This is a genomic window from Pelobium manganitolerans (genome assembly GCF_003609575.1).
Lineage (GTDB): Bacteria > Bacteroidota > Bacteroidia > Sphingobacteriales > Sphingobacteriaceae > Pseudopedobacter > Pseudopedobacter manganitolerans.
This window is the reverse complement of the sequence record NZ_MBTA01000027.1, coordinates 1-56,630: the sequence shown is the minus strand read 5'-3', so window position 1 is coordinate 56,630 and position 56,630 is coordinate 1. Positions and strand designations below refer to the sequence as shown.

Here is a 56,630-nt window from a genome sequence, read left to right as displayed (position 1 = left end):
TGGAATACCGTAAGCAGCCAATTGACCGCTAAAACCGCCCGAAGCAAAGAGGTAAAGCTCATCATGCTTGCCCGGCGCCACATAAACTTTTTGTGCCGCGTCGGCATCGGTGGTTTCGCTTACTTTGCCCGGCTTACAGCTCGCTGTAAACAGGAGCGGAGCGGCCAAAAGCAGCATCGGAGACATTTTAGATAATAGTTTCATAGCTTTTTTTGTTTTGATAATGTTTTTAGTCTTTGTCGTTGCTGCGCAAGAACTCGTAAATTTGACGGGTCTCTTCGTCAGAAACGTTTTGGAAAGTCATCTGAATCAAATGCTCTTCTAGCAACGCTTTCGCTATCGGATCTTTTTTGGTCATTTCTTCCGGATTGGTAATCATGTTCATGATCCACTCTGGCGTACGTAGCTTAGTAATTTCTTTTAAACCAGGCCCTACCAGTTTTTCTGCCGTAGTTTTGTGGCAAGCGGTGCATTTTGTGTCAAAAATTGCTTTACCTTTTGCGGCCATCGCCTCGTCAACGCTGGCGTCAACTTCCACGTTGGTAAATTTGCCGACTCCTTTCGAATCGCTTTTTGCATTGGGATCCACAGCAACTTCAGCGGCGTCATCTTCAGCGGCAGCGGTCTCGGTGGTGTTTGCATCTGCGCTTTCTTGGCTGCCGTTTCCACTTCCGCCGCACGAGCTAATGAAGGCTAGCCCCGCAGAGAAAGAGAAAATGGTGATTAATAGTTTGAGCTTTCTCATGATTTTTTTGTTTTTATTTGATGGAATAAAAGTATTCAGATGCCGTTATTAAAAAAATGACATTTAAAAGCACAAAAAGTGACCTAGGTTATTTTTGGAAGTAGGAAGGGGCTGCGGTTTATAAACCGCAAGGGGATTTTCCAATATCCCAGAGAGAGGGAAAGCGGAGTTAAAACAGAATCGGCTCATCTACAATCCTCAAAAACGGGATAAGATGAGCCGAAAGCTTTATATTGAGTTTAAAAGAGCAGGGGCGTTTACTCTTCCAAATTTTTGAAGTATTTTTTGGCGGTTTCTCTTCGGTGCGGACAGCCTGGCCAGCAACAAGGGCGTTTTTTGCCGTTTAAAACATCTTCGCTTAAACGCTGGATGTGTTCTTGCCGGGTTTTTTCTTGTTTTACAATGGTAGTCCAGCAAATCCATTCGTTTCTGGCAAGTGGCGTAAGCTTGTTCCATTTCTCAAGCAAAGCTTTATTGGCAAGCAGAGCAACTTTCATATCGTCTGGTACTTGGTGTACCACGCCTTCTTCTATTGTTTTTTGTTCCATTTATGATGCGTTAAGTTCTTTGGCAACCAGCTTTCTGTCTGCGGGCCTTAGGTACCATGATAAAACAGTAACTGTTAAAAGGATTAAAGAGGGGATAGCCTCTGTAAAAGCTTGTCCAACCACTAAATGCGAAATAAATGCGCCCGACATCGCAAAGAAAAATCCGGCGTAAGCCCATTCTTTAAGCAAGCGAAAGCTAGGTAAAAGGATAGCAACAACGCCTAAAAGTTTCCAAGCACCAATAATGCTGAGTAAATACAGCGGATAGCCTAAATCGCTTACGATTTTGTTATAACCGCCTATTTGGAACAATTGCTGTATGCCACCGGCCAACATCCCCACGGCGAGGAAGGCAGTGACTGCCCAATAAGCTATTTTTGTTTTGTTTTTCATCTTATTTTATTTTAGTTGGTTTCCAATTTCCTGTAAACGCTGATGAGCTGAGTTTAAGCCATAAGCAAAAGGCATCTTCAGTTGCGCAGCGCGGTGTTCCATTGACTTAAAGTTTATTTGGATGCTCAGCTTGCTTTTTTCTTTGCCCAGTTCTTCAAAATCCAAGTATTCGAGCTGCACGCCAACATCCGAGTTATGCATTTCAAAAGTCCGTACAATTTTTTTGTTCTCAACAACATCGTGTATAGTTCCGTGCGCGCTAAATACCACATTGCCATTATGTTCTGTCTCAAATTGGAAGCTTCCGTGCTTTTTGTTCTCCAGCTTTATAACGTTCGTTCCCATCCATTGTGCTAACAGTTGGGCTTGTGCGTGTGCCTTAAAAAGTAGGGCAACTGGCAGATCAAATTCCCGGGTGATAAAGATGCAGGGTTGCCCTTCGGGTGCATGTACATTTGTTTTTTGCATATTATTTGTTTTTAGGTTGTTTCATCAAAGCTTCTAATTTGTTAAAGCGGTTGTCCCACATTTGGCGGAAGGGTTCCAAAAAATCAGCTACTTCTTTCATCTTTTCTGCACTGGTTTGGTAGTAAATTTCTCTACCTTTTTGGTCCTGGGCAAGCAAGCCACATTCGTTTAATATTTGCAGGTGCTTAGAAATTGTGGGGCGCGCGCTGTCAAAATTTGAAGCAATTGCACCGGCTGTCATCGCTTGGGTGGCTAATAATAGCAGTATTGCCCTGCGTGTTGGGTCTGCCAAAGCTTGGAAAACATCTCTTCGTACAATCATTATGAAGTCATTTGACTACAAATATAAGCGTAGTTATTTAGCTACACAAATTTGATTCATTTTTTTTTTAATCTGATGGTAACCCTAAGAAATAGGGTAGGATATATTACTCAAAAGAGAGAGAAATTGAGCTAGAATTTATCTAATTATCTAAAGACTAATTAATTAACTCCTAACTAACTAAAACCTAACCAACTAGCCAACTAAAACCTAACCAACTAACAACCACCTTACCTTCCCACCATCACTCCAGGTTTATCTAACACCGGTATTTTAATCAGGTTTGATTCGATGATGCTTTCGGGTAAGAAGATGAATTTTTTATCGAAAATGTCTTTGCCAATGTAATAGCTGAGCCAGTACTCGTTGTTTAAGCCGAAAACTTGCTCATCAATGGCTTCAATTTTAGCGTAAGATTTTGCTTCCACTTTATCGATCATGTGGCGCAAGGTAGATGTTTTTACTTCTTCGCCATCTTTTAAACCGTAACCCTTCGAGGTAATGAGTACGGTATTAATGGCTTCATTTTTTAGGTTAATAAGGTACACATTCCAGTTTTTCTCGTCAGGAGATTCGCTATCTAAAACAACAGCAACTGCTATATCCTCAACTACAAAACTTGGAATGTCTTTTTTCATGCGAACCTAAAATTTGAAATGCCCGTTTTCGGGCATTTCAAAATTAACGATTATTTCTTTTTGGCAGCGCTGACTTTCTTTTTTGCCGGTGCTTTTTTTGCTTTCGTTTCAAAAGCATCAGGTACTTGCTCTGTTATTAGCTTTTTAACATCGTCCAAAGAAACCTCGCGTAGCTCTTCTGCCGTATATTTTTCATTGGTAGCTGGGTTTTTCCCCAATTTTAACATCTGTTTGCCAAAGCGGATAAAAGGCCCCCAGCGACCATTTTCAATCGCTATTTTTTCTTTTTCCCATTGCTGGATATAACGGTTCGCCTCTTTTTCAATTTTTGCACTAATCAGTTCGTCGATATCCTTTGCAGACAGGTTTTCGAAATTATAGCGAACCGGCACGTTCACAAACAAATCGCGCCATTTTAAAAACGGACCAAACCTGCCTTTTCCTTTAGTTACGGGCTCGCCACGGAAAGTAGCAACAGGAGCGTCGGCTTTGATTTTTTCGTCAATGATTTCGCGCGCACGTTGGTTGTTTATCTCCAGCGCGTTCTCATTTTTAGGTACGGATATGTAAGTATCTCCCCATTTTACATACGGACCAAACCTTCCAATGCCCACAGAAACTTCTTTGCCCTCGTAATCCTCTAGATTAAAAGGTAATTTAAACAAATCTAAAGCTTCTTCTAAACTAACCGATTCGATAGACTGGGTTTTAAGCAAGCTGGCATAAACGGGTTTTTCTTCATCATCGGCCTCGCCAATCTGCACCATCGGGCCAAAACGCCCAACCCGTGTGTAAACGTTTTTTCCGGTTTTCGGATCCACACCTAATAAACGTTCGCCACTGGCGCGCTCGGCGTTTTGAAGCGTATCTTCTACTTCTAGGTGGAAAGGCTGGTAAAAGTTTTTAAGCATCGCAGTCCAGTCTTTGTAACCTTGCGCAATCTCATCAAACTCTTTTTCTACATTGGCCGTAAAATGGAAATCCACGATGCCTTTAAAGTGCTCTACCAAAAAGTCGTTTACCACCGCGCCAATGTCCGTCGGAAATAATTTTCCTTTTTCGGCGCCTGTAATTTCTGTTTTGCTTTCCTTGCTTATTTTACCGTCTTTAAGCCTCAACAGCTGATACTTTCGAGATTTACCTTCACGGTCTTCTTTAACCACATAGCCGCGGTTTTGCACGGTAGAGATGGTAGGGGCGTAGGTTGACGGTCTGCCGATGCCCAGTTCTTCTAATTTTTTTACTAAAGAGGCTTCGCTGTAACGCGCTGGAGGTCTGCTAAAACGCTCTGTTGCTGTAATTTCTTTTGCCGTTACCGCTTGCCCTTTTATTAGCGGAGGTAAAATGGCATTGTCAGATTTTTCGTCTAGGTGTGCGTCCGTATCTTCATCTTCACTTTCTAAATAAACTTTTAAAAAGCCATCGAACTTAATCACCTCACCGCTGGCCGTTAATTCTTCTTTTCTGGTGCTGATGCCGATTTTCGCAGTTGTTTTCTCAATTACTGCTTCGCTCATTTGCGATGCGATGGCGCGTTTCCAAATCAATTCGTACAAACGCTTTTCCGATGCGTCGCCATCGCTTAAACTGTGCCATCCAAAATTGGTAGGCCTAATGGCTTCGTGTGCTTCCTGTGCGCCTGCGGTTTTGGTTTTAAAGCGGCGTACTTGCAGATATTTTTCGCCATATGCCGAGCTGATTTCGCGAGAAGCACCTTCAATAGCCGTTTCAGACAGGTTTACCGAGTCGGTACGCATGTAAGTGATTTTACCGGTTTCGTAAAGCTTTTGCGCTACACTCATGGTACGCGAAACCGAAAATCCTAATTTCCTACTGGCTTCTTGCTGTAAGGTTGAGGTGGTAAAAGGTGCTGCCGGATTTCTTTTTAAGGGCTTGGTATCTAAAGATGAAACCTGAAAACTAGCGCCACTACAATCTTGTAAAAACTGCTGCGCCTCTTGCTCGGTATCGAATTTCTGCGCCAGCTCGGCCTTAAAAAGTTCTTTTTTATCGGTGAAAAAAATAGCTACCACGCGGTAAGCAGCGGTGCTTTCAAAAGCGTTAATCTCTCTTTCGCGGTCCACAATCAGCCTTACGGCAACAGATTGCACCCTGCCCGCAGAAAGCGAAGGTTTTACTTTTTTCCATAAAACGGGCGAAAGCTCAAAACCTACCAAACGGTCCAAAACACGGCGTGCCTGTTGCGCATTTACCAAATCCTGGTTTATTTTACGCGGATTTTCAATGGCTTTTAAAATTGCCGGTTTGGTAATTTCATGAAAAACAATCCTTTTGGTGTTCTCTTCTTTTAGGCCTAAAGATTCATATAAATGCCAAGAAATAGCTTCTCCTTCGCGGTCCTCATCCGATGCTAACCAAACCATTTCGGCAGATTTCGCAAGCTTTTTTAGCTCGGCTACCACTTGTTTTTTATCCGGAGATATTTCGTAATGCTGTTTAAATCCGTTATTTACCTCAATGGCGCTGTCGTCTTTCTTTAAATCGCGTATATGTCCGTAACTCGACTTTACTAAAAAGTCTTTTCCCAGGTATCCTTCTATCGTTTTGGCTTTCGCCGGAGATTCTACAATAAGTAAGTTTTTCGCCATTTCGGTTCGATTTTAACGCAAATAAAGGATAATAAATTTAGTAATGCCAAATTTTATCGCAATACGCCGTTTGTGATGTTAATTTTTAGGGGATGATTTATGCGCTTCTACTATCGCGATAAAAAGCGATAAATGCGCTTTAAAACAAAAAAGCTTCTTGCTGTTTTTTTACAAGAAGCTAAATGTCTTTTTAGTGGTGCATCATTCTGATGAAAGAGGCCAGTTTCGCTTTCATCTCGCGCCTGTCTACAATGAAATCCAAAAATCCGTGCTCTAACACAAACTCTGAGGTTTGGAAACCCTTAGGTAAGTCCTTTTTAATGGTTTCTTTAATTACCCGCGGACCTGCAAAACCTATCAAAGCACCCGGCTCGGCAATATTTATATCGCCCAACATGGCATAAGAGGCAGTAACGCCGCCCGTGGTAGGGTCGGTTAATAAAGAAATATAAGGGATTTTAGCCTGACCCAATAAAGCCAGTTTTGCCGATGTTTTTGCCATTTGCATCAAAGAAAAAGCAGCCTCCATCATCCGCGCACCGCCAGATTTCGAAATCATTAAAAACGGAATGCGGTGCTTAATGCAATAATCAATGCTGCGCGCAATTTTTTCGCCAACTACAGAACCCATAGAGCCGCCAATAAAGCTAAAATCCATACAGGCTATCACCAAATCCTGCCCTTCAATTTGCCCGTGCGCGGCACGCAAAGCGTCTTTTAAACCGGTTTTTTTGTATGATTCTGCCAAACGTTCCGGGTAGCTTTTAGAATCTGTGAAGTGTAAAGGGTCGCCAGAAGTTAAGTTTCCAAAAAGCTCTACAAAGCTGTTATTGTCAAACAAAACCTCAAAATATTCTTTAGAGCCAACTCTTAAATGGTAGTTACAGTATTGGCAAACGTATTTGTTTTCAACTTGTTCCGAGTAGTGAAGGGGTTTCTTGCAGTTCGGGCATTTGTTCCACACACCGTCCGGGGCTTCTTTTTTCTCTTCTGTGGAGGTGGAAATGCCTTTTGTGTTTCTTTTAAACCAAGCCATATTTTATAATAGTGTGGTTACAAAGAAACAAAAAAATGATGAATTGTTTAAAATTTGCAATGTCCTTAACAATGCAGGCTTATTGTTCACAAATTTATAAAGCATTGATATTTTTTATAACTTCGACGCTAAGAAACAATTACAAACATGAGTTTAAAAGATTTTAAAGGAGTTATTACCGGAGATCAGGTTCAAGAACTTTTTGAGGTGGCAAAAAAACACCAGTTTGCTTTGCCTGCGGTTAACATTATTGGCACCAACTCGCTAAATGCGGTGTTAGAAACGGCTAAGGCGGTTAACTCGCCGGTGATGGTGCAGTTATCTAATGGCGGTGCGCAGTTTTTTGCCGGAAAATCATTACCTAATGATAAGCTGCAGGCCTGTGTTTTGGGCGCTATCTCTGCCGCACAGCACGTACATTTATTGGCAGAACATTATGGCGTTGCCGTAGTTTTACACACAGACCATTGCGCAAAAAAATTATTGCCTTGGTTAGATGGGATGTTGGACGCCAGCGAAAAGTATTTTGCACAACATGGCAAACCGCTTTTCTCTTCGCATATGATTGATTTATCTGAAGAACCGATTGAAGAAAACATCGAAATCTGTAAAAAATACCTAGCGCGTATGAGCAAAATGGGTATGACCTTAGAGATTGAGCTTGGCGTTACCGGTGGCGAAGAAGATGGCGTTGATAATACTGACGTAGATTCATCCAAACTTTACACCCAGCCAGAAGAAGTGTCTTATGCTTATGAAGAGCTAAGCAAAATTAGCGATAAATTTACCATCGCGGCAGCGTTTGGAAACGTACACGGCGTTTATAAACCGGGCAACGTAAAGCTGCAACCGGTTATTTTGCATAACTCGCAAGTGTATGTTAAAGATAAGTTTAAGCTAGATGCCGAGAAACCAATCAACTTTGTGTTCCACGGAGGTTCTGGTTCTTCGCAAGAAGAAATTAGAGAAGCTATCTCTTACGGCGCTATCAAAATGAATATTGATACCGATATGCAATGGGCGTTTTGGGAAGGCGTTTTAAATTACTACAAATCAAAAGAGGGTTATTTGCAATCGCAAATTGGTAGCCCGGATGGTGAAGATTCTCCAAATAAAAAATATTACGATCCGCGTGTGTGGTTGCGTAAAGGCGAAGAGCAGTTTGTAAGCCGTTTAAAAGAAGCATTTGCTGATTTAAACTGCGTGGACGTGAATGGGAAGCTTTAAAAATTAAAAAGTGAGAATTAAAAATTCAAAAAGGGTTGCGCAAGCGACCCTTTTTTATGCCATCATCTTATGCTAGTGTTCAATGGTGTCGGGCTTTAGCCCGATGATTTTTAGAAGATTCCTTTTATTGGCTTTAGCCGAACTATAACGTTTTTTTTATTATGACGTCTAAAGCCTCACATCTCACACTTCTCCTTACTCCTTACCCTAAGCTAGTTTCCTATACTTAATCCTTTTCGGAGCAACATCGCCTAAGCGTTTTTTACGATTTTCTTCGTATTCCGAGTAATTTCCTTCAAAAAAGTAAACTTGCGAGTCGCCTTCAAACGCTAAAATATGCGTACAAATACGGTCTAAGAACCACCTGTCGTGAGATATAATTACCGCGCAACCGCCAAAATCTTCCAAAGCTTCTTCCAAAGCGCGTAAGGTATTTACGTCGATATCGTTGGTAGGCTCATCCAGCAAAAGCACATTGCTGCCTTCTTTTAAAGTAATGGCCAAATGCACACGGTTACGCTCACCGCCCGAAAGTACGCCTACTTTTTTCTGCTGATCGGCACCGTTAAAATTGAAACGCGAAACATAGGCGCGCGAGTTGGTCACGCGGTTGCCCAATGGGATGTTTTCTAAACCGCCGGTAATGTTTTCCCAAACAGATTTTTCCGGGTCTAAATCATCATGGCTTTGGTCCACATAACCTAGTTTTACGGTCTCACCAACTTTAAACGTACCGCTATCAGGTTGGTCTTGCCCAGTAATCAAACGGAAAAGTGTGGTTTTACCTGCACCGTTAGGGCCAATAATCCCAACAATACCGGCAGGCGGAAGGGCGAAGTTCAGGTTGTCAAACAAAACTTTATCGCCAAAAGCTTTACTTACGTTGGTGGCTTCAATCACCACATTTCCTAAGCGCGGCCCCGGCGGAATAAATAGCTCCAACCTTTCTTCACGTTCTTTGGTTTCTTCAGAAGCTAATTTTTCATAATTAGATAAACGCGCTTTTGATTTAGCGTGGCGTGCTTTTGGTGCCATGCGGCTCCATTCCAACTCGCGCTCCAAAGTTTTCTGGCGTTTGCTCTCTGTTTTTTCTTCCTGCGCTAATCGTTTCGATTTTTGGTCCAGCCAGCTCGAGTAGTTCCCTTTCCAAGGTAAACCCTCGCCACGGTCCAGCTCCAAAATCCAACCGGCAACGTTATCTAAGAAATAACGGTCGTGCGTTACGGCAATCACCGTACCCGGATATTGTTGTAAATGTTGCTCTAGCCAATCAATAGATTCTGCATCTAAGTGGTTGGTAGGCTCATCCAGCAATAAAACATCTGGCTGTTGAATTAATAAACGACAAAGTGCCACACGCCGGCGCTCCCCGCCTGACAAAGTGGCTATTTTAGTTTCCGGCTCTGGGCAGCGCAAAGCATCCATCGCGCGCTCTAGCTTGGTATCTAAGCTCCAGCCGTCAACCGCATCAATTTTATCCTGCAGCTCGCCCTGGCGGTTCATCAGCTTCTCCATCGCGTCAGCATCTTCATAAACCTCGGGCAAACCGAATTTTTCGTTAATTTCTTCGTATTCTTTAATAATGTCGGTAATCTCTTTTGCGCCTTCTTCTACCACTTCTTTCACTGTTTTTGACGGATCCAGCTCGGGCTCCTGAGCCAAATAGCCCACACTGTAGCCCGGCGAAAACACCACCTCACCTTGGTACGATTTATCTAAACCGGCAATAATTTTTAATAAAGATGATTTTCCGGAGCCGTTTAAACCGATTACGCCAATTTTAGCTCCGTAAAAAAAGGATAGGTAAATATTCTTTAAAACCTGTTTCTGAGGCGGGTAAATCTTGCTTACGCCAGCCATCGAAAATATAATTTTCTCGTCTGCCATTTTTTCTTTTTAATAATTGCGAATATCGTTTTTTTGGTCAAATTTGGGTAATTAATATCAAATAGAAAGCCCGCAGAGAGTTTTCCACGTAAATGGTGTTATTGTTGATAAATACAAAATAAAGCAACCGTCCGCTTTATAAAACAATTTTATACATTGGGACGTTCAACACATAAAGAGAAAGGTTTTATTATGGAAGCTAAATTTTCACCAAGAGTCAAAGACGTAATTTCATACAGCCGTGAAGAGGCTTTGAGGTTAGGTCATGACTATATCGGGACGGAACACTTGCTGTTAGGCTTAATTAGGGAAGGAGACGGGATGGCAATAAAGATATTAAAGTCTTTAGGTGTTGATACCGCAAAACTGCGCCGTGCAATTGAAGATGCTGTAAAAGGAAACTCGGGCACAACCGTTAATTTGGGCAATATCCCTTTGACCAAACAGGCAGAAAAAGTTTTGAAAATCACCTATTTAGAAGCTAAAATTTTTAAAAGCGACATTATCGGTACAGAGCATTTATTGCTTTCTGTATTGCGTGAGGAGGATAATATTGCGTCGCAGATATTGGCCCAGTTTAACCTCAATTACGAAAATTTTAAGGCCGAGGTAGAAAACAACAAAGAAGGTTTTAGAGATACTCCAAGCAATGCGGCAGCAGAGGGCGACGAGTACCGCGATGAAGACGCCTTTACTGCGCCTAAAAAAGTATCAGACATTAAATCTAAAACCCCTGTTTTGGATAATTTCGGCCGCGATTTAACCAAAATGGCGGAAGATGGCAAACTGGATCCGATTGTGGGCCGTGAAAAAGAGATTGAGCGCGTATCACAAATTTTATCCAGAAGAAAAAAGAACAATCCAATTTTGATTGGCGAGCCAGGCGTAGGTAAATCTGCCATTGCGGAAGGCTTGGCGCTGCGTATTGTGCAACGCAAAGTTTCGAGGGTGCTGTTTAATAAACGTGTGGTAACCTTAGATTTGGCTTCTTTAGTTGCCGGAACTAAATACCGCGGGCAGTTTGAAGAGCGGATGAAAGCCGTGATGAACGAGCTGGAAAAATCGCCTGATGTGATTTTGTTTATCGATGAAATTCACACCATTGTGGGTGCAGGTGGCGCATCTGGTTCATTGGATGCTTCTAATATGTTTAAGCCAGCTTTGGCGCGTGGCGAAATCCAGTGCATTGGCGCAACCACTTTGGATGAGTACCGCCAGTTTATCGAAAAAGATGGTGCTTTGGATAGGCGTTTCCAAAAAGTGATGGTAGAACCGGCTACACCGGCAGAAACCACAGAAATTTTAAACCGTATTAAAGACAAGTACGAAGAACACCATGGCGTTACCTATACCGAAGAAGCTATTGATGCCTGCGTGAGTTTAACTTCGCGCTACATTACCGATCGCTTTTTGCCGGATAAAGCCATCGACGCTTTAGATGAAGCAGGTTCCCGCGTTCATTTAACCAATATCCATGTTCCGCAAAATATTATAGATATTGAGCAGAAAATAGAACAGGTTAAAGTTGAAAAAAATACGGTTGTCCGTAGCCAGAAGTACGAAGAAGCCGCCAAATTAAGAGATACCGAGAAAAACCTGTTAGCCGAGCTGGAAAGCGCCAAACAGGCTTGGGAAGCAGAAACCAAAACCAAACGCTACACCGTTACAGAAGATAACGTGGCCGAGGTGGTTTCTATGATGACCGGCGTGCCTTTGCAACGCGTGGGCCAAACAGACAGCGCTAAACTGCTGAACATGTTTGACAAGATTAATGAGAAAATCATTGGTCAGGATGATGCCATTAAAAAGCTTACTAAAGCCATTCAACGTACCAGAGCAGGTTTAAAAGATCCTAAAAAGCCAATCGGTTCGTTTATATTTTTAGGCCCAACCGGCGTAGGTAAAACCGAATTAGCCAAAGAGCTTGCCCGTTTTATGTTTGATTCTGACGATGCTTTGATCCAGATAGACATGAGCGAGTACATGGAGAAATTCGCTGTATCGCGCTTGGTGGGTGCGCCTCCGGGATATGTGGGTTACGAGGAAGGTGGACAGTTGACCGAAAAAGTACGCAGAAAACCTTACGCAGTGATTTTATTGGATGAGATTGAAAAAGCGCATCCAGACGTATTTAACATTTTATTGCAGGTGCTGGATGAAGGCCAGTTGACGGATTCTTTAGGCCGCAAGGTTGACTTTAGGAACACCATTGTAATTATGACGTCGAACATTGGCGCACGCCAGTTGAAAGATTTTGGCCAAGGTGTAGGTTTTGCTACGGCAGCCAAAACTTCGCAGGCCGATAGCCACAGCCGGGCGGTAATTGAAGGCGCTTTGAAAAAAGCCTTTGCGCCCGAGTTTTTGAACCGTGTGGATGATGTGATTGTTTTCAACTCTTTGCAAAAAGAAGAGATTTTCAGAATTATCGATATCGAGCTGAAAGCGCTGTTTGGACGCGTACATACTTTAGGTTACGATATTAAGCTGACGGATGAAGCTAAAGAGCATATCGCCGAAAAAGGTTTTGATGCTAACTTTGGCGCGCGACCGTTGAAACGCGCCATCCAAAAATTCTTGGAAGATCCGATTGCCGAAGAGATTTTAAAAGGCGAATTGGCCGAAGGCGACACCATGGAAATCGGTTTCGATAAAGAGAACGACAAAATTACCATTGCAGCAAAAAGCCCTAAGAAGAAAAAGAAAAAAGAAGAAGAGAAAGAAGGGGAATAAGGGATTTGATGCTGTATAAAAAAGCTGCTTCAGTTAAAACTGGAGCAGCTTTTTTTTGTTTTGTGGGTGCGTAAACCGCGAACGCTTTCGTTAACACCCTTATAATTTTTATATTTTTGAGGCCTTCCTTGGCTTCGTTTTTGGTATAATCATTCACACAAAATCTTCATATTTATATGAGAAAGCTAGTCCCATTAATCATATTATTTGCACTAACAGCTTGCGGAAGTAAAAAAGCCTCACTTTCGGCTTTAGAAAGCACCAACCAACAATTTGATGGTGCAGTGGCGGGCAGAGATCATTATTCGGCAATTTACCAGCTAGATACCGACGACCGGGAAACGGTTTTAAAAGCTTTCCGGAATATCAAAAACGCCATGGAAGATTCGCGCCTAAAAGGAAAATTAAAAGTGGAGTTAATTGCTTTTTCTGCCGGCACTAAGGTGATGCTAAAAGGAAGCATTTACGAAGCACAACTGCGCGACTTATTGCAAAAAGGAGTAATTATTGCGCAGTGCAACAATTCTTTGATAGAGCAGGGGCTAGGCAGAAGCCAACTTTATCCATTTATAGCTTTGGTACCCAGTGGCAACGGTGAGTTGATTATCCGTAATGCCGAAGGTTGGGCTATTATTAAACCTTAGGTTTGTGACAGCCCATTGATCTGGAGATTTACGAAGTTTTCAAAACTTCGTAAATCTATACTGCCTAAACTTTAGAAGTTTCTAAAAATCGCAAATGTTCACTGCACTTCCTCAAGGTAAACTCCGAAACAACTTTGTGAACTTCGAGCCTTTGTGGCTAAAAACCTTAACCCACTCAATCGTAGAGAGAAAGTGGTTAAATTCGCGTCAGCCTGCCGAGGTAATTATCGTCCAAATTTTGGTAAACCACTTGCAAATCCCAGCCACATTCTTTGGCAACGCGCCTCATAGTCCATTCATCTATATATAACCAAGAGAACCATTCGCCTTTTTGGCCTCTATATTCGTACTGGTAATCGGTTTCTCCGTAATAAGGCTCAGCTGTGCGGTCCAAATCTTCGTACAGGTATGCTACATCAGAAGAATCGAACAAAATTTGTCCGTCAACATTTAGTAAATCATCAGCTTTAGCTAAAAACAACTTTAAATCGTCTATATAGCCACAAAAGCCGATGCCGTTCATCATCAGCAAAAGCGTATCAAAGCGTTCGCCTGTAAAATCCATCACATCTAAACAGCGCACATCTTTTACGCCTCGGCTTTCCATCACTTCGCAGGCACCGGCAGACACATCAACAGCCGTCACCTCGAAACCACGGTTTTGTAAAACCAGAGCATGGTTCCCGCTCCCGGCCCCCACATCCAACACTTTGCCTTTGCATAAATCTAAAGCAATGGTTTCCGCTTCGGGCATGGCCTGCTCATCCCTAAAAAACATGTGCATAGGGTAGTCTTCGGCCTCGCCGTAATGATTATGCAACCACACCTGCAAATCGGACCCACCCCTGTAAAGGTCTTTTAAAATATTCCCGTAAAGATCTTTTTGGAACATCAGAAGATTAGCTTTTTTTCGATAGTTTCAGCAGTTTGTAAATAGTCAATGGTAAATAGTCAACAGTCAATGGTCCATTGAACAATTATACCCAATACTCACTACTCACTACTCACTACCCAATACTCACCACTCACTACTATTTAATCTCCTCCTTTACCGATCCGCAGCTCATCATTTTGTCGCCATAGTAAGGGTTGCGGACTTTCTTTTCGCTGGCCAGCCAAAAACCGCCTTTGTTGCTATTCGCCATTGGGCAGTATTGTTTGTAAACTACGCCTTTTGCTAGTTTGTTCGCTTTAAAAACATCCACCAATTCTAAAGAAAGCTCGTTGAATTTTGCACGTTTGGCGTCTACATTTTTAGCGTTTGCTACCGCGTTTAAGTTTTTAAGGTTCAAACCGGCTTCTTTTGCCGCAACAACTAAAGCCTTAGAAGCGCTTGTACCTAAAGCATTATCATTTGCTACCAAGGCATTTTTCAAGGCAATGTAGCTTTGATAAACCGCGTTAATTTTAGCATCGGCAAACTCTGGGTTGTTTTCTGCCTGTACTATTGTAGTTTCAGTAATATTTTGTTGCGTGTTTGCATTAGTGCAGGCGTACGCACTGTAAACAAATCCGCTAAGGCTTAGGGCAATTAATAAGTTTTTCATTTTTTAATAAGTTTTATGTGGTGCCGATTTGATAACACTGCATCAATCAATAAAGTTAATGTATAGCAACAGCCCGTTTAGGTGGCGTGCAATTACAAAAATAGACGGATTTTATTGGAAAAAGAAGTTGCAATAACTGCTAATGTAGTTTTTGAGTAAAGATTGCAGGCCTTGCTTTAATAAAGGGAATAAAGATAAACCGCCTTCTTCAGTGGCTTCATCCTCTTTATCGTCGAAATTTAAGATGTTTTTGGGTTTTTTAGCCTGCTCTTTTTCTTTTGCTTTCGCCGGTTTTTGATCATCGCTTGGCTTTTTGATGTCCAGCGTTTTAATGCTTGAGTTCTCTTTCTTTTCGTTCGCAGATTTTGCACTGCTATAAGCAGCTTTTGCTTCTTTTGTAGCAGGGGCGGGGGCGTTGCCTGCTAATGTAAAGCTGGCAGAACCCAACAAAAACACCAATGATAAAATAAAGCTCATCGATTTCATTTACTCAAAATTAAAGATTTTTTGGCTTTTTAAGCTTTTTCATAAAAATGTTACATTTTCAAATTAAACCTTACTGGGTTTGCGCAAACAGCGGCATTTATTTACTTTGTAGCAATGGCAACAGCGCTAAATAACAAAGATCAACAACAGCTAATAAAACTGGTGAATGCTTTAAGGGAAGGCAATGGCAACATGGGTGCTTATGTAGAGCATTTTTATGATGAGCAAGAAGCCATCGTCATTAAGTTGAGCAACGGTATTTTAAAACTTAGTGAGGCGGATCTTGTCAAATTTTCACAAAGCGCTAAGCCGGATAAAGTCCTTTTGAAACAACTGGCGCGGAGCTTTTCTACCTCTATTCAACTTTAGTATTCATCTACCAGCAATTTGCAAGACTTTTGCGGAAGGCTATTTAAAATTATAAATCATGGCAAATCAATTGGCAAACGCCTCATCACCCTATTTATTACAGCACGCAAACAACCCGGTTAACTGGTATCCTTGGGGTGCCGAGGCTTTACAAAAAGCGAAAGCAGAAAATAAGCTGATTTTGGTAAGCATAGGCTACTCGGCCTGCCATTGGTGCCACGTGATGGAACACGAAAGTTTTGAAGATGATGAAGTGGCCGCCTTGATGAACCGTTTCTTTGTGTGCATTAAGGTGGACCGCGAAGAGCGTCCTGATATTGACCAGATATACATGACCGCCGTACAATTGATGACCGGCAGGGGAGGTTGGCCCCTAAACTGCTTTTGCTTGCCCGATCAGAGGCCTATTTATGGTGGTACTTATTTCCCGAAGCAAGATTGGATGAACATTTTAGGAAATTTGGCTCATTTTTATGAAACGAAGCCAGATGATGCCGAAGAATATGCCGTGCGTTTGACCGAAGGCATCCAACAATCAGAAAAGCTGGAATTTGGCAATCACCAGCAAGAATATACGATGGCTACCATCCAAGAGTTTTTGGAGCCTTGGAAGCGCACCTTTGATTTTACGGAGGGTGGTCCCAACCGCGCACCTAAATTTCCGATGCCCAACAATTGGGAGTTTTTGATGCAAGTGGCGCAGCTTACGCAGGATAACAATTTGGCAAATTTTGTAAAGCTTACGCTAGATAAAATGGCGTCCGGCGGTTTGTACGACCATCTGCGTGGCGGTTTTGCACGTTATTCGGTTGATGCGAAATGGCATATCCCGCATTTTGAAAAAATGCTTTACGATAATGGGCAGCTATTGTCGCTTTACGCGAATGCCTACAAATGGACAGGCAACCAGAGTTATAAAAAAGTAGTTTACGATACCGTAAACTGGCTAAAAAATGAAATGACCTCAGCAGAAGGCGGTTTTTTTTCTGCTTTGGATGCCGATAGCGAGGGGGTAGAAGGAAAATTTTACACCTGGACAAAAGCCGAGATTGACGAAATTTTGGGTGGCGACGCCCCACTTTTTAACAGCTATTACGAAATAAGCGAAAAAGGCAACTGGGCAGAAGAACATACCAACCACCTGTGGCGCCGCAAACCCGCAAGTGCCATTGCAACGCATTTTGGAGTAACAGAAGAAGCGGTGGAAGAGCGGATAACCCTTGCCAAACAGAAATTGTTAGCAGTGCAAAACCAGCGCGTACGCCCCGGTTTGGATGATAAAATCCTCTGCTCTTGGAATGCTTTAACCATCTCGGGCCTATGCCATGCTTATCAGGCTTTTGCCGATGAAGCATTTTTAAACTTGGCCATGCGAAACCTCCAGTTTATCGACCAAAACCTAAATAAAGAAAATGGGGGCTTGTATCGTAATTTTAAAGATGGAAACACCAGCATTAATGCTTTTTTAGATGATTATGCATGTTTGATACAGGCCTTAATTGATGTTTACGAATGCACCTTTGATGAGCAACATCTGCAAAAAGCTAAAGCACTAACAAATTTTGTGTGGGTGCATTTTAAAGATGCCAACTCGCCTATGTTCTTTTATACCTCTGATGAGGACGAAGCCTTAATTGCCCGTAAATATGAACTGTTAGACAATGTTATCCCTGCATCGAACTCTATTATGGCTAACAACTTAAAAAAGCTAGGCTTGCTTTTGCAGAATGACGAATATCTGCAACAGGCAGCAGACATGTTAAAAAGTATTGTGCCCAGCATTAAAACCTATGCCTCCGGCTACTCAAATTGGGCATCGTTGTTGTTGCAAGAAGTGAAAGGCGTTTTTGAGATCGCCGTTACCGGTGATGATTTTGAAGAAAAACGCCGCGAATTAGAAAAAAAATACATTCCCAATAAGATAATTTTGGGGGGCAAGCAAGGAAATTTACCTTTGCTGCACGATAAGTTTATTGGCGAAACCAGAATTTTTGTTTGTAAAGATAAAACCTGCCAGCTGCCGGTGAGCGAAGTTAGTGAAGCATTAAAACAGATTTTTTAACAGGAAACCCCAGGTTTCGCAAAAACCAATAGATGAAAATTGATAATAACAAAGTGGTATCGTTAACCTACGATTTACACATTCCCGAAAATGGTGAGAAAAAACATGTAGAAAGTGCAAATTCTGATAATCCTTTAGTATTTCTTTACGGTGTAGGCATGATGTTGCCAAAGTTTGAAGAGCACTTGAAAGGCTTATCTGTTGGCGACAATTATGCTTTTACGCTTTCGCCAGAAGAAGGATACGGCGAGTACGACGAAAAGGCGGTTGCACCGCTTCCAAAAAGTATGTTTGGCGACCAGCCTTTGCCAGAAATTGGTGCTATTTTGCCTTTGCAGGATAATAACGGCGGCCAGTTCCAAGGCCGTGTAGTTTCTATCGCAGAAGATGCAGTTTTAGTGGATTTAAACCACCCGATGGCGGGTCATGAGTTGCATTTTAACGGTACCATCCAAGATGTGCGCGAAGCAACCAAAGAAGAGTTGGACCATGGCCACGTACATGGCGAAGGCGGGCACCACCATTAATAATCTAATTAGATTTAAAAAAAGCATCCGTAAGGATGCTTTTTTTGTTAAGACGATTATTTTTAAGTTTTCAAAATGAAAACTAATCTTCGTTTTTGAAAAGTGAATGTCATTAACCGTAAAACTATTATTTATTATTGCGAAAAGCATCCTTTGGCCAAACGAGCACTTCTAGTTTGGTATAATGAGATGGTGAAATATAAGTTTTCTAGTTCCAATGACTTAAAGAAGGTATACGGAAACGCCAGTATAGTGAATAATAAACGTATAGTATTTAACATTAAAGAAAATGATTATCGATTAGTGGTTTCTGTAAATTTCAGAAGAAATGCTTGTTACACAATTTGGTTTGGTACGCATAAACAGTATGATCAAATTGATGTAGAAAATGTAAGCTACAATCTTAAATTATAGTTATCAATTGGAAAGTAATTACAACTGAGGCTGTTTATAAAAAAGCGCTGGCTCGAGCTATGGAGATTTTTCATGCAGAAGAAGGAACGCCAGAGGATGATGAGTTAGGAGTTCTCTTGTTACTTTTAAAAGACTATGAAGATAAGCATATTTTAATGCCCCAAATAGAAGTTTTAGAGGTGATAAAAGACAAGATGCAAGAGCAAGGCATAAAAAACAAAGATTTAGAGGGTATCATTGGTAGCAAAAGCCATGTTTCCTCCATTCTTTCTGGCAGAAGAGATATCACCCTTAAGATGGCACAAAAGCTTCGCGATTTTTTTAATTTACCTGCTGAGTTGTTTTTGCGTGCAAATTGAATTTACAATCTGGTATCCCACTTTTGTCAAAAAACACGATTTATCCACAAAATTTTGCAAAGCAGAAAAATCTCTACTAAATTGGTAGAGTTAATTTTTAAAAAAATAAAACTATGTTAAGACTAGGAGACATTGCGCCGAATTTTCAGGTGAAAACATCGGCAGGCGAACTCGATTTTTATGAATATTTAGGCGACAGCTGGGGTGTATTATTTTCGCATCCGGCAGATTATACCCCGGTTTGTACTACTGAGTTAGGGAGAACAGCACAGCTAAAATCAGAATTTGACAAAAGAAACGTTAAGGTTATCGCTTTAAGTGTAGATTCTGTTGAATCTCACCAAGGTTGGATTAAAGACATTAACGAAACGCAAGACTGCGAGGTTAATTTTCCGATTATTGCCGACGAGAACAAAGAAATTGCAGAAGCCTACGGTATGATGCATCCAAACGCGTCAAGCTCGGTAACTGTTAGATCTTTGTTTGTGATTGCACCAGATAAAACGGTAAAATTAATCATTACGTACCCTGCATCAACCGGAAGAAACTTCCAAGAGGTGTTGCGCGTAATTGATTCATTACAATTGACGGCTTACCACAGTGTAGCTACTCCGGCAGATTGGAAAGACGGCGAAGATGTAGTGGTTTCTCCGGCCATAAAAACAGAGGACATCCCTAGCAAGTTCCCTAAAGGTTACAAAGAAATTAAACCTTACTTGAGAACTACGCCACAGCCAAACAAATAACTTTTAATATTAGTTAATATCAAAATTATTTTATATTTGGGTTTAGTTTATAACTCTAAATATCAATATTTTATGAAAAACGGAAAAGTTAAGTGGTTTAACGCTCAAAAAGGGTTCGGATTTATCATCTACGAAGGCAAAGACATATTTGTCCACTTCAAAGATGTTGAGGGTGGTGCGAATGCCATTAAAGACAAAGACGAAGTGGAGTTTGAGATTGCGGAGGGTAAAAAAGGGCCACAAGCAGTAAACGTTAAGAAAATTTAATTATACCGTTTTTTGGCTTAAAAAGCTGGCTTGATTTCACAATCAAGCCAGCTTTTTTTATATTAAGCAGGGATTTTTGACAACACACGCTTTTCTACATAAAAAGTAGCGAAAGGGAAAAAGCTGGCTATACTAACCCAAAATATCTTTTTAAAGCTCCATTTGTATTTGGCCGCAAAAAGTACGGTGTAACCCACATAGGCGATGAAAAGCGCACCGTGTATAGGGCCAAAAATTTCGGAAACAATGGGGTTGTGGAAAACGTATTTCATTGGCACCGCAATAAATACCAACACCAATAAGGTTACACCTTCTAAAAAGCAAATTAATCTGAACTGGGCAATCTGAGAACTTAAGTTTTTCATGTTTCTGTATTATGTAAAATTGATCTTCTGCGCATGTATCACCACTTTCCGATTTTTATAATCGGTACTGAAGAATAAAAAATCTGCACCTCCGTCTTTTAATCCAAAACGCTTTTTCAAATCCTCTGGCTTCAAGTCAAAATTCCTACAAACAACGTTAATTTGTTTGGGAACTTGTGCCTTTTTAAAGTCATTAAACAAAATAGTTTGCAGTACTTTAAAACGTTTGCCCGGGAAATCAACCAAGTCTGATGAAGTGTAGAGGTGGCTGTGTTGCTGAAGCTTATTAATTTGTAACCTTTCGCCAAGCAGTTTAAAAGCACCGGCTTTCAAAATGGCGGCATCTGGCTCGTAAAGGTAATTCTGAACTTCGCTGAATGCGCTTTCGGCGTTTTTTTCTTCATCCGGAAAAAAAGAGAACAAACCGGGCGATGTATTTCCCAACATTGCGCAAACCATCTTTATTGCTTCTTTTCTAGGTTCTGCCCGCAAAATAAACAAACTTTCCTTGCACTCGTTTTTTACGCTCACCACATGCACCTCAGCAACGTTTTGCAAATCGCTTAATGCCAAATTAATGTCTAACATCGGCGCAGCCTTAATCATCACCTGCTTCGCTTTGTGCAAGTAAAGCTCTTGGTTTTCGATTACGTTTGGCTCACAATCTTTCAGCATAAAAACGCGACCGCTTCCGGCTCTTCTGCTGGGGTCCACATACAAGGCGTCTGCACGCTGCATACGCTGCAAAAAAACAGCACCATCCCCTTCATAAGTTTGGATATTAGTTGCACCTAAAACCTTAAAGTTATGAGAAGCAACCGTGGAAAGCTCGGCATTTAGCTCGCAATGCGTCACCCTTTCAAATCGTTTCGAAAAATAATAATCATCCACACCAAAACCACCTGTTAAATCTACAAGTGTTTTGCCGCTTAGTAAAGATGCTTTGTAATGCGCCGTCAGTTCGGACGAGCACTGCTCCATATTTAGTTTAGGCGGATAAACAACGCCCTTTGCAGCAAACCAAGTCGGTAGTTTTTTTTCCGCATCTTTTTTACCCGAAATTTGGGTAGCCAAAGCCTGTATTGCGATATCCGGAAAAGGAGAGCCCTTTAAAACCAAGCGCTGCAGATCCGTTTTTAGATTTTTCGCAACATAATCCTGCACTTCCTTTTGCGCTAGCTTTTGGATGCTTTTATTCATGCTTTTACCACAAAATGCGAGGTAATGCGGTTACGTTCTTCTAAATAAACCTCGCCTTTAACAAATTCCTTAAATGTTTCTGCGTTGCCATGTCTTATCGTGATGAGTTTTAGCTCATCGTTATAGCGCAAATCAAAATCGGGAACTTGCTGCTTAAAGCTCTCGAACTTGGGTTCGTCACTATCAAAACTGGCCGAAAATGTTAATGCAGAAACTTGTAAGGTGTTTACTTTGATACGCGCATCGGCGAAAGCCTTAAAAATGCCAGCAATCTGGCTTTCGCTAATAAAAGCGGCCTGTTTGCTGTGAAGCGTAATTAAGGTTTGTTTTTCTTTTACGATGATGATGGGCGTATCTACGCTTTTGGCGCTGGCTTTGATGACCGTTCCAGCTTCTGCCGGGTTTAAAAACGGTTTCACAAATAAAGGGATACTTTTGTTTTGCAAAGGCTTAATGGTTTTGGGATGGATGACGGTTGCGCCGTAATAAGTCATCTCGATGGCTTCCGCATAGGAAAGTTCTTCAAATTTTATACAATTTTCAAAGCGCTTTGGGTCGGCGTTTAATACGCCCGGGACATCTTTCCATACCGTAACACTCTCGGCATTTAAGCAGGCTGCAAAAATGGCCGCGCTATAATCGGAACCTTCGCGCCCCAGCGTAGTGGTGAAATTTTCTGAAGTGTTGCCGATAAAACCAGGCACTACGGCAATATGCTGTTCAAGAATTTGTGGAATATCTTTTTGTATCAGTTGCGCTGTTTTTTCCCAATTTACATGCGCCTCGCGGTAGCTATTATCTGTTTGAACATAAGCGCGCGCATCTAACCATCTGCTTTTTACGCCGCGCTCTGCCAAATAATGCGCAATAATTTTACTGGATACCAGCTCGCCAACAGATACAATTTGATCGTAAATAAAATCGAACGGATCTGCCGGTTCGTCTTCAATAATCCAGTCTATCTCTACAAATGTGTTGTTTATTTCGTCAAAAACCGGGTGGCCTTCGGCAAAAAGCTGGTGCAACACTTTAAAATGGTAAGCTTTTATTTCTTCAAATATTTGGTGGGCGTCATCCTGCTGGTTAAAATAAGCTTGAGCCAATTTTTCGAGGGCGTTGGTGGTTTTGCCCATCGCCGAGACTACAACTAACAGTTTTCCGGTGTGGGTAGCGCTAACAATTTGCGCCAAATTTTTGATGCCCGTAGCGTCTTTTACAGATGCGCCACCAAATTTAAATACCTGCATTTATGGTGTAATATATTTTGAAATAATGCTGTTGGGTTTAACCAGACCCTTGATTTTCTGATATGGAATAAATAAGTCCGTCATCCCCTCGGCATAAGATTTAATTTCGTAAACGTTGTAAGTAAACAATAACCCTTTTTGTGTAACAGCGAAATTATCGTTAAGGTAAAACACCTTGTTTTCAAAAAAGTAATTCTCTAAAGAGTCGGTTTGGCTAAGGCCTTCGTTTTTACGGAAAATGCTTTCGGCAACTCTGGTAAGTGGCTTTTTATAATCTTTTATTAGGATGTCTTCTAGCTTAATATCCTTTTCATTTTTTAAATCGAAATTGCTATACAACAAACTGGGCATACCATGGGCGCCACCGGTATAAACGTAAGATTCTGACGCAAAAACAATCAGGTTTGTATCCTGAAATTTTACGGTTATGCTTTGTTCCCAAGCATAACCTGCCGGACTTTCGGGTACTTCTTTTTTAAATGTTTCAAAATCTTTAAAGAATGATTCTGACGCTTTCATTAAGCTGTGCTGGTTTTTTCCTGTCCAAGGTTCGGCGCTAAGAAGGCTTGTAATTTTGCGGTTTAAAAAATCTTGATCTGCACCAAATTTTGGGTACGATGCCTTTACGTAAGCATATTTAGAGCTGTCTGCGGGATTTTTACTTCTTGCAGTCTCCCGATAAAAATCCTTAATTTGATAAGGTAAAGTATCGGTGCTAGAAAAGGCAGTTAGCGTATTTTCATTTATTTGGGATGAGCTGTCCGTGTTTTGTTGGCCGGTTTTATTATTGTTGCAAGCCAAAAAAGCTAAGGCTAGGGCAGGGATGATGATGTTTTTCATATTCAACTATTTGCTTGGCTCATAGCGCCGAAATTTATGCCAAAAAGGCTGTTAAACATATTTTGCCAGCTGTTCGGCACTTAAAGAAGCATTAAGCCAACCGCCATCAAAACTTGCATTGTATTTATTGTAAAAATTAATGCCGGGCTGGTTCCAATCTAAAACCTGCCAAACCACACCTTGGTAATTATCGGCTTTAGCCTGTTTTAACACGCGCTCGAAAAGTTTTTTTCCTAAGCCTTTGCCTCGCATATTTTCGGTCACTATAAAATCTTCTAAATACAGACGCGCGCCCTTCCAGGTGGAGTAACGGACGTAATAAAGCGCAAAGCCTACAATTTCATCGTTTAGCGTTGCAACAAAAGCTTTCCAAATAGGATTTTCGCCAAAACCTGTTTCTTTAAAATGTTGCAGTGTTACGGTCACTTCCTGCGGTGCTTTTTCGTAGTTTGCTAGCTCGCGCACCAGCTCTAACATGCGTTCGCAATCTTCTTCGCGGGCAAATCTGATTTCTTCGTGCATTAATTTTCGGTGTTTTTGTAGTGTTTAATTACCCGCTGACCAAAAATATCACTGCCTATGCGCACCATGGTAGAACCCTGTTCTATCGCTATTTTATAATCGGCAGACATGCCCATAGAAATTTCTTTAAAGCTGTCTTGGTTGCGGAAATAGCTGGCTTTTATGCCCTTAAATAAAGTGTGCAGTTCGTAAAACTCTTCTTTAATCTGCTTAGGATTTTCGGTATTGGTGGCAATGCCCATTAGGCCCACAATGCGGATGTTACTCAGCTTTTGGTATTCTTCAGATTCTAAAAGCTCAATGGCCTCGTCAAAACCCAAACCAAATTTAGTGTGCTCATCAGCAATGTAAATCTGCAATAAACAGTCAATCACCCGGTTATGCTTCTTGGCTTGCTTATCAATCTCTACCAACAGTTTTAAGCTATCTACACCATGGATAAGACTTACAAAGGGCGCAATGTATTTTACTTTATTACTTTGTAGGTGGCCCACCAAATGCCACTCAATATCCTTAGGTAAAGCCTCTTGTTTTTCGAGCATTTCTTGTACTTGGTTTTCGCCAAAAATGCGCTGTCCGGCCTGGTAAGCCTCCATAATATCTTCGTTGGACTTGGTTTTTGAAACCGCTACCAATTTTACACCTATGCTGTTTAACTCTTTGGTATATGCTTTTATGTTATCGGCAATGCTCATTTATGATTATTTTTATAGGGATTTTGCCAAAAATACAAATGCTTACGTTATAACACGAAAGATAAGTTAAGGTTTGTAAATTTGCCGCTTAAATAAGGGGACTGTGATTTTTGGTGATTGCGGATATATTTTATTGATGAAAAAAACCGGATTATTTTTATTGCTAAGCTTAGCTTTTGCCTGCCAGCAAAATAAAGCGCCTAAAGGCATTATCGAAAAAGATAAAATGCAAAACCTGATGCTGGATATGCAATTGACAGATGCGTATTTAAACCAGGTTTATAACCAAGATACCATGAAAATGCAGGCGCACAGCAGGTATTTGTACGTGTTTAAAAAACACAAAACAGATTCGGCCAAATATGTGCGCAGTTTAGAATATTACAGCAAAGACCCAAAGGTTTTAAGCGCCATGTACACCGCTATTTCGGATAGTTTAACCCGCTTGCAAACCAAATTGCAAACACCGCCGAAAGCGAAAAAGAAGAAAGCGCCTAAAAAATTAAAGAAAGCAACGAATGATTTATCCACAAAATAGCTCGCATAAATTGGGTTTCGATGATATCCGGAACGCCATTAAAGATTTATGTATGAGTGAGATGGGACGTGGGATGGTGGATAAAATCCAGCCGATGACCAACTTTGAACAAATTGACAAGTTTTTAAGGCAAAGCAATGAGTTTAAAAATATCATCCAAAATGACCAGCCTTTGCCCATCCAAAGCTTTTATGACATTAAAAAACTGGCCGACAAAGCAAAGTTGGAAGGTGCTTTCTTAAACGAGGAAGAGCTTTTTCAGATTTATTTAACCCTGCAAACCGCTTTTGCCGTTATCAAATATTTTGAGGACCGCAACGGCATATATCCAAATTTAGAAGCGCTATTTGAACATTTGCCGATAGAAAAAAGCATTGTGAGGCATATAGAAGCGGTTTTGGACGCAAAGGGCAAAATGAAACCCAACGCATCGCGCTTGTTAGCCGAACTTACCGGCGCCATTGCAAAGGCAGAACAAGAAGTTTTGCGCAAAATAGATCAGATTTATAAACATGCGCAGGGCAATAACTGGGTGGCTGATGGTAGCTTAACCGTACGAGACGGACGCGTTTGTATCCCGATTTTAGCAGAAAACAAACGTAAAATAAAGGGTTTTGTGCATGATGAATCGGCATCCGGACAAACCGTTTACCTGGAGCCCGAAGAAGTTTTTAACCTAAATAATAAGATCCGCGATTTAGAATTTGAGCGCAGGCGAGAGGTAATCCGCATATTAACCGAGCTTACCAACCAACTGCGGCCTTATGTGCCAATTTTATACTCTTACCACAGCTTTTTGACTAAAGTAGATTTTGTGCGGGCGAAATCGCTTTTTGCAATTGATTTGGGTGCAACCATGCCCAAGCTGTTGAAAGATACGCAAATTAAACTGCGCAACGCCAAACATCCGCTGTTGTTGATGGCTAGCCGTGAAAACGGTAAAGCCGTGGTGCCTTTAAACATCCGTTTAGATGCGGGCGTTCGCATTGTACTGGTTTCGGGTCCCAATGCCGGTGGTAAGTCGGTAGCGATGAAAACTGTGGGGCTTCTGCAAATGATGATTCAGGCGGGTTTATTGATTCCGGCCGACGAAGAATCGGAAGTGGGGATTTTTAAACAGATTTTTGCCGACATCGGCGACGACCAGTCCATAGAAAGTGATTTAAGTACTTACAGCGCCCACTTATCTAAAATGAAGTATTTTACCGAACATGCCAACGGTAGAACCTTAATCTTAATTGATGAGTTTGGTACCGGTACCGATCCGCTGTTTGGCGGACCAATTGTCGAAGCTGTTTTGGAACAGCTTAACCACAAAAAAGCTTTCGGGATTATTACTACGCACTACTCTAACCTAAAGGTTTTTGCTAACAATACCGAAGGACTAGAAAACGCGTCGATGATATTTGATAACGTGCATTTACAACCGCTGTACATGTTAGAAATGGGTAAGCCCGGCAGTTCATACGCGTTTGAAATTGCACAAAAAATTGGGCTTGCAAAGCATTTGATAGATTTGGCGAGAACCAAAATTAGCGCACAGCAACAAAAGGTAGATTCGTTATTGGTGGATTTGGAGCGTGATAAAAAAGATGTTTTAGAAAATAAGATTGCCCTAGAAAAACAGAAAAGAAAATACGAGCAATTACTGGCCGAAAACCAGAAACAAAAGGCTTATTACGAAGAAAACAAGCGCAACTTACTTCGAGAAGCTAAAAGCGAAGCACAACAAATCATAAAAAGCGCTAACAAATTGGTAGAGAATACCATCGCCGAAATTAAAAATTCCAAAGCCGATAAAAGCAAAACGCAGGAGTTACGCGCAGGTTTAGATAAAGCTTTTAAAGCAAATGAAAATAAGCCAGTTAAGCCAAATAAGCCAGTTGAAAAAGCGGAGAGTATTGAGGTTGGCGATTGGGTAAAACTAGCCGATTCTGAAAATTTTGTGCAGGTTTTAGAAGTGGCTAAAGACAATTTAATTGTGGCTTTTGGCGAGTTGCGCTCGGTGGTGAAGCGCAACAAGGTAAGCAAGGTTTCTAACAAACAGGTGCCTAAAGCGGTAAAGCATTTTGGAACTTCAAGCTATACCGAGTCGGCCGCTAATTTTTCTGCCGAGATTGATGTGCGCGGAAAAAGAGGAGAGGAGGCTGTGGCCGAGATAGAACGTTACTTAGACCGAGCCGTGATGTTCGGTTTTCCATCTTTCAAAATCATCCACGGAAAAGGCGACGGCATTTTGCGCAAGCTCATCAGAAATTACCTAAAAAACTATCCACAAGTTGTTAAAATGGAGGATGAACACGTGGACCGTGGCGGCGATGGGATCACTTATGTTTATCTGAGCTAAGTTCTTCGGCGGCTTTAAAAACTTCGTCCGCGTATTTGCGATGGTGTTTGGCTTCTGCTGCATCAATAGAGTGCGTGGTACCAAAATCAGCCTGGGCGGCCTCCAATTGTGCCAGTTTTTTGTAGAAACGGTTCAGCTTGTCCAGCTCTTCTTCGCTCAAATCTTCAATGCAAACCATGCGGTTGCTTGCGCTTTTTTGGCCGCCAAAAGCTCGTTCAGCTTTAACTGTATGGCTTTGCTGTCTTTGTTCTGCGATTTTTGGATAAGAAAAACCATCAAGAAAGTAACAATGGTGGTTCCTGTATTAATTACCAATTGCCAAGTTTCGGAATAATCGAAAAACGGTCCGCTTATGGCCCAAGCCAAAACAATAATTGCTGCGCAGCTAAAAGCGGTAGAAGTGCCGGTAAATTGGGTCATGGCGTTGGCAAATCTTTCAAAAAAATGTTTTTTGGTTTTCATGGTTCTCGCTGGTTAAATGCTTGCTGGGGAAATACATTTTTTATGCCGAACTGCATCGGCGAAAGCCAAAAAAAACCGGAGCAAAAGCAATTGGACAAGCGGTTTTACAGAAAATGATTTGAATTAATAGATTTAGAAATGTACATTCCAGCAAATCAAAGCCTTTCTTTCAATAAAAAAGATTAATTTAACCTAAATCGGCTAATAAAGAGTAGTTTACAAGTACCGGAAGTACTATCGGTAACGATTTAGTAATGGTGCTTACTGCACTTGTTTTCATTTGATTACCTTGTAAATCATTACTGCAAATTTATAAAAAATAAAGGTAAAGCCGTGAAACTTTACCTTTATTTTTCGTCTTGTTCGTCCATCCTTTTAATGAGCGCATCCCGAAGACTATCGAGGAACTTTGTGCGGTTCATCTTTCTGGCTTTCAATTCCAGATAGGAATGATAGAAATCCCCTAAGTCAATATTAAACATATTTTCAAAGGTTTTGGCTATGATTTTAATGTCTGCATTACCGTTGTCAATCGAACCTTGCGAATGCAGCGAATATATCAACTCGATGAGTGAGGTCTTGCTGCCCGTCCAGTTTAAAGGCGGGTTTTCCCAAATTCTTTTCTGACTGTTGTTATTCAACTGGTCTTCGAGATAAACCTGTATCAAATCATTGGCAATAATCTTGGCTACTTTGTAATCGTGTGAGGTTGTAAAATTGTGGTCTGCCTCAAAATAATAGGTGTCTAAACTTAGCTTAATATCGTGTTTGCCACGTACAAAGTATTTGTTATCAAGATGGGTGCTGTTGGTTCTGTAATACTTGTAAAATTCCAGATTGGCATCGAAGTACCGCTTGATTTTGGAAAGCTCAATATTGAGGTATTTCCTGATAATTTTATCCCCTCCACGTGGTCTTTTTGTTTCAATTTTATAAATCGAATTGAAGAAGATAAGTTTTGAAACTAACTGCGGCTTTAGCTGCTTGAAAAACAATATTTCTTCTTCCGCATCTTTAAATCCCTTTTCTTGAATGTGCTTCTTTACCTCTTCAATCTTCTGCAATACCAGCACAATAGCATTTTCATACGATACCAATGAATTATTCTGCTCGTAGGTCAATTCACTTATTCTATCGTCTAATTCGTTTATTATAGTATGGCAATAATCTGTCATTGAAAGCGGAATTTTAAGTATGATACCAATAAAAAGGATAAAATGAGGCAGTAATTGCAGGTATCCTACAATAAATTACCTCATTTCAATATGTTTGTTATAGTATGCTTATAGGAAAGCCATATCCGCTTTCACTTTTGAAACTGAATAGGGCTTGTGTATTAAACCATTAAAGGTTCTGCTTTAAAGCCTTTTTTCTTAACGATGGCAACTATTTCATCTTCTGTAATTCCCTCTGATTTTACGGTTAGAATTTTGTCATTGTTAGCTGTATCTACATTCCATTCGCAGATACCGTCCGCTCCGTCCAAATCAGCTTTTACTTTTGATACGCATCCACCACAATTAAGGTTGGTTTTGAATTGAAATTCTCTATTTTCCATTTTTTTGAAATTTATTTATAATGTTTTGTACTGTTGCAAAATTCAGCATAATTCCAAAGCCTGCTATTGTGATATTTCTTGTTTGATTTGTGACTTTTACTGATTTAGCCCGTATTATAAAAAGCAAAAAGGTCATAGCAACGCTACAACCTTTCCCAATCTTGTATTGAAATGCTTTAGTAGATGAGCGAAAGCCCTACACCAAAGCCCATATCACTATCATAGTGTGTTCTGATACCGATATGCCTTGTCAGGATATACCGCAGGTCTGCCATATATTCCAAATCGGTATTGACCATAAATCCGGCTCTTAGTCTTCGGGAGATAGGTATATCCTCACGCATTAACGATACACGAAAAATCCCATCGTGATATACTTCTGCCTGTACATTAACGAGCATTGGCAGGGTGTACATTACACCCAAGCTGACTGCTGCCCGGTTGTCCTTTTTATTGACCTGTCCGAACAGGTTTTGCTCGTGTTCGTCCATTCCCATTTTGCGGTATCGCCAATCGAAACCGATAAACGGCATCAGCCATTGCATTTTACCGATGTAACGTCCTAAATGGGTTTCTACTTCGTAGCCGTGCATATCGTTGTAGCCTAAACGCCATTCTGTACCCAAACTGTAACGGGCGTTCATCAGCATAGCTTCCCCGTCTATACCGTTGATGGCAAAGTCGCTCTGTGCCATTAAGTGTGGCATATTGCTTTCCCGCTGTAACATTTTATAGGCTTTTTCCTTGTTGGGCAATTCGGGATTTTTATAATCGTCCACTGCAAAAACCCTGTTCATTCCTGCCATCATATGGTACAGGATATGGCAATGGAAAAACCAATCGCCCTCGGTATTGGCAAGAAACTCGATGGTATCGGTTTCCATCGGCATAATGTCGATTATATTTTTCATCGGTGCATTTTCGCCGTGCTCATTCAGCACCCTGAAATCAAAACCGTGCAGGTGTATCGGGTGGCGCATCATTGAGTTGTTGTGAATGGTAATCCTCAAAATCTCGCCTTTCTTTACAGGTATTTTGTCGCTTTCTGCCAAGACCTTATTATCCATACTCCAAACGTAACGGTTCATATTTCCGGTAAGGGTAAATTTCAGTTCTTTTACCGGAGCATCTTTTGGCAATGTGGTATTGTGTGGCGATTTCAGCATTGCGTAATTGAGCGTTACTATATTGCTCAACGCATTGGCATTATAACGGTTGGGGTCTTCGTCCGTATTCATTTTATGGTTTTCCCCGTGATGCTCCATTGGCTGCCCATTGTCCTTAGCTTTCTTGCCCTTTTCTTCGCCTGTAATTTCAGGATACATTACTACGTTCATATCCATTTGGTTAAGGCTCATATTCATTCCCATATCGTCAAGGTCGCCGTTCATCTTCATCATATCATTCATCATCTTCATACCCTCAAAATATTTCAGGCGTGGCATTTCCCCAACATATTGTTTTGTACCGCTGCCAATAAAATAGCTTGTGGATTGGGTACGGTCTTCGGTAGTTGCCATAAATTCAAAGGCTTTACCGTCTTCGGGAATGGTAACGACTACATCGTAAGTTTCAGATACAGCGATAATCAGCCTGTCCACATCCACAGGTTGCACATCGTTGCCGTCGCTTGCCACTACGGACATTTTACCGCCTGCGTAGCGAAGCCAAAAGTAAGAGGATGCACCGCCATTAGAAATCCGCAAACGCACTTTGTCGCCTGCTTTTAACGGCTTGCCGTCAATGCTTTTCAGGTCTGTATGATGATTGCCGTTCATCAGCACACGTTCGTAATATACATCGCTCACGTCCATAGCCAACATACGTTTCCATTCGTTGGTCAGCTTGGTTTTGAATTTACCGCTTTGGATGGCTTCGGCATAGCTTTGTGTTGCGCCTTTTCTTATGGCAAACCAATCGCTTGCATTGTGCAGCATACGGTGTACATTGTTGGGATTGAGGTTCGTCCATTCGCTTAGCATTATGGGAATTTCCGGCAAATCGTCAATGCCTTTCCTGAATGTTTTGTCATCAGCCCTTTTGTGCATTATAAAGCTGCCGTACATACCAATCTGCTCCTGCAAGCCCGAATGTGAATGATACCAGTGCGTTCCGGTCTGAATAATCGGGAAACGGTAAGTATAGGTTGTGCCGGGTTCTATGGGCATTTGCGTTAAGAAAGGTACACCGTCTTCTTTATTGGGCAGGAATAGCCCGTGCCAATGCAGGGATGTACTTTCTTTCAACTGGTTATGGACAACAATTTCTGCCGTGTCGCCCTCTGTAAATTCAAGCGTGGGCATTGGGATTTGCCCGTTTACAGCGATTGCCCTTTTTTCTTTGCCTGCGTAGTTTACAACCGTATCTCTTACATACAGGTCGTAATGGACTACTTTTTGGGCAATGCTGACTTGTGATATAAAGAGTGCCAACAGGGTTAGCGGCAACAGCTTTTTGTGAAGAAATTTTTGATTATCCATTTTAAAAATAGCATTGGTTATAAAGATTAAAAGGCATTGCCTAATGAGCAATGCCTTAATGGGTATTATTTAGTTTCTGCAACTTTACCACACGTAAGCATAGATGAACCGTAGTAAGGATTTTTGATGTCCTTTTCTTTGCTCAACCAATATGCTTTTTTCATCGGGCAATACTGGTAGTAAACTGGTTGGTTTACTTTGTCGGATGGTTTTACCAGTTTCCACATTATGGTAGATACATCATTGAAAGCGGCTCTTTGCTTTTCAATGTTGTTGCCTGCCTTGCTTAATTTCTCGGTGGCTTTCTGCAATTCTGCTTTCTGTGCAAAATTGTCTTCGCTCTTTACGGCTTCGTTCAGTGCGGAAATAGCGGTGTTTGCCGCCTTGCTGTCACTGCTTACCAAAGCATTTTTTACGCTGATATAATTGTTCAGCAGGTTGCCTGTATTTTGTGCAAAAGCAGAAAATCCAAACATCATTACGGTTATTGCAACTATTAACTTTTTCATTTTTTGTTCCTTTTAAAGATTAGTGAATTGCTGATGGTATTATGCTGAAACAGGTTCAGCTTTAAAACCTTTTTTCCTGATGATTGCGACAACCTCGTCTTCGGTAATGCCCTCTGCTTTTACAGTCAGTATTTTATCGCTGTTTGTGGTGTCAACGTTCCATTCGCAGATACCGTCTGCGTTATCTAAATCTGCCTGCACTTTTGATACACAGTTACCACAGTTAAGGTTTGTCTTGAATTGAAGATTTTTACTTTCCATTGTATTGAACTTTTAATTGTTTTTGTTGGTACAAAATTCGGAACATAATGCGCTATGCTGTTTGCGATATTCCTTGTTTGATTTATGATATTTACTGATTATACCTCAAAAACGGTTCCGCTTGTAATATTTCGGTTTTGTTTTGTGACTTTTACTGATTATGGTGTTGGTTCTGAATAAGCGGAATACATTTACCGCTTAATAACGCTAACTGATTATAAAATGTCTATCAAAACCTTTCTCTCGGTTTTGCATCGGGCGATGTTGTAGCTCGGGTTCAGGAACTAAAACACTATTGCACAATCCCACTTGTGCAAAAACCTTTATTGCAAAATCACACATAACATAATTTTTAAAAATCATTATAATGACAAACGATTTGAAAAACGTTGAATACGGCTTGGATAAAATATTCGAAGGTGCACAGGACTTTTTACCGATTTTAGGAACCGACTATGTAGAGTTTTATGTAGGCAATGCGAAGCAGGCTGCCCATTATTATAAGTCCGCTTTCGGATTTCGGTCAGAGGCTTATGCCGGACTGGAAACGGGAATGAAAGACAGGGCATCTTACGTGGTAAAACAGGATAAAGTACGGTTGGTCTTAACTACCGGAATGCGGTCTAATTCTGAAATCAACGAACACGTTAAAAAACACGGCGATGGCATCAAAGTGGTTGGTCTTTGGGTGGAAGATGCCCGCAAAGTCTTTGAAGAAACCACATCGAGAGGTGCAAAAGCATTTATGGAACCTACCGTAACCACAGATAAAAACGGCGAAGTGGTACAATCGGGTATCTATGCGTATGGCGAAACCATTTTTATGTTTACCGAACGCAAAAACTACAACGGTATTTTTATGCCAGGTTATGAAAAATGGGAAACCGAATATAATCCTGCTCCTGCCGGACTGAAATATATTGACCATATGGTGGGCAATGTGGACTGGAACCAAATGGACACCTGGGTAAAATGGTTTGAGGATGTAATGGGATTTGAAAACTTTCTGTCTTTTGATGATAAGCAGGTTTCAACCGAATATTCTGCCCTGATGTCAAAAGTAATGGCAAATGGTAACGGCAGAATTAAGTTCCCGATTAACGAACCCGCAGAGGGCAAAAAGAAATCGCAGATTGAAGAGTACCTTGAATTTTATGAGGGCGAGGGTGTTCAGCATATTGCGGTAACTACGGACGATATTGTAAAGACGGTAAACGACCTTAAATCAAGAGGTGTTGAATTTCTATCAAGACCGCCACAAGCGTATTATGATGCTATTCCAGACCGTTTAAAAGCGCATATGCACCGATTTAAAGAGGATATAAAGGAATTACAGGAATTGGGTATTTTGATTGATGCAGACGAAGAGGGCTATTTATTGCAAATCTTTACAAGACCTGTGGAAGACCGCCCTACATTCTTCTTTGAGGTTATCCAAAGAATGGGTGCAAGAGGTTTTGGCGCAGGAAATTTTAAGGCTTTGTTCCAGTCTATCGAAAGAGAGCAGGAACGCAGAGGTACGTTATAATTCTATAATTTTCTTTTAATGCGAAGAGGCTGTTTCCAATATTGAAACAGCCTCTTTTTGTGTGCATTTATTTTTGGTATAGTTTACAATTTGGTTAATGTTTGTGTTCAATGTTGTTTTTGACAATTAATAAGCGATGCCTGTGATTGATGTTTTGCCATCTTCCTTTTTGGTTTAGGTCAAAAAAAACTGCCGCAGAATATTTTCGGCGGCAGTCAAATCCAACAATTAAAACTTCATTTTCTGTATTCGCACCGCATTTAGAATTGCTAATAATGCCACACCTACATCGGCAAATACGGCTTCCCACATTGTAGCCAGTCCGCCTGCTCCGAGTATCAGTACAATTGCTTTCACACCGAACGCCAAAACAATATTCTGATAAACAATTTTCTTCGTCTGTTTCCCGATATTGATAGCCATCGGGATTTTAGACGGCATATCGTCCTGTATAACCACATCGGCAGTTTCAATGGCGGCATCACTTCCTAAACCACCCATTGCGATACCCGCATCACTCAATGCAATTACAGGAGCATCGTTTACACCGTCCCCGATAAAGGCTACGCTTCCATTACGGGATTTGATTTCTTTTACTTTATTTACTTTGTCTTCGGGCAATAAATCTCCGTATGCACTGTCAATTCCTAACTGATTTGAAACGTATTGTACCACGGTATTTTTGTCCCCGCTTAACATTGTGGTTCTAACACCCATTTTACGCAGTTTGTCAACGGCGGCTTTCGCATCTACTTTAATGCTGTCAGAAATGGTTATATATCCGGCAAACTTACCACCATAAGCGATTGCTATCACGGTATAAACAATGTTTGCCGTGTCTGCATCGTGGCTGATATTGAACTTGTCAAGCAATTTGAAATTACCTACCAACAGCTCTTTACCGTTGACAGTGGTTTTTAGCCCGTGTCCGGCAATTTCTTCCGTATTTTCAAGTTTCACTGTGGTATCTACTTCTCCCCAGTAATTGTGGATTGCGGTTGCCACAGGGTGCGTACTTTGGCTTTCTAAAACATTGACAAGGTTCAGGATTTCATCTTTGTTGAACTCCGGTTTTATGAATACTTCCTGTACTTTGAAAACGCCCTCGGTCATCGTTCCTGTTTTGTCCATTACTACGTTTTCAACTTTGGCAAGAATATCAAGGAAGTTGGAACCTTTGAACAAGATACCGTTCCGGCTCGCTGCTCCAATACCACCGAAGTAACCTAACGGAATGGAAATTACCAACGCACAAGGACAAGAGATAACCAAAAATACCAATGCTCTGTACAGCCATTCGCTGAATACATAGTTATCTACAAAGAGTGCAGGCAGCAAAGTAATGGCTATTGACAGGTACACTACGATTGGCGTATAAACTTTGGAGAATTTACGGATAAATAATTCGGTGGGTGCTTTTTGAGAAGTTGCATCCTGTACCAATTCCAGAATTTTGCTCAATTTACTATCAGCGTAGTCGGTAGTAACTTTTATCTGACTTACGGTATTCAGGTTAATCATACCTGCCAGTACAGTGTCGCCTTTACCTTTGGTGTCGGGTTTACTTTCTCCTGTGAGTGCTGCTGTATTGAATGAAGCACTATCCGAAACTAATTCGCCGTCCAAGCCTAATTTTTCGCCCGGTTTCAATTGGATAATATCGCCAATGTTAGCATCTTCGGCTTTTATCACAACCGCTTTGCCTGCCCTAAGAACCGTAACTTCATCAGGACGTTGGTCTAACAGGGCTTTAATATTTCCTTTGGCTCTTGATACTGCAATGGTCTGAAAAACTTCTCCTACGGAATAAAACAACATAACGGCTACTGCTTCGGGATATTCGCCTATGGCAAATGCTCCTATTGTAGCAATACCCATTAAGAAGAACTCTGAAAAGAAATCTTTATACCGGATACTTTCTATTGCTTCTTTAATTACGGGTAGTCCGACAGGGATATAGGCAATTACATACCAAGCAATTCGTACCCATCCGGTAAACCAATCCTGTGGAAAGTAATTATCTAACCCGATGGCGATAAGCAATAAAATTAATGAGATACCCGCAGGCATAAAAAGCTGAAACGCTGTTTTGCCCTCTATGTCGTGGCTGTGGTCGTGGTCATCCCCGTGGCTGTGCCCGTGTCCGTGACTATGGTCGTGTCCGTGGTCGTGGTTATGACCACCTTTTTTGTTATGGCTGTGTTTATGACCGTGGTCGTGATGGTGGTGGCTGTGGTCGTGATGGTCTTCCTCATCATCACAATGTCCGGCATCGTCTTCACTGCAACTGCTGCCGTCAGTGTGTCCGTGTCCGTCATCTTTATGATTGGCATCTTTTAGCAAATCTGCTGCTCCTGCTTTTTCATAAATTTTCTCTGTTCTTACACAGCACAACTGATTACCCTGCGTATCATATTTGTGTTTGTGTTCCTTTTTTTTTACAAGGTTCAGATTGTTATCTGTACTGCAACATAGTTTTGACATATCTATTAATTGTTTTTAATTTCCATTTATAAGGCAAAATTACTATGGGGTTTTGGGAACTTAGTTGCAAAAGCAACACGGCTATTTTGGAGTATATAAAATTTGCCTTTTGGAAAGGAGCGGTTGCTATGCTGTGGTTTCGGTAATGAAAAAACAGCCTGTGTACCTGTCGTCAATCATTACAATAACCACCTTTTCGTTTACGTGGTCTAAACTTTCATCGTAATAGAAGTCATAAGATTTCATCAGGGCTAAATTGCCAATGATGACTTCGTGCCCGTTTACAAATCCTTTGATACCATAACCAGGTATCTCTTCAAATTTTTCGACCTTGTAATCGGATATCGTGATACCCGGAAGAAATTTGAGCAAACTGCTTGCTATACGGTGCGTGGAATGGGATTGCATTGCTGCCGTATAAGCAATCACGATTTCTTTTTCGGGTACTGCACATTCAAAGGAAATTACATCAAACAGGCGGTTGCTTTTGTAGGCTGTATCTATATCTGCTGAATAATGATTTTTTATTGCCATTGTCAAATTATTTTAATTTACAAGGCAAAATTATCAGTCGGTTTTGGGAACCTGGTTGCAAATACAAACAGCCATATCGGGAAATATGGCTGTTTGTAAATTTAAAGATGAGTATCACAAAATATTATTTTGTTTTAACGAACCTCGAACATTCGTTGCACATTCCTTTCATTACAAAATTGATACTCTCCAACAAAAATTTGTCGGGCAACTGGATAGGCGGAATGGCAATACTTTCGAGGCAGAAGGTATTCTTGCATCGGTTACAGTTAAAGTGCACGTGCAAGTCGCCAACGGTGCACATACAGTTATCGCTGCAAATAGAATACTTCATTGCGCCGGAGCCATCATCAATAGTATGAATGAGTAGGTTATCGTGAAAGAGGTTCAACGTCCTGAATATGGTCGATTTATTGACCGTTTCCAGTTCGGTTTCCAAATCAGTCAGGCTGAAAGCCTTTTTAAAGTCAGACATTCTTCTAAAGATTAACAGCCTAACCGAAGTTGGTTTTATGTTCCTGCGCAATAGTTTTTCTTCTAAATCTTTCATTTTGTCATTGTCGGTTTTAGAACCGTATTTAAAATCTAATGTAAAATTATAGAAGCTGCTATGCACAAGTATTATAATTTCCTTTAATAAATTTGTGATTTTTACTGTTAGGTTTTATAGGTAATGGATATAACCTATTTCGGGCAGGTATTTACAGTCTTCGCAGTTGTCATACGCAACGGTTGCTTTTTCGGGTTGGTCAAAATTGATTTCCAAAAACGCATTAGAAAATAACGCATATGGCGGGTATTCCGCAATGTGATTTTTCAGCATCTTGTGGGCTTCTACCACTGGTGCTCCGTAGAGCTTCTCGAATTTCCCGATTTTGTATTTGGTAAATTCCCCGTAGTGTACAATTATCTTTAATGATAAAGGAATTTCTATTGCCAGTTGTAATGCGAGGCGTTTGCATTCCTTTTGAAAATCGTTGTACATCTGTTCTATCTGCATCAATGTTTCTTCAAAGGTGGGCAGGTTGTGGTACTTGTAAAAAAGTATCGCATCGCCCTCAACCTCGGAAATTTCAAGGCAAAGGATATTGCTATCCATTACTGATTTGAGCAGGCTTTCTGTTATGTATTTTCCAACAAACATATTTGATTTGATAACGAAATCCGTAAAGCCTGAAATGTCGGGTATCATTATCATACCGTTTTTATTGGCAGTATCGTGTTGCATTTATATCATCGTATTAACCATTAAAAATGCAGGGGCTTGTTACCGTCCCCCGCAAATTGAGTGTATCTCACTCCAACAAAAACTATTTTATCTGCCCGGTAGCTTTGTGGTACACAGCTTCGGCTATTTTGTACCGTATTTTTGCATCCAACATATTGCTGTATGCTCTTTGCCAAAGCGTTTCAGCTATCAGCACATCTTCTCCGGTAATGGTTCCGGCTTTAAAGCGGTCATTGCTCAACTTCAAATTTTCGTCGGCTTCAATTAATGACGCCTGCATTAAATCAATGTTATTCGCCTGCAATTGCAGATTAAGCACTGCGTGCTCAATCTCCACCGTGATTTGGCTTTTCAGTTCTTTCAGACCGTATTCAGCCGAACGTATATTAGCTTCCTGCTGTTTTACTTTTTCTTTTCTGCTACCCCAGTCAAAAACCGGGATTTTCACGCTTAGCATACCAAAGTAGGTTAGCATATGGTTTTTGGTCGGGTCGCCAAAGTTAATACCCTCTTTTCCAAAGGCAGCCATTCCATTGAGCGATAAGCCTACCGATGGTTTCAGGTCGGCTTTGAGCATACTTTTGGTAAGCTCGCTCATTTTAATGCCATTGGTTGCCAACTCAATTTCCGGTCGGTTCGCATCGACAGCATCCAAAACACCCTGCTTAGAAAAGTCGCCCGTACTCAATGTATCGGCTACCTCTATACCTGTCGGGGCTTCTATCCCGATTAACTGGCTCAATCTTCTTTTTGCCAGGATGAGCTTATTCTCAGCAGCCTGCGAACGGGCTTCGTTTTCGTTCTGGAGTACCTTTGCCCGTAATACATCGTTTTTGTAAATCAATCCTGCTTCAAACTGGTTGTTCAGGAATGTGTAATGCGAAGCCAGTTGCTTTTTAACCTGCTGTTCCAGTTTGATTTCTTCCTTTGCCTGCACCACAAGCCAGTAAGCGGTTTCGGTAGCCAGTAATACTTCGTCTTCCACCAATCGTTGTTGTGCATTGCTCATCTGTATATTGGTTTCTGCCATTTGCCTGCCGTACTTAATCTTACCGCCTGTATAAATCGGCTGTGTAATGCTGACCATCGGTGCAAACCCATATTCGGGCAGCATTGTGTTCAATGGTTCGCCAAAGTAAAAGGCGGTTGCCGAAGCATCCAGTTTTGGTCTGCCCGCCACATCCGCAATCAGTTTGTCAGATTGGGTGGCAATTACGTCTTCTTTAGCTTTGCCTATTCTGTTATTGTTTTTTAATGCCAGTTCTTTGCTTTCCGCAAGGGTTAGCTGCTGTTGTGCAAAGAGGTTGTTTGTTCCCTGCAAAAGAACGAAACCGCATATAAAAACCTTTATGACTGTTTTATATCTTTTCTGTAACATCATCCCTTTTTATGATAAATATTTTTGGTGGTGAACATCGGTATCGGTATTGCGCTCGTGCTGTTCATCCGATTGTTTGTTTTTAGGTGGTTTTACGAACCTGTAATACAGTACCGGAACGATAAATAATGTGGTAATCATTGATACCAGAATACCGATTGAAATGGTACTTGAAATCGGTCCCCATTCCGGCGAGCCACTCGCCATTAACGGTATCAAACCGATTGCTGCCGCCATTGAGGTAAGGAAGATTGGTCGCATTCTTCGTTTAGCTGCAAACAGGGCTGCTTCTCTAATCGTATGACCGTGCTCCCTTACCAGTTCATCTGCATAGTCCACGAGGATAATCCCGTTACGGACTACGATACCCAGTAAGGCGGTAATACCGATGATTGCCATAAACCCGAACTCGTACCCTGTAAGGAACAAGCCCAACATTGCGCCCAGTAAACTCAACGGGAACGAAGCCAGTACAATGAATACTTTACCCACACGCTTGAACTGGAATAACAGCACAAGGAAGATGAGAACGAAACTTATCATAAAAGCCTTTCCCATTTTGGGACCGCTTTCCAGTCCATCCTCATACTCGCCGCCGTAGGCAATCTTAATGCCTTTCGGCAGTTTCAGGCTGTCAATTTTAGGCTGTACTTCTGCAAATACTTCTGCGGGTTTTCTGCCCAACTGCGCTTCGGAAGAAACGGTTAAGGTTCTTAACCCGTTACGGTGTACAATAGCCCCAGTATGCCACGACGGTTGTAAATCTACCACCTGCTTTAGAGGAACCTTAGCACCGAATGTTGAATTGATGTACATATTGCCCAAAGCATCCAGATTTTCCCTGTCGCTTTCGTCTGTACGCAATACAATGTCGATGGCTTTATTGCCCTCCCACATCTGCGATACCGGGTATCCTTTTATCTTTGCACCCAATGCCTGTGCTATCTGCGCTTTGGTAACGCCCAAACGCAAGGCTACATCTTCTTTAACCACGGCTTTCAGCCCTACATAATCATTCTGATAATCGGTGCGCACCCAGTTAGAACCTTTAGTGTTTTCCAGTAATGCTGCAACCTGCTTGGCTACTTTTTTCTGCTCGGTCATATCCTTGCCAATCACACGGATTTCAATCGGTGCGGGCTGCTGCTTCTTGCTTAGCTGCCTAACCCGCACATAACCGTTCGGCAGGTAGTTGTTGAATTTCTGTACATACTCGTCTATCATTTCTGCCGTTGCATCTTTGCTTGTGGTATTGATGAATACCTGCGCAAAGTTTTCCCGTGGGTGCTCCGGTGCATAGGTAGAGTAGAAACGTGGCGAGCTTGTACCGATAAAACTTGCTGTGTTTACAATGCGCTTATCGCCTGCAATTTCCTTTTCTATCTTCTTAACGGCTGCTTCGGTTTCGTGGATATTCGTACCGTTATCCATCCACAATTCAAGGTTGAACTGGTTTCTTTCCACGATAGGGAAAAATTCGGTTTTAACCTGACTACCTACCACGAAAGACAGTAAGAAGATAACCAAACCTGCTACCAACGTAGTTTTCTGCCATTTCATACAGAACTCGATTGCCCGGTCGAAACCGTCCTGCATCCGGTCTAAGAAATTGCGTTTTTTGGGTTTATCATCGTGCTTTTTCAATCCTTTTTTCAGGAAGTGGTAACACATATACGGCGTAAGGAACAAGGCTACAAGGAACGAAACTGCCAAAGCTATGCTTACGGTAATCGGTATCCATTGCACAAACTCTCTCGTAAGCCCGGTAAGCGTAAATGCCAACGGCAGAAACGATAGGACAATGGTAAGCGTAGCCGTGAAAATGGGAACCATCAACTGCGTGGCACTCTGCCAGGCGGCAGTCCACGACGGTATTTTTTCGTCCACTTTCTCGATGTAATTATCCACTACGATAATGGCATCATCGACCACCATCCCCAGTACGATAATCATTGCCGCCAAACTAACCTGGTGCATTTCGATACCCAACAAATTGAGGATAGCAAATGTTACGGCAATGGTAACGGGTGCTGCAATGGCTGAAATGGTGGCAACCCTGAACGGCAGCAGGAGCATTACGACCAAGATAACGGCTGCAATGGCGATACCGAACTCGATAAAGAAATGCCCCAAATTCATATCAACCACTTCGGGTTGGTCAACAATGGTGCTGACCTGCACATCTGATGGCAGGATTTCTTTTACTTCAGCAACTTTCTGTGTCAGCGCATTACCCAAATCGACAATGTTCTGTCCGGGCTGCATTTCTACGGTCAGCATCATTACATCGTTTCCTGAAACGGTAATTTTGCTTTTCAGGTCTTCATATCTTCTCTCGATGTTGGCTATATCCCGCAAACGGATATTGCCGCCCTGCGGGGAACTATATACAATCAGGTTCCCGATTTCATTTTCATTCTGATACTGCGCATCCGTGAAAATAAGGAAACGGTTTTTGTCAATTTCAATATCGCCACTCGGAATAGTTACATTCTGTTGGCTTAATGTGTTTGTGATTTCGTTGATACCGAAACCGTATTGCTTCAATACATCTTCTCGCAGGGTAATAAATACCTGCTGCTTCTGTCCGCCGTAACGCTTGATTTTGGAAACGGACGGTATCGTCTTAATGCCGTCTTCCAGTTCATCCAAATAGTTTTCCAACTGGGCGTAAGAACGACCGGGGGCTGATACGGCAATCATCTGAACAACCACATCGCCGAAATCGCTGTTCACATACGGTCCCTGTACGCCCCGTGGCAATGCTAAAGGCATATTGGCATCCAAACCGTGCTGTAAAGTATTCCAGAATTTTTTGGTGTCCTTTACATAGTCCTGCAATTCTACCGTTACAACCACCTGTCCGGGCTTACTTTCCGAATGGGTTTTTTCTTTTTTGATTTCCTCGAAACCGAACAGGTATTGTTCCAGCTTGTCGGTTACTTCTTTCTCTATCTGCTCTTCGTCGGCTCCGGGGTAGAAAGCCACAACAAGCCCCTGTCTAACTGTTACACGGGGGTCTTCACTTCTCGGCATCGTCATTAATGAAATCAACCCGGCAAGCACCATAATAACGGTAATCGCTATCGGTACTTGCGGAAATTTCATTGCCGCTTCAATGAGGTTTATCTTTCTTTTCATAAATTATTCAGATTTTGGGGCTGATGCTGTTACCGATGTAGTTTGCGCTTTTACTTTCTGCCCGTCTTTCACGTTGTTTTGCCCGGCAAGGATAATGGTCTGGCTTTCGTTAAGACCATCGGTTATAATAACCGCATCGCCTACGATTTTGCCCACTGTAACCCTTTTCAGCTTTGCTGTGTTATTCTTATCCACCACGTACACGTGCGGGATTTTATCTACATTGTTGATGATGGCGGTAAGTGGTACACGTACCTGCTTAACCTTTACCGGAACGCCTGCAAGCACTTCGGTAATCATTCCCGGCATCAGCACGCCGCCCGGATTGGCCAAGCGTACTTTAAGGGTAAATGCTTTTGAAATTTCATCAGCTACGGGATTAATGATTGTGATTTTACCCGTAAAATTGCGTTGCAATGTAGGAATGTTCACATCTACCTGCATCCCTTGTTTAAAGCTGCCGATTTCGCTTTCGGGTACGGCAAACTGAGCATATACCATATCTGTTTTTACAATGGTAAAGGCAGGAACGCCCGGTGCTGCCATACCGCCAACCTCGGCAGTTTTCACGGTAATGATACCATTGGTAGGCGAATGCAAACGGCTGTCGGCAATGCGCTTGCGGTTGATTTTTTTATTGGCCTCTGCCTGCGCTACTTTGGTTTTGATGTCGATGTAATCCTTTTCAGGGAAACTTCCTTTTTTGTACAGTTCATCAAATCTTCTGAACGCATCCTGGCTCTGCTCTAAACTGGCATTGGCAATCTGCAATGCTGCTTCGTACTCGGTGGCATCAATGCTTGCAAGGAACTGTCCTTTGCTCACTCGCTGCCCCTCATTCACACCCACGCTGTTAATCGTGCCGGGAACGGCAAAACTTACGGTGGTCATATTGTCGGGAACAATGGAACCCGAATAGGAAACGGATTGCTCGGTTTCCGAACTGTTGATAGTGGCTACGGTTACTACCGGAGGCTCATCTTTTAACTGTTTTTCTTTTTTTTGTTTGCAACTCTGTATCAATCCGGCTCCGATAAGGAAGAGGGATAACAAACCAATTTTACTTGTTCTCATCTTACATTTATTTTGTTACGCTTCTTTGTTTAGTTAAACTTTGAAAATTTTAAATACAGAGGCAAAGGTCGGGTTACAGATAAGGTGCAGCTATACGAAATGACGGGTAAAAGTTGTGAAATTTACTTTTTTGATTTGGTGGTATCTGCCTGAAACAAACAGAGCTACTGATGTTTCAGTAGCTCCGATGCCTGCATTAAAAAAATAGCAAAATGCTTGGGGATGGATTGAAAAACCCTTAATGCGGGGTTTGCGCTTCGTCCATCTGCATAGTAACGGCTTGCCCGTGTTCCTGCTTTACCTGCTTGAAATAGCTTGATGTAAAGCCCGTGTGTTTTTTCAACTGGTTGGAAAGGTATGCCTGACTGCTGTACCCCAGTACGTGGGCAATCTCGGTCAGCGACATTTCGGTATGTACCAAAAGGTCTTTTACTTTTTCAATCTTCCGACGAATGATGTACTTTTCGAGTGTAATTCCCTCCACTGAAGAGAATAAGGCACTCAATGTATCGTAGTTCTTGTGCAGCTTGCCACTGATTAAGGTTGTGAATTTGGTAGGTTTGCCGCTTTGCAGTTGCAACGTGATACCTTTCTCCACCAACTCTTTTATCCTGTTTATTGTCTTTTGGTTTTTGTTGTACATCAGTTCCAAGCCGATGCCTTTCAGCATCGTTTTGATTACTCCCAACTTCTGCGAAAAGTCTGTCGTATCCTTTATGATGGCTTGCCCCAGTTTTATATCCAAAACCTCAAAACCCAACGCTGTCAATTCCTGTTCAAGAACATAGGTACATCTATTACACACCATTCCTTTTATTAATAGTGTCATAGCTTCTAAAATGTATAAGTTCCTTTATTCAATGGTCAAAATTCTGCATTTGTCCCCGACAAACTATTATGATATTCCGGCTTTGTTTTGTGAAATTTTATGAAAATCGGTGCAGTAACATTAAATATCATAAACTAAACAAGGAAAAGTACATAGCTACTTCCGACCATCTTACGGAATTTTGTAACAGACAACATCCGTATAAAAATGAAGAACAAAAAGAGCAACGAACATCAGGTTTTAAAGGTGCTGAAAGATTACAACGCAGGCAAAAGCGGACTGGAACTTTTCGAGAAATACGGCGTTTACGGCACGAACATTTTTGAACTGAAACACAAATACAAGGATTTAGGGATGGATATTCTTGTAGAATTGGTAAATTTAAACGAAGAAAACAGCAGGCTGAAAACAATGTATGCCGAACTGTGCATACAGCACCGGAAGCTCAAAGACCTACTGAAAGAAGATTTCTGACAGGAAAGTAGGGAACGGTAAGCAGCAATTTAAAATACTATTACTATGACAAATGTAACGTACAAATACGCTACGGTTTTGGTAGCGATACAGAACCTACGCAACGAGGGGTATAACGTGGATTTCAACCTCGAAGAGAACTGTTTAATCTGCGGCGGTAACAAATATACCAATGATGATTTTGAGATTGAGCAGGTCTATCGCTATGAGGGCGAAAGCAACCCAAGCGATGAGGCTACGGTATATGGCATTGCCTCGAAAGACGGTTTAAAAGGAATTTTGGTTACGGCTTATGGTGCTTATACCGATAGTATGAGTACGGCAATGCTCCGCAAACTGGCACTAAAAAAAGAATGATAAAACAACAAGGGCAAAACAGCAGCTATAAAAAGCTGTAATTTTGCCCTCTTTCTATATGGATATTACTGTACCGTAACACAAACATCCGCATTCATCGGGTAGCTTTGGCACAGCAAAATTATTCCCTCTGCCATATCCTGTTCTGTCAGTGCCCCGTTATGGAGCATCCGAACTTCGCCATCGGTTTTTACTGCCCAACAAGCCCCGCAGGTTCCATTCTTACAGGAACTCGCCACTTTGATATGGTGCTCTTTCATCGCATCCAGAAGCGACTGCTTCGGCTGCACCTCAATGAGCGATGTGCATTCATACGTTTGCTTTTCCTCGTTCTCGTAGTAATCCTCGTAATAGTTTACAATCACATCCTTAACAGTACCGTCCGTTTCCAAATCGCCCGCATTCTCCGGAACCGGGTCGAAGTATTCCAAATGGATATGGTCTTCGGGAATGTTCAAACCCGTTAATGCATCCCGGTATAAATCCATCAGCCCATTGGGTCCGCAGATGTAATAATGGGCTTCAGCAACCTCGCCAACCAGTCTTTTAATGACCGAACGTAAAACAAGCAGATTGAACCTGCCTGCAACGTGGTTGAGTTTGGTGGAAATAAAATCAGGTGTAGTAAAGGAATAACAAATATTCAATTCTTGCGCTGCCTGCATCGCTTCCAGTTCATTCCAAAATATGGTTTCTTCCGGTGTTTTATTGCTGTACACCAGTAAGGGTATTTGATTGCTGTTTTCAACGCTTTTCAGCATTGCATATAACGGAGAAATACCGCTACCGCCTGCCAGTAAAACAATTTGGGATTGCTCGGCTATCGGTTTTTCTAAAACAAAGCTGCCAAATGGGGCTTCTATTTCCCAGGTTTCGATGTTGTCTGCATTATCTAAGATGTAATTGCTCATCTTTCCACCTGTAACCCTTTTAATAGTAATGGCGGGAAATTCGTCAGACGGCACAGAACTGAACGAATACGAACGTATGAGCAGTTCGCCGTTTACGGTAAGCCTGATGTTGAGGTACTGACCGGGCAGGTAGGTAAACGCCTGCTGCTCCGTGTCAAAGTATAGAGTAATGGTATCTTCGGTTTCCTTTATAATTTTATGTGTTCGCCACGTGTATTTCTTCATCCCTCGGTTTTTCCTGTCTTGCATTGCTGATAAAAAGAAAACCTCTGCTCCTGTACACAAAGCGAGGTTTCATAAAGACTTCTAGTTTGCTGTTCTGATAATTATAGTTCGTTTTGCTTTTCCTGTTGTCTTCTGATGATTTCGAGCTTGTTTTTTCTTATCTGCTTAAAATGGGCAGACGTTAATCCCGTATAGGTCATTAATTGCTCGGATAGTTCCGTCGGCTTTTGATAGCCTAACGCTTTTGCGATTTGTGACAGCGATTGCTCGGTGTACACCAGTAACTCTTTTACCTTTTCGATAATGCGCCTGATATAGATAATTTCAAGGCTCATATCACATTTAACAAGAAACAGATTGTTCAACTGGTGATAATCTGCTTTCAATTCGTTTGTAAGCTGTACGGCAAACGGTGCAGATTTACCTGTGTCCAATCTGTTCTGTATAATCCGGTCTGCTACATTGCAAACTTTCGTCATTATCTCCGAACAGTCGCCTGAATTTTGTTTCTGTAACATTGCTTTTTATTTATGGAACGAGATTTAACTGTTTCATACGGTGGGTAGCTTTGGTAAAAAATACCGGAGAAGTACTGGTGTACTTGCTCCGGGACTGTCCAAAACTTATCCGCAGCATCCTGTTGAACAACTTGAAGCCTTTTCGCTGTCGTCGCCGCCAACTTTGTAGCCTGCTTTTTCAATCGCCTCAACCAACTCTTCTTTCACTTCGTCGTTTTCAACTGAAACAGATAATTTTCCTGCTTCCAGTTTTTCTACTTTAATGCCGTCAATATCTTTGATTGCTCCGTTTACTCTCGACTGGCAGTGTGCACTTTGCATATCTGGTATGCTTAATTCTACATTTTTCATTTTGAACTTATTTTTTATTGTGATACAAATTTCCGTATTAAACGGGGTGTTACTATTATGGTATTCCCTGTAAGATTTGTGATTTTTACTGATTTTGAAATCGCCGTTCTATTCCACGATTAATTTACCTTTCATATAGATGTAATGACCGGGAAATGAGCACAGGAAATCATACGAGCCTTTTGCCGGAGCCGTAAAGGTAATTTCTGTGGTTTGCCCACCGCCAATCATATCCGTTTTTGCGATTACGGCGTTTTCCATTCCTTTAGGTATGTAGCCGTTGTCCTTAGCATCTATCGCAGCATTGGCAAAAGCGTTGAAGTCTGTGCCCTGGGCAAGTATAACAACATTGTGCCCCATTGCCTCAATCGGTGCTTTTCCGATGTGCTTTAAAATGAGCTTTAAGGTTTCGCCTGCTTTGGCTTTCAGTTCGGTTTTGTCGAATTTCATATCATCGCCGCCGCTAATGGTAATTACATTTTCGTTCCCTGTTTCTGCGGGGGCAACTGTTTCTTCTATTACAGGCTGATTGCTCTCCTGTGTGGTCTTGTCTTTTTGCTGATTGTTGTTACAGGCAGTAAATGCGATTACCGACAATGCTAACACTAACTTTTTCATTTCTATTTGAGATTTTATTTTGTTGTCTGATAGTGCAAATTTCAGTACATAAGGTCACTTCCTCATTACGCTTTTCCGTGTTTGATTTGTGATATTTACTGATTGGACAGGGCACAAAAAAGAGGGCTGCAAGAACCCTCTGAATTTTAAACAAAAAAAAATGCCAGTATTACGCTGCCATTTCCTCACAAGCCTTTGCACAAGCTCTGCACGCTTCTGCACATTCTTTACAATGCTCCATACCCATTGCAGCGTGTTTCTCACACTCTTCAGCACAAGCGTTGCAAATGTCAGCACATAGTTTGCAAATCTCTTTGCTAAATTTACCATCAAGACTTAATACGTTTGCTGCCGCTTGGCAAATAGCTGCACATTCCAGGTCTAACTGGATACATTTTTTTACGTGTGCAACATCATCTTCATTTAAACAAGCGATGGCACATTGGTTACAGATAGCTACGCACTTCAGGCAAGCCTCGATACACGATTGAAATTTTGTTTGTATCATAATATAAAATTTAAAAAATTAAGAAAATAGATTTTATACTGTTTCTAACAAATATCAGTCCCTTGCAAAAGAAATGCTTTGTAAAATTCCTTGTTTGAATTGTAAGATTTACTGATTTGATATTTCTTAATATCAGGCTATATAAATAAAACCTGCCTAATATTATTTCTGTAAAGAATTAGAATAAAAAAAACGACAGTCCCAATTAAGGAACCGCCGTTTTAGCAAACGCAATAAAGCTAAGTTCTATATTATTTTTTCAGTTTGTCGGCAGGAGGATTGTAATCGGCCAATGTTGTTACCCTTACGGTATCAACCCCGGTAATATCCCAAGTGATAGGTATCATAGTCATATACTCACATTTCGGACACATATCACCCTCTGAACCTATCATTTCTTTATGACCAGGACAGCCTGTAATCAAATCTCCGTGGGCATCAATCAGCTCGCCTTTTTCGTTCCTGTCTTTTGCTGTAATTTTTTCGGTGGTTTTTTCAACCACCTGTTCCGTAGCGTGGTCGTGCCCGTCGCCCTCGGTGTGTGCGTGTCCGTCTTTTGCTGTTTTGGTATCGCCCCCGCAAGATGCTAAGAAAATCGCTAACGAGGCGAATGCACCTATTAATAATTTGTTTACTTTCATTTCTATTTATTTTTTAGAGATTAAAAACTTGATTTTATTCCAGCAAGATTAATGAGTATGCTGGTCGTGCCCTGACGGTTCAGCCTTTACAATACATAATACCGAATTATCGTGTAGATGTGCTGATGTTTCCAACTGGATGGTAACGTGATGAATATTCATATGCTCTAATTCGTGTTCTACTTTACGAAGTAATATTTCACTTTCTCCAATAGTCATTTTTTCATTTACAACGGCGTGGCACGTAAGTGCATTCAAGCCACTTGTAATTGTCCAAATATGCAGGTCGTGGATACTTTTAATACCATCGGTATTAAGGATTTTTTCAGTGACCTTATCCACTTCAACATTTTGGGGTGTGCCTTCCATCAATACGTGTACCGATGATTTGGTAACTAAATACCCACTTCTCAATACCAGTATCGAAACGATGATACTTGCCAAAGGGTCTGCCCATCCCCAACCAAAGAACATAATAAGCAATGCGGCGATAATTGCACCAACAGAACCGAGCATATCACTGATTACGTGCAGATAGGCTCCCCGCATATTCAGGTTTTCCTTTACGTCAGCCCCACGCATCATTATCCAGGCTACAAGCACATTAACGAGTAAGCCGATGAATGCCACGATGAGCATACCGCTTGATTGAATTTCCGGCGGGTTCTGGAAGCGTTCTATCGCTTCGTAAATGATATAGGCTGAAATCAGTATCAGCGTTGCGCCATTGATAACCGCCGCTAATATTTCAAATCTTTTGTAGCCGTAGGTCTTGCCGTAGTTGGCAACCTTGCTGCTGAACTTAAATGCCATCAATGCAATGAACAATGATACTGCATCGCTCAACATATGCCCGGCATCGGCTAATAGTGCAAGGCTGTTAGTCAGTAATCCGCCGATTACCTCTACTGCCATATACACCGTAATGATAACCAAGCTAATGGTCAGGGTCTTTTTATTCGCACTGTGCGAGTGGTTGTGCCCGTGGTCGTGGTTGTGCCCCATATTCTATTTATTATTGTTTTGCTGCCGCAAATTTCGGCAGCAAAACATTTTATTTTAGTTCGTTATTCCGTGTTTTATTTGTAAGATTTACTTCTTCCACTTCAAACGTAAACTGTTACTTACTACGCTCACGCTACTTAGAGCCATCGCTGCACCTGCAATCATCGGGTTCAGTAAGAAACCGTTAATCGGGTAAAGAATACCTGCGGCAATCGGAATACCGATAAGGTTGTAGATGAACGCCCAAAACAGATTTTGCTTAATGGTCGCAACGGTCTGTTTTGACAATCTAATCGCCTGCGGGATTTTGGTAAGGTCTGATGAAATGATGGTCATTTTAGCCACGTCCATTGCGATATCCGAACCTTTACCCATTGCGATACTTACATCGGCGGTCGCCAGTGCAGTACTATCGTTGATACCGTCGCCAACCATTGCTACTACTTTGCCTTGCTGTTGCAGTTCTTTCACAAAATCAGCTTTGTGCTGTGGCAAAACTTCGGCTTTGTAATGCTTGATACCAGTTTGCTCGGCGATAGCTTTGGCGGTAGCCTCATTATCTCCCGTCAACATATACAGTTCGATATCCGCATCCTGCATTTCTTTGATAGCCTGTACCGATGTCTCTTTAATTTTGTCGGAAATAGCGATTACAGAAAGAGCTTGTTTACTGTTTGCAAACCATATAACGGTTTTAGACTGTGTGCCCCATTCGTCTGCCTGCTGTTGCAGTTGGTCGGCAATGGTAATGTTGTTTTCGGCTAACAGTTTTTTATTACCTACATAGTAAGTGTCGTTGTTGTAATCGGCTTTTGCGCCTTTACCTGTGATACTGTCGAAGTTTGATAACGTAGTGGTAGAAACGCCCTCCAAATTTTTCACAACGGCTTCCGCTAATGGGTGCTCCGATTGCTTTTCAATGCTCAATAAAACATCTTTCGTCGCATCGTCATTGTTCAGCCATTGGATGCCTGTAACCTGTGGTCTTCCCTCGGTAATCGTACCTGTTTTATCCAGTACGATAGCGTTTACTTTCTTCGCTAATTCCAAACTTTCCGCATCTTTAATCAGGATGCCGTTTTCTGCACCCTTACCAACGCCTACCATAATAGCGGTAGGAGTAGCCAAGCCTAAAGCACAAGGACAAGCGATAACCAATACAGTAACGGCTGCTAAAAGACCTTGTACAACACCATTCTCGCCTCCTAAGAAGAACCAAAGAATAAATGTCAGGATAGCAATACCCATTACTACCGGAACGAAAATACCTGCGATTTTATCCACCAGTTTTTGTACGGGTGCTTTACTTCCCTGTGCATCCTGCACCATTTTGATGATTTGGGCAAGCATTGTTTCTTTACCCACTTTTACCGCTTTGAACTGGAAGCTACCTTTTTGGTTGATGGTTCCGGCAAATACCTTTTCGTTTTCCTTTTTCAGTACCGGAACAGGTTCGCCGCTTAGCATACTTTCATCTACATACGAATTGCCCGATACAACTGTACCATCCACCGCAATTTTTTCGCCCGGCTTAACCAAAATAATGTCGCCTGCGTTTACATCTTCGATGGCTTTTTGTCTTTCCGTGCCGTCTGCTTCTATTACGATAACCGTTTTCGGTTGCAAGCCCATCAGCTTTTTAATGGCTGATGAGGTATTGCCTTTGGCTTTTTCTTCCAATAGCTTACCCAATAAAATAAAGGCAACGATTACGGCTGCGGCTTCAAAGTACACGTGTGCGTGTAAACCTCTTTGATGCCAAAAGTCCATAAACAGCATATTGAATACACTGAACAGATAAGCGATACCTGTACTTAATGCGACCAACGTGTCCATATTGGCAGAACGGTGTTTTGCCTGCTTCCACGCATTGATAAAGAAGTCTTTACCTAACCATAAAACTACCGGAGTGGCGAATGCCCACATTATTTCATTACCGTAAGGCATATCCATAAAGAACATACCGATAATGACCACCGGTAGCGATAGGATTACCGCCCAAATGGTTTTGTTTTTAAGTTTTCTGAATTTTTCGGCGTGGATAGCTTCTAAAGTTTCCTGTTGCTTGCTCTCGTCTTCGAGCAATAGGTCATAACCGCCGTCCTGTACCGCTTTCCTGATTTGCTCGGAACTGGTTATATTCGGCAGGAATTCAACGTTAAGGTTTCCCGTACCGTAATTCACTTCGGCACTTACTACGCCCGGCGTATATTTTGCCATACTCTCGGCACTGCCTGCACAAGATGCACAGGTCATACCTAAAACGGGATAAGTCTTTTTAACAGTGGGAACGCCGTAGCCTAAATCTTTAATTGCTTTTACAGCTTCGCCTACTACCTCGTTATCATTAACGGTAATAGCCGCCCGGCGGTTATTTAGCTCTACTTTGTGGGTTTCTACGCCTTTTACCTGTGCCAGTCCTTTTTCGACAATTAATGCACAGTGCTCGCTTTCTACATCCTCTAAAGGAATGTAAATTGTTTCTCTATTGGTTGCCATATTTCGATTGCTTTATTTTCATAATGCAAAGGTGGCAACAAAAAAGAGGAGTTCTATTGTGAAATTCTGGGTTTGATTTGTAAGATTTACTTAAACCTTATCCAGTGGCTTGCGCTTGTCTTCCCGTATCTGCTTGAAATGGCTCGGTGTAAGCCCTGTTACTTTCTTGAACTGGTTGCTCAAATATGCCACGCTCGAATAATTCATACGGTCGGCAATCTCGCTTAACGACAGCTCATCGTACACCAACAGTTCTTTTATCTTTTCTACTTTCTGTGCGATAAAGTACTTCTCAATGGTCGTACCCTCAATATCGGAAAACAGGTTGCTAAGGTAATTGTAATCGTGGTGCAGCGCATCGCTCAACACGTCCGAAAGATTGGTTTTCGCATCGTTGTCCTGATAGTGTACCAGGTCAATGATAACGTTCTTTATTTTCTCAATCATCCGGCTCTTCTTGTCGTCGATGACCTGAAAACCCAAAGGGTCTAAAACGTTTTCCAACGCCTCACGCTCTGCTGTGGTTAAATCTTTTTTAAGGATTATTTCGCCCAGTTTTATATTGGTAGCCTCTATGCCGAGCCTGTCGAGTTCGTTCTGAACTACGAGAATGCAACGGTTGCAGACCATATTTTTGATAAATAATGTACTCATATTTCGCTAAATCACAATTCATTTTGTTGCATCAATACGCAACCACAAATTTAAGATTAAAAATTAAGTATTTGTTGATTATGAGTGACTAAGTGATGCAAATGACGGTTTTCATAGGGGGAAATAGCTAAAATATTCCCCATTGTAGGGGAATATTGGCGGTTAAAGTGCTGTTTATTAATAACCTTTGCTAAGGTACTCTGATATTGATAACGTAATCCTCCCTACTATGAGAAAGTTATTAGGAACTATTGTTACCGAAATTCAGGAGCAGGAGCGGAAACTTTCAATTACGTGCTCGGGGCTAATTGAAGAGGCTTTTCAAATGACGGTCTTTCTTCAGGAGCTATTGGTTTCGGCAAAAGAATGTGTGCTAAGTTCGGGATTTGAGAACGATGCAAAAGAGATTGAGTTCTTTAAAATGATTAAGCCCCAAATCCTGGGCAAACTCATCTATTATAACAAGCTCTACCGGATAGAAACCTCGTGCCCGGTCAATAACGGGAAAATGTATCATAACTATTTCTCGAACCATTTAACGGAGCTAAAGATTGAGTTTAGGGAACACATCTGCAACTCCCATTTTTATCGCTACTACCGTTCGGGCAGGGTGGATAAAGACCACGAATATTTTAAGCGTGGGCAGATAAATTACCTTGATGGGCTTAACAGCTACGTTTTTGAAATCGACCCGCAATTCTCTACATATTACGATTACAAATTAGCCCGCATCCTCGCCAACGACCTGTTATACGCCTATCTCTTAACCAAAATCAGCCCCGAAGAAAATCCCAACACCTTTTTTCAGAACGTAGACGACATCAAAGAACTTTCCTGGACGGACAGCAAAAACGCCCTGATTGAGTTGATGTATGCCCTGTATGCTTCGGGTGCTATATCGGGCGGTAAGGTCGGCATCCGAAAGCTCGCCGCCATTTCACAGGTCTTGTTCCGAATTTCACTGACCGACGTGCATCACGCATTCCACCGTATGAAAACCCGTTCAGGTTGCCGCACCTTGTTTTTAGACCAGTTGAAGCAGGCACTTGAAGAGTATATGGATAAGGACTTATAAATAGCCCGTCCGTAAAGGCTTTGAAAGCAATACGCATTCCGTATTGCTTTTTTTTGTGCCTGCGTTCGCCAATATATGGCAATTGGCGAACGGGTATATTTCCTTATCCCAAAAATTGGAAAATCTGCCGAAACGCTTATTTAATAAGGTTGTCTGGGAAATTGTAAAATTTTCAAAAAACCGCTTTTTCAATTGGCAAGCATTGGCGGACAAACACTGCCACACTTCTGAATTTTGTCTTGTGAACATTTAACATTATTGCTATGAATATTATAACAGTTGACGAAGAAGTGTGGCAGCACCTTAACGAACGGTTGAAAGCCATCAGCGAATATATCCTCAAACTGGAAGATACAAGCTACGATAGTTTGTGGCTAAACAATCACGAAGTCTGCCAGTACCTCCACATCAGCGAAAAAACATTGTGGCGTATGCGCACCAACGGGCAGATAGCCTTTTCAAAAATGTACGGGCAGTATTACTATACGATTGGCGCAATCAAGGAAATGCTGAACGCCAATGCCGTGCAGACCACCGATGAGTATGTGGAGCAGCTTATGGCGAAAGGCAAAAGCTACATCGAACAAGGCAGAAAAATGAAATCAGGTAATAAGTAAAAGTTTAGGGTATGAATATTGACAAAATGGAATTTGTGGCGTGGATGGAACGCATAATGGATAGGCTTGACATTCTCGGCAACCACATAGACGATTTGCAAAAGAAGCGCAATAGTATAGACGGCGAAGAATTATTGGATAATCAGGATTTATTACAAATGCTGAAAATCAGCAACCGTTCCCTGCAACGGTATCGCTCCATAGGTAAGCTGCCTTACTATACTATCAGCGGAAAATTGTATTACAAACTATCCGATGTGCATCAGTTCATCAGGGAAAGTTTTAACCCGCCTTTACCCAAACTGAATGCCAATAAGTGACAAACACTGCCTTTGAGTGCCACATAGTGCAATTCGGTGCAGGCTTCCTTTACATTCGACAGCGAACTTTTAAAATTTTCAGAATATGAGTGAAGAAACAACCAATAAACAGGAAATGCCCGAACAGCTTTCGGACATATTACTCGTACTGGATAAAGAGAAAATGAAAATCCAGGCAGTAAAGAGTATTGACGAAAACGGGAAAATGGAAACCGTTGAACCCACCAAGAAAAACCAAAACCAGTTTATGCGTGTGGACAAAAGCGGCGATTTCTTTTCCAACTTTTTTTCCAACTTTTTCAGCCAGTTAAAGAACCCCACAAACTTTACTTTCTTCAAAGTACCTGCCCCGGTTGCTGCTGAAAAAGCGCAGGAACTCCAAAAGCACGTAGATAAGCCCACTCCGCAGGGCGAAAAAGTGCTGAAAGAACACGAAGTGAAAGCAGAACCCCAACCTGATAAAAAACAAGAAAATCAAAATAATATGGCAACAGCACAAACAACAACGGAAACAAGCGAATACCGCTACAAGCCGGAGCAGATTGATTGGGACACAATGAAAAACCTCGGATTAAGCAAAGAGTATCTTGAAAAAAGAAACTTGCTTGACCCT

General features: G+C 41.6%; 60 protein-coding genes and 1 pseudogene (1 of these 61 running past the window's edge). 19 read left to right on the top strand and 42 right to left on the bottom strand.

What is annotated here, in order from left to right; genetic code table 11:
• The 9 genes from nosZ to accD form a co-directional block, all read right to left on the bottom strand.
• Positions 1-204, bottom strand: the start of a protein-coding gene (gene nosZ, locus BCY91_RS13625; protein ID WP_120182603.1) for a Sec-dependent nitrous-oxide reductase. It extends 1,776 nt beyond the left edge of the window; only the first 204 of its 1,980 coding nucleotides appear in the window; its start codon is at positions 202-204; its stop codon lies off the left edge, out of view.
• Positions 205-229: 25 nt separating this feature from the next.
• Positions 230-745: a c-type cytochrome gene (locus BCY91_RS13620; RefSeq protein ID WP_120182602.1), complete on the bottom strand. Its 516-nt coding sequence runs from the start codon at positions 743-745 to the stop codon at positions 230-232.
• A gap of 257 nt (positions 746-1,002) precedes the next feature.
• On the bottom strand, positions 1,003-1,293 hold the full coding sequence (locus BCY91_RS13615) for a YdeI/OmpD-associated family protein (protein ID WP_120182601.1): 291 nt from the start codon (positions 1,291-1,293) through the stop codon (positions 1,003-1,005).
• Positions 1,294-1,686, bottom strand: a complete 393-nt coding sequence (locus BCY91_RS13610; RefSeq protein WP_120182600.1) for a DoxX family protein — start codon at positions 1,684-1,686, stop codon at positions 1,294-1,296. It lies immediately after the preceding gene.
• Positions 1,687-1,692: 6 nt separating this feature from the next.
• Positions 1,693-2,154, bottom strand: a complete 462-nt coding sequence (locus BCY91_RS13605) for an SRPBCC domain-containing protein (RefSeq protein WP_120182599.1) — start codon at positions 2,152-2,154, stop codon at positions 1,693-1,695.
• A 1-nt stretch (position 2,155) separates the two neighbouring features.
• Positions 2,156-2,476 carry an ArsR/SmtB family transcription factor gene (locus tag BCY91_RS13600; protein ID WP_120182598.1) on the bottom strand — a complete coding sequence of 107 codons (321 nt, stop codon included), beginning with the start codon at positions 2,474-2,476 and terminating at the stop codon, positions 2,156-2,158.
• A gap of 230 nt (positions 2,477-2,706) precedes the next feature.
• Positions 2,707-3,114, bottom strand: a complete 408-nt coding sequence (locus BCY91_RS13595; RefSeq protein ID WP_120182597.1) for a hypothetical protein — start codon at positions 3,112-3,114, stop codon at positions 2,707-2,709.
• A 50-nt stretch (positions 3,115-3,164) separates the two neighbouring features.
• Complete coding sequence (gene topA, locus BCY91_RS13590) at positions 3,165-5,723, bottom strand: type I DNA topoisomerase (RefSeq protein WP_120182596.1); 2,559 nt, start codon at positions 5,721-5,723, stop codon at positions 3,165-3,167.
• Between the two features lie 190 nt (positions 5,724-5,913).
• Complete coding sequence (accD, locus tag BCY91_RS13585) at positions 5,914-6,759, bottom strand: acetyl-CoA carboxylase, carboxyltransferase subunit beta (protein ID WP_120182595.1); 846 nt, start codon at positions 6,757-6,759, stop codon at positions 5,914-5,916.
• A 147-nt stretch (positions 6,760-6,906) separates the two neighbouring features.
• Between accD and fbaA the strand changes: the two genes are divergently transcribed.
• Complete coding sequence (fbaA, locus tag BCY91_RS13580; RefSeq protein ID WP_120182594.1) at positions 6,907-7,986, top strand: class II fructose-bisphosphate aldolase; 1,080 nt, start codon at positions 6,907-6,909, stop codon at positions 7,984-7,986.
• A gap of 207 nt (positions 7,987-8,193) precedes the next feature.
• On the opposite strand, the gene ettA is transcribed toward fbaA, so the two are convergent.
• Complete coding sequence (gene ettA, locus BCY91_RS13575; protein ID WP_120182593.1) at positions 8,194-9,873, bottom strand: energy-dependent translational throttle protein EttA; 1,680 nt, start codon at positions 9,871-9,873, stop codon at positions 8,194-8,196.
• A 192-nt stretch (positions 9,874-10,065) separates the two neighbouring features.
• Between ettA and BCY91_RS13570 the strand changes: the two genes are divergently transcribed.
• Both BCY91_RS13570 and BCY91_RS13565 read left to right on the top strand, forming a co-directional pair.
• A complete protein-coding gene (locus BCY91_RS13570) occupies positions 10,066-12,603 on the top strand; it encodes an ATP-dependent Clp protease ATP-binding subunit (RefSeq protein WP_120182800.1) in 2,538 nt (845 codons plus the stop codon).
• 176 nt (positions 12,604-12,779) lie between these two features.
• Entirely contained in the window at positions 12,780-13,247 is a 468-nt protein-coding gene (locus BCY91_RS13565; protein ID WP_120182592.1) for a DsrE family protein, read from the top strand.
• Positions 13,248-13,443: 196 nt separating this feature from the next.
• Here the strand turns inward: BCY91_RS13565 and BCY91_RS13560 are convergent, their stop codons facing one another.
• The 3 genes from BCY91_RS13560 to BCY91_RS13550 all read right to left on the bottom strand — a co-directional run bounded on the left by BCY91_RS13560 (position 13,444) and on the right by BCY91_RS13550 (position 15,280).
• Complete coding sequence (locus tag BCY91_RS13560; protein ID WP_120182591.1) at positions 13,444-14,139, bottom strand: class I SAM-dependent methyltransferase; 696 nt, start codon at positions 14,137-14,139, stop codon at positions 13,444-13,446.
• A 139-nt stretch (positions 14,140-14,278) separates the two neighbouring features.
• Entirely contained in the window at positions 14,279-14,794 is a 516-nt protein-coding gene (locus BCY91_RS13555) for a DUF3347 domain-containing protein (protein ID WP_120182590.1), read from the bottom strand.
• 111 nt (positions 14,795-14,905) lie between these two features.
• A complete protein-coding gene (locus BCY91_RS13550) occupies positions 14,906-15,280 on the bottom strand; it encodes a hypothetical protein (protein WP_120182589.1) in 375 nt (124 codons plus the stop codon).
• A 114-nt stretch (positions 15,281-15,394) separates the two neighbouring features.
• Between BCY91_RS13550 and BCY91_RS13545 the strand changes: the two genes are divergently transcribed.
• From BCY91_RS13545 to BCY91_RS13515, 7 genes are all read left to right on the top strand, one after another.
• On the top strand, positions 15,395-15,649 hold the full coding sequence (locus BCY91_RS13545; protein ID WP_120182588.1) for a hypothetical protein: 255 nt from the start codon (positions 15,395-15,397) through the stop codon (positions 15,647-15,649).
• Between the two features lie 58 nt (positions 15,650-15,707).
• Positions 15,708-17,711: a thioredoxin domain-containing protein gene (locus BCY91_RS13540; protein WP_120182587.1), complete on the top strand. Its 2,004-nt coding sequence runs from the start codon at positions 15,708-15,710 to the stop codon at positions 17,709-17,711.
• A 32-nt stretch (positions 17,712-17,743) separates the two neighbouring features.
• A complete protein-coding gene (locus tag BCY91_RS13535; protein ID WP_120182586.1) occupies positions 17,744-18,238 on the top strand; it encodes an FKBP-type peptidyl-prolyl cis-trans isomerase in 495 nt (164 codons plus the stop codon).
• A 102-nt stretch (positions 18,239-18,340) separates the two neighbouring features.
• Complete coding sequence (locus BCY91_RS13530; protein ID WP_120182585.1) at positions 18,341-18,652, top strand: type II toxin-antitoxin system HigB family toxin; 312 nt, start codon at positions 18,341-18,343, stop codon at positions 18,650-18,652.
• A 59-nt stretch (positions 18,653-18,711) separates the two neighbouring features.
• On the top strand, positions 18,712-19,011 hold the full coding sequence (locus BCY91_RS13525) for a helix-turn-helix domain-containing protein (RefSeq protein WP_120182584.1): 300 nt from the start codon (positions 18,712-18,714) through the stop codon (positions 19,009-19,011).
• A 113-nt stretch (positions 19,012-19,124) separates the two neighbouring features.
• Entirely contained in the window at positions 19,125-19,757 is a 633-nt protein-coding gene (locus BCY91_RS13520; RefSeq protein ID WP_120182583.1) for a peroxiredoxin, read from the top strand.
• Positions 19,758-19,829: 72 nt separating this feature from the next.
• Positions 19,830-20,024, top strand: coding sequence for a cold-shock protein (locus tag BCY91_RS13515; protein ID WP_120182582.1), 195 nt, complete (start codon positions 19,830-19,832; stop codon positions 20,022-20,024).
• Positions 20,025-20,086: 62 nt separating this feature from the next.
• On the opposite strand, the gene BCY91_RS13510 is transcribed toward BCY91_RS13515, so the two are convergent.
• The 6 genes from BCY91_RS13510 to BCY91_RS13485 are packed head-to-tail and all read right to left on the bottom strand — an operon-like array spanning position 20,087 to position 24,893.
• A complete protein-coding gene (locus tag BCY91_RS13510; protein WP_120182581.1) occupies positions 20,087-20,389 on the bottom strand; it encodes a DUF3817 domain-containing protein in 303 nt (100 codons plus the stop codon).
• A 9-nt stretch (positions 20,390-20,398) separates the two neighbouring features.
• Positions 20,399-21,589, bottom strand: a complete 1,191-nt coding sequence (locus BCY91_RS13505) for a THUMP-like domain-containing protein (RefSeq protein ID WP_120182580.1) — start codon at positions 21,587-21,589, stop codon at positions 20,399-20,401.
• Positions 21,586-22,836, bottom strand: a complete 1,251-nt coding sequence (locus BCY91_RS13500; RefSeq protein WP_120182579.1) for an aspartate kinase — start codon at positions 22,834-22,836, stop codon at positions 21,586-21,588. The genes BCY91_RS13505 and BCY91_RS13500 overlap by 4 nt, the downstream gene beginning before the upstream one ends.
• Positions 22,837-23,676 (bottom strand): DUF3298 and DUF4163 domain-containing protein, encoded by an 840-nt coding sequence (locus BCY91_RS13495; protein WP_120182578.1) that lies wholly within the window; start codon positions 23,674-23,676, stop codon positions 22,837-22,839. It abuts the gene before it with no gap.
• 51 nt (positions 23,677-23,727) lie between these two features.
• A complete protein-coding gene (locus BCY91_RS13490) occupies positions 23,728-24,198 on the bottom strand; it encodes a GNAT family N-acetyltransferase (RefSeq protein WP_120182577.1) in 471 nt (156 codons plus the stop codon).
• Positions 24,198-24,893, bottom strand: coding sequence for a YggS family pyridoxal phosphate-dependent enzyme (locus BCY91_RS13485; protein WP_120182576.1), 696 nt, complete (start codon positions 24,891-24,893; stop codon positions 24,198-24,200). Before BCY91_RS13485 ends, BCY91_RS13490 begins: the two co-directional genes overlap by 1 nt.
• A gap of 136 nt (positions 24,894-25,029) precedes the next feature.
• On the opposite strand from BCY91_RS13485, the gene BCY91_RS13480 reads away from it, so the two are divergent.
• Positions 25,030-25,431 (top strand): DUF4296 domain-containing protein, encoded by a 402-nt coding sequence (locus BCY91_RS13480; protein WP_120182575.1) that lies wholly within the window; start codon positions 25,030-25,032, stop codon positions 25,429-25,431.
• Positions 25,412-27,778 carry an endonuclease MutS2 gene (locus BCY91_RS13475; protein WP_120182574.1) on the top strand — a complete coding sequence of 789 codons (2,367 nt, stop codon included), beginning with the start codon at positions 25,412-25,414 and terminating at the stop codon, positions 27,776-27,778. The genes BCY91_RS13480 and BCY91_RS13475 overlap by 20 nt, the downstream gene beginning before the upstream one ends.
• Here the strand turns inward: BCY91_RS13475 and BCY91_RS13470 are convergent.
• The 6 genes and pseudogenes from BCY91_RS13470 to BCY91_RS13445 form a co-directional block, all read right to left on the bottom strand.
• Positions 27,756-28,198: pseudogene (locus BCY91_RS13470) on the bottom strand (low affinity iron permease family protein). The gene BCY91_RS13475 and the pseudogene BCY91_RS13470 overlap by 23 nt on opposite strands.
• Before the next feature lie 389 nt (positions 28,199-28,587).
• The gene (locus BCY91_RS13465) at positions 28,588-29,415 is read right to left on the bottom strand and encodes an RteC domain-containing protein (RefSeq protein ID WP_120182573.1); all 828 of its coding nucleotides are present in this window, start codon (positions 29,413-29,415) and stop codon (positions 28,588-28,590) included.
• Positions 29,416-29,576: 161 nt separating this feature from the next.
• A complete protein-coding gene (locus BCY91_RS13460; RefSeq protein ID WP_120182572.1) occupies positions 29,577-29,798 on the bottom strand; it encodes a heavy-metal-associated domain-containing protein in 222 nt (73 codons plus the stop codon).
• Between the two features lie 176 nt (positions 29,799-29,974).
• On the bottom strand, positions 29,975-32,278 hold the full coding sequence (locus BCY91_RS13455; protein ID WP_120182571.1) for a multicopper oxidase family protein: 2,304 nt from the start codon (positions 32,276-32,278) through the stop codon (positions 29,975-29,977).
• 65 nt (positions 32,279-32,343) lie between these two features.
• Positions 32,344-32,787, bottom strand: a complete 444-nt coding sequence (locus BCY91_RS13450) for a DUF3347 domain-containing protein (RefSeq protein ID WP_120182570.1) — start codon at positions 32,785-32,787, stop codon at positions 32,344-32,346.
• Between the two features lie 39 nt (positions 32,788-32,826).
• Positions 32,827-33,048 (bottom strand): heavy-metal-associated domain-containing protein, encoded by a 222-nt coding sequence (locus tag BCY91_RS13445; RefSeq protein ID WP_120182569.1) that lies wholly within the window; start codon positions 33,046-33,048, stop codon positions 32,827-32,829.
• A gap of 367 nt (positions 33,049-33,415) precedes the next feature.
• Between BCY91_RS13445 and hppD the strand changes: the two genes are divergently transcribed.
• Positions 33,416-34,576 (top strand): 4-hydroxyphenylpyruvate dioxygenase, encoded by a 1,161-nt coding sequence (gene hppD, locus BCY91_RS13440; RefSeq protein ID WP_050377144.1) that lies wholly within the window; start codon positions 33,416-33,418, stop codon positions 34,574-34,576.
• Positions 34,577-34,804: 228 nt separating this feature from the next.
• Here the strand turns inward: hppD and BCY91_RS13435 are convergent, their stop codons facing one another.
• The 8 genes from BCY91_RS13435 to BCY91_RS13400 form a co-directional block, all read right to left on the bottom strand.
• Positions 34,805-37,060, bottom strand: coding sequence for a heavy metal translocating P-type ATPase (locus tag BCY91_RS13435; protein ID WP_050377143.1), 2,256 nt, complete (start codon positions 37,058-37,060; stop codon positions 34,805-34,807).
• Between the two features lie 126 nt (positions 37,061-37,186).
• The gene (locus tag BCY91_RS13430; protein ID WP_120182568.1) at positions 37,187-37,594 is read right to left on the bottom strand and encodes a hypothetical protein; all 408 of its coding nucleotides are present in this window, start codon (positions 37,592-37,594) and stop codon (positions 37,187-37,189) included.
• 124 nt (positions 37,595-37,718) lie between these two features.
• On the bottom strand, positions 37,719-38,144 hold the full coding sequence (locus tag BCY91_RS13425; protein WP_120182567.1) for a Fur family transcriptional regulator: 426 nt from the start codon (positions 38,142-38,144) through the stop codon (positions 37,719-37,721).
• Positions 38,145-38,258: 114 nt separating this feature from the next.
• Positions 38,259-38,822, bottom strand: coding sequence for a DUF2652 domain-containing protein (locus BCY91_RS13420; RefSeq protein ID WP_066439821.1), 564 nt, complete (start codon positions 38,820-38,822; stop codon positions 38,259-38,261).
• A gap of 82 nt (positions 38,823-38,904) precedes the next feature.
• Positions 38,905-40,203, bottom strand: coding sequence for a TolC family protein (locus tag BCY91_RS13415; RefSeq protein ID WP_120182566.1), 1,299 nt, complete (start codon positions 40,201-40,203; stop codon positions 38,905-38,907).
• Positions 40,204-40,209: 6 nt separating this feature from the next.
• The gene (locus tag BCY91_RS13410) at positions 40,210-43,341 is read right to left on the bottom strand and encodes an efflux RND transporter permease subunit (RefSeq protein ID WP_120182565.1); all 3,132 of its coding nucleotides are present in this window, start codon (positions 43,339-43,341) and stop codon (positions 40,210-40,212) included.
• A 3-nt stretch (positions 43,342-43,344) separates the two neighbouring features.
• Positions 43,345-44,415 (bottom strand): efflux RND transporter periplasmic adaptor subunit, encoded by a 1,071-nt coding sequence (locus BCY91_RS13405; protein WP_120182564.1) that lies wholly within the window; start codon positions 44,413-44,415, stop codon positions 43,345-43,347.
• Between the two features lie 238 nt (positions 44,416-44,653).
• Positions 44,654-45,244: a helix-turn-helix domain-containing protein gene (locus BCY91_RS13400; RefSeq protein ID WP_120182563.1), complete on the bottom strand. Its 591-nt coding sequence runs from the start codon at positions 45,242-45,244 to the stop codon at positions 44,654-44,656.
• 207 nt (positions 45,245-45,451) lie between these two features.
• Between BCY91_RS13400 and BCY91_RS13395 the strand changes: the two genes are divergently transcribed.
• Complete coding sequence (locus BCY91_RS13395) at positions 45,452-45,718, top strand: hypothetical protein (RefSeq protein ID WP_050377136.1); 267 nt, start codon at positions 45,452-45,454, stop codon at positions 45,716-45,718.
• Positions 45,719-45,763: 45 nt separating this feature from the next.
• Positions 45,764-46,075, top strand: coding sequence for a hypothetical protein (locus BCY91_RS13390; protein ID WP_120182562.1), 312 nt, complete (start codon positions 45,764-45,766; stop codon positions 46,073-46,075).
• 65 nt (positions 46,076-46,140) lie between these two features.
• Here BCY91_RS13390 and BCY91_RS13385 read toward each other — a convergent pair whose 3' ends face one another.
• The 9 genes from BCY91_RS13385 to BCY91_RS13345 all read right to left on the bottom strand — a co-directional run bounded on the left by BCY91_RS13385 (position 46,141) and on the right by BCY91_RS13345 (position 54,005).
• Positions 46,141-47,235, bottom strand: coding sequence for a flavin reductase family protein (locus BCY91_RS13385; RefSeq protein WP_120182561.1), 1,095 nt, complete (start codon positions 47,233-47,235; stop codon positions 46,141-46,143).
• Between the two features lie 77 nt (positions 47,236-47,312).
• Positions 47,313-47,729, bottom strand: a complete 417-nt coding sequence (locus BCY91_RS13380; protein ID WP_120182560.1) for a helix-turn-helix domain-containing protein — start codon at positions 47,727-47,729, stop codon at positions 47,313-47,315.
• A gap of 105 nt (positions 47,730-47,834) precedes the next feature.
• Positions 47,835-48,080 (bottom strand): heavy-metal-associated domain-containing protein, encoded by a 246-nt coding sequence (locus BCY91_RS13375; RefSeq protein ID WP_091520400.1) that lies wholly within the window; start codon positions 48,078-48,080, stop codon positions 47,835-47,837.
• Between the two features lie 108 nt (positions 48,081-48,188).
• A complete protein-coding gene (locus BCY91_RS13370; protein ID WP_120182559.1) occupies positions 48,189-48,698 on the bottom strand; it encodes a plastocyanin/azurin family copper-binding protein in 510 nt (169 codons plus the stop codon).
• Positions 48,699-48,867: 169 nt separating this feature from the next.
• On the bottom strand, positions 48,868-49,206 hold the full coding sequence (locus tag BCY91_RS13365; RefSeq protein WP_066436100.1) for a four-helix bundle copper-binding protein: 339 nt from the start codon (positions 49,204-49,206) through the stop codon (positions 48,868-48,870).
• 251 nt (positions 49,207-49,457) lie between these two features.
• A complete protein-coding gene (locus BCY91_RS13360; protein WP_120182558.1) occupies positions 49,458-49,847 on the bottom strand; it encodes a hypothetical protein in 390 nt (129 codons plus the stop codon).
• Between the two features lie 48 nt (positions 49,848-49,895).
• Positions 49,896-50,852 carry a cation diffusion facilitator family transporter gene (locus BCY91_RS13355; protein ID WP_120182557.1) on the bottom strand — a complete coding sequence of 319 codons (957 nt, stop codon included), beginning with the start codon at positions 50,850-50,852 and terminating at the stop codon, positions 49,896-49,898.
• An 87-nt stretch (positions 50,853-50,939) separates the two neighbouring features.
• Positions 50,940-53,351 carry a heavy metal translocating P-type ATPase gene (locus tag BCY91_RS13350; protein WP_120182556.1) on the bottom strand — a complete coding sequence of 804 codons (2,412 nt, stop codon included), beginning with the start codon at positions 53,349-53,351 and terminating at the stop codon, positions 50,940-50,942.
• A gap of 90 nt (positions 53,352-53,441) precedes the next feature.
• Positions 53,442-54,005, bottom strand: coding sequence for a helix-turn-helix domain-containing protein (locus tag BCY91_RS13345; RefSeq protein WP_120182555.1), 564 nt, complete (start codon positions 54,003-54,005; stop codon positions 53,442-53,444).
• Positions 54,006-54,234: 229 nt separating this feature from the next.
• Between BCY91_RS13345 and BCY91_RS13340 the strand changes: the two genes are divergently transcribed.
• From BCY91_RS13340 to BCY91_RS13325, 4 genes are all read left to right on the top strand, one after another.
• Positions 54,235-55,080: an RteC domain-containing protein gene (locus BCY91_RS13340; RefSeq protein ID WP_120182554.1), complete on the top strand. Its 846-nt coding sequence runs from the start codon at positions 54,235-54,237 to the stop codon at positions 55,078-55,080.
• A gap of 263 nt (positions 55,081-55,343) precedes the next feature.
• On the top strand, positions 55,344-55,697 hold the full coding sequence (locus BCY91_RS13335; protein ID WP_120182553.1) for a helix-turn-helix domain-containing protein: 354 nt from the start codon (positions 55,344-55,346) through the stop codon (positions 55,695-55,697).
• 11 nt (positions 55,698-55,708) lie between these two features.
• A complete protein-coding gene (locus tag BCY91_RS13330) occupies positions 55,709-56,017 on the top strand; it encodes a helix-turn-helix domain-containing protein (protein WP_120182552.1) in 309 nt (102 codons plus the stop codon).
• Positions 56,018-56,102: 85 nt separating this feature from the next.
• The coding region (locus tag BCY91_RS13325; protein WP_120180889.1) for a DUF4099 domain-containing protein at positions 56,103-56,630 on the top strand (528 nt) is incomplete at its 3' end.

What these genes read in the sequence shown, in the direction of transcription:
- BCY91_RS13370 (WP_120182559.1), bottom strand. Translation starts at nt 48,698, where the DNA reads ATGAAAAAGTTAGTGTTAGCATTGTCGGTAATCGCATTTACTGCCTGT.
- BCY91_RS13385 (WP_120182561.1), bottom strand. Translation starts at nt 47,235, where the DNA reads ATGCAAGACAGGAAAAACCGAGGGATGAAGAAATACACGTGGCGAACA.
- BCY91_RS13335 (WP_120182553.1), top strand. Translation starts at nt 55,344, where the DNA reads ATGAATATTATAACAGTTGACGAAGAAGTGTGGCAGCACCTTAACGAA.
- BCY91_RS13555 (WP_120182590.1), bottom strand. Translation starts at nt 14,794, where the DNA reads ATGAAAAACTTATTAATTGCCCTAAGCCTTAGCGGATTTGTTTACAGT.
- BCY91_RS13345 (WP_120182555.1), bottom strand. Translation starts at nt 54,005, where the DNA reads ATGAGTACATTATTTATCAAAAATATGGTCTGCAACCGTTGCATTCTC.
- BCY91_RS13505 (WP_120182580.1), bottom strand. Translation starts at nt 21,589, where the DNA reads ATGAATAAAAGCATCCAAAAGCTAGCGCAAAAGGAAGTGCAGGATTAT.
- BCY91_RS13415 (WP_120182566.1), bottom strand. Translation starts at nt 40,203, where the DNA reads ATGATGTTACAGAAAAGATATAAAACAGTCATAAAGGTTTTTATATGC.
- BCY91_RS13355 (WP_120182557.1), bottom strand. Translation starts at nt 50,852, where the DNA reads ATGGGGCACAACCACGACCACGGGCACAACCACTCGCACAGTGCGAAT.
- BCY91_RS13395 (WP_050377136.1), top strand. Translation starts at nt 45,452, where the DNA reads ATGAAGAACAAAAAGAGCAACGAACATCAGGTTTTAAAGGTGCTGAAA.
- BCY91_RS13605 (WP_120182599.1), bottom strand. Translation starts at nt 2,154, where the DNA reads ATGCAAAAAACAAATGTACATGCACCCGAAGGGCAACCCTGCATCTTT.
- BCY91_RS13330 (WP_120182552.1), top strand. Translation starts at nt 55,709, where the DNA reads ATGAATATTGACAAAATGGAATTTGTGGCGTGGATGGAACGCATAATG.
- BCY91_RS13595 (WP_120182597.1), bottom strand. Translation starts at nt 3,114, where the DNA reads ATGAAAAAAGACATTCCAAGTTTTGTAGTTGAGGATATAGCAGTTGCT.
- BCY91_RS13485 (WP_120182576.1), bottom strand. Translation starts at nt 24,893, where the DNA reads ATGAGCATTGCCGATAACATAAAAGCATATACCAAAGAGTTAAACAGC.
- BCY91_RS13495 (WP_120182578.1), bottom strand. Translation starts at nt 23,676, where the DNA reads ATGAAAAACATCATCATCCCTGCCCTAGCCTTAGCTTTTTTGGCTTGC.
- BCY91_RS13545 (WP_120182588.1), top strand. Translation starts at nt 15,395, where the DNA reads ATGGCAACAGCGCTAAATAACAAAGATCAACAACAGCTAATAAAACTG.
- hppD (WP_050377144.1), top strand. Translation starts at nt 33,416, where the DNA reads ATGACAAACGATTTGAAAAACGTTGAATACGGCTTGGATAAAATATTC.
- BCY91_RS13405 (WP_120182564.1), bottom strand. Translation starts at nt 44,415, where the DNA reads ATGAGAACAAGTAAAATTGGTTTGTTATCCCTCTTCCTTATCGGAGCC.
- BCY91_RS13410 (WP_120182565.1), bottom strand. Translation starts at nt 43,341, where the DNA reads ATGAAAAGAAAGATAAACCTCATTGAAGCGGCAATGAAATTTCCGCAA.
- BCY91_RS13390 (WP_120182562.1), top strand. Translation starts at nt 45,764, where the DNA reads ATGACAAATGTAACGTACAAATACGCTACGGTTTTGGTAGCGATACAG.
- BCY91_RS13380 (WP_120182560.1), bottom strand. Translation starts at nt 47,729, where the DNA reads ATGTTACAGAAACAAAATTCAGGCGACTGTTCGGAGATAATGACGAAA.
- BCY91_RS13455 (WP_120182571.1), bottom strand. Translation starts at nt 32,278, where the DNA reads ATGGATAATCAAAAATTTCTTCACAAAAAGCTGTTGCCGCTAACCCTG.
- topA (WP_120182596.1), bottom strand. Translation starts at nt 5,723, where the DNA reads ATGGCGAAAAACTTACTTATTGTAGAATCTCCGGCGAAAGCCAAAACG.
- BCY91_RS13465 (WP_120182573.1), bottom strand. Translation starts at nt 29,415, where the DNA reads ATGACAGATTATTGCCATACTATAATAAACGAATTAGACGATAGAATA.
- BCY91_RS13360 (WP_120182558.1), bottom strand. Translation starts at nt 49,847, where the DNA reads ATGAAAGTAAACAAATTATTAATAGGTGCATTCGCCTCGTTAGCGATT.
- BCY91_RS13500 (WP_120182579.1), bottom strand. Translation starts at nt 22,836, where the DNA reads ATGCAGGTATTTAAATTTGGTGGCGCATCTGTAAAAGACGCTACGGGC.
- BCY91_RS13420 (WP_066439821.1), bottom strand. Translation starts at nt 38,822, where the DNA reads ATGCAACACGATACTGCCAATAAAAACGGTATGATAATGATACCCGAC.
- BCY91_RS13350 (WP_120182556.1), bottom strand. Translation starts at nt 53,351, where the DNA reads ATGGCAACCAATAGAGAAACAATTTACATTCCTTTAGAGGATGTAGAA.
- BCY91_RS13450 (WP_120182570.1), bottom strand. Translation starts at nt 32,787, where the DNA reads ATGAAAAAGTTAATAGTTGCAATAACCGTAATGATGTTTGGATTTTCT.
- BCY91_RS13510 (WP_120182581.1), bottom strand. Translation starts at nt 20,389, where the DNA reads ATGAAAAACTTAAGTTCTCAGATTGCCCAGTTCAGATTAATTTGCTTT.
- accD (WP_120182595.1), bottom strand. Translation starts at nt 6,759, where the DNA reads ATGGCTTGGTTTAAAAGAAACACAAAAGGCATTTCCACCTCCACAGAA.
- BCY91_RS13565 (WP_120182592.1), top strand. Translation starts at nt 12,780, where the DNA reads ATGAGAAAGCTAGTCCCATTAATCATATTATTTGCACTAACAGCTTGC.
- BCY91_RS13475 (WP_120182574.1), top strand. Translation starts at nt 25,412, where the DNA reads ATGATTTATCCACAAAATAGCTCGCATAAATTGGGTTTCGATGATATC.
- BCY91_RS13490 (WP_120182577.1), bottom strand. Translation starts at nt 24,198, where the DNA reads ATGCACGAAGAAATCAGATTTGCCCGCGAAGAAGATTGCGAACGCATG.
- fbaA (WP_120182594.1), top strand. Translation starts at nt 6,907, where the DNA reads ATGAGTTTAAAAGATTTTAAAGGAGTTATTACCGGAGATCAGGTTCAA.
- BCY91_RS13435 (WP_050377143.1), bottom strand. Translation starts at nt 37,060, where the DNA reads ATGTCAAAACTATGTTGCAGTACAGATAACAATCTGAACCTTGTAAAA.
- BCY91_RS13375 (WP_091520400.1), bottom strand. Translation starts at nt 48,080, where the DNA reads ATGAAAAATGTAGAATTAAGCATACCAGATATGCAAAGTGCACACTGC.
- BCY91_RS13445 (WP_120182569.1), bottom strand. Translation starts at nt 33,048, where the DNA reads ATGGAAAGTAAAAATCTTCAATTCAAGACAAACCTTAACTGTGGTAAC.
- BCY91_RS13615 (WP_120182601.1), bottom strand. Translation starts at nt 1,293, where the DNA reads ATGGAACAAAAAACAATAGAAGAAGGCGTGGTACACCAAGTACCAGAC.
- ettA (WP_120182593.1), bottom strand. Translation starts at nt 9,873, where the DNA reads ATGGCAGACGAGAAAATTATATTTTCGATGGCTGGCGTAAGCAAGATT.
- BCY91_RS13600 (WP_120182598.1), bottom strand. Translation starts at nt 2,476, where the DNA reads ATGATTGTACGAAGAGATGTTTTCCAAGCTTTGGCAGACCCAACACGC.
- BCY91_RS13340 (WP_120182554.1), top strand. Translation starts at nt 54,235, where the DNA reads ATGAGAAAGTTATTAGGAACTATTGTTACCGAAATTCAGGAGCAGGAG.
- BCY91_RS13550 (WP_120182589.1), bottom strand. Translation starts at nt 15,280, where the DNA reads ATGAAATCGATGAGCTTTATTTTATCATTGGTGTTTTTGTTGGGTTCT.
- BCY91_RS13425 (WP_120182567.1), bottom strand. Translation starts at nt 38,144, where the DNA reads ATGAAAGATTTAGAAGAAAAACTATTGCGCAGGAACATAAAACCAACT.
- BCY91_RS13610 (WP_120182600.1), bottom strand. Translation starts at nt 1,686, where the DNA reads ATGAAAAACAAAACAAAAATAGCTTATTGGGCAGTCACTGCCTTCCTC.
- BCY91_RS13430 (WP_120182568.1), bottom strand. Translation starts at nt 37,594, where the DNA reads ATGGCAATAAAAAATCATTATTCAGCAGATATAGATACAGCCTACAAA.
- BCY91_RS13540 (WP_120182587.1), top strand. Translation starts at nt 15,708, where the DNA reads ATGGCAAATCAATTGGCAAACGCCTCATCACCCTATTTATTACAGCAC.
- BCY91_RS13365 (WP_066436100.1), bottom strand. Translation starts at nt 49,206, where the DNA reads ATGATACAAACAAAATTTCAATCGTGTATCGAGGCTTGCCTGAAGTGC.
- BCY91_RS13620 (WP_120182602.1), bottom strand. Translation starts at nt 745, where the DNA reads ATGAGAAAGCTCAAACTATTAATCACCATTTTCTCTTTCTCTGCGGGG.
- BCY91_RS13400 (WP_120182563.1), bottom strand. Translation starts at nt 45,244, where the DNA reads ATGACACTATTAATAAAAGGAATGGTGTGTAATAGATGTACCTATGTT.
- BCY91_RS13525 (WP_120182584.1), top strand. Translation starts at nt 18,712, where the DNA reads ATGGAGATTTTTCATGCAGAAGAAGGAACGCCAGAGGATGATGAGTTA.
- BCY91_RS13480 (WP_120182575.1), top strand. Translation starts at nt 25,030, where the DNA reads ATGAAAAAAACCGGATTATTTTTATTGCTAAGCTTAGCTTTTGCCTGC.
- BCY91_RS13460 (WP_120182572.1), bottom strand. Translation starts at nt 29,798, where the DNA reads ATGGAAAATAGAGAATTTCAATTCAAAACCAACCTTAATTGTGGTGGA.
- BCY91_RS13515 (WP_120182582.1), top strand. Translation starts at nt 19,830, where the DNA reads ATGAAAAACGGAAAAGTTAAGTGGTTTAACGCTCAAAAAGGGTTCGGA.
- BCY91_RS13560 (WP_120182591.1), bottom strand. Translation starts at nt 14,139, where the DNA reads ATGTTCCAAAAAGATCTTTACGGGAATATTTTAAAAGACCTTTACAGG.
- BCY91_RS13535 (WP_120182586.1), top strand. Translation starts at nt 17,744, where the DNA reads ATGAAAATTGATAATAACAAAGTGGTATCGTTAACCTACGATTTACAC.
- BCY91_RS13570 (WP_120182800.1), top strand. Translation starts at nt 10,066, where the DNA reads ATGGAAGCTAAATTTTCACCAAGAGTCAAAGACGTAATTTCATACAGC.
- BCY91_RS13520 (WP_120182583.1), top strand. Translation starts at nt 19,125, where the DNA reads ATGTTAAGACTAGGAGACATTGCGCCGAATTTTCAGGTGAAAACATCG.